Consider the following 57671-nt stretch of genomic DNA (forward strand, 5'->3'; position numbering starts at 1 on the left):
GAACTCACAATGAACATCCTCTCCTACGGACACAAGATCCGTACTAATAGGGTGTCCACTAAACGAGGGTAACCTCACACATGTAAATAATTAATTTCCACCGGTTTTCCTGCGGTTGAAGGTTATCTGGACTGCGGAGTATAAGTGTGGAAGTGACTTATTCCCCGCATCATAAATCGTCGACATCAGAAGCAAACCGTACCGATTACCCCGCCGGCCAAGACCCCGCCCGCTGGCGGGTTCTTATTATTGTGCTGGTCACGGTGTTCATGTCACTAATTAGCGTGTCCATCGTGAACGTGGCGCTGCCGTCGATCCAGTCTGGGCTTGGTGCCACGGATTCGGATGTGCAATGGGTGCTATCTGGTTATGCGCTTACCTTCGGCGTGGTCCTCGTCGCCGCCGGGCGCGCCGGCGATCTCGTGGGACGCGGGGGCATCTTCCTCCTCGGCATCGCCGTCTACACCATCAGCGCCGCCGTCGCGGGTTTCGCGCCGAATGCGCATTCTCTGAATATCGCGCGCTTTGTGCAGGGTGTTGGTGCCGGGTTGCTGAACCCCCAAGGCGTGGGAATGATTCAGCAATACTTCCGCGGGGAAGAACGCGGCCGCGCCTTTGGATACTTTGGCGCCACCGTGGGAATCGCCGTGGCCATCGGCCCGGTATTGGGCGGCTTCCTCATTAAGCTCGGTGGTCCTGACCACGGGTGGCGGCTGACCATGCTGGTCAACGCGCCTATCGGCCTGCTAGCCATCATCTTGGGCCTCATGTGGTTCCCACGCCCGCTGTTTTCCCGCGTCCGCGATGCCGCGGGCAATAAGCTGGGCATCTTCAAGGCACTGGCCACCCTGGATCCCATCGGCGCGCTCATCCTCGGCGCCGCGGTATGGTGCATCCTCTTCCCCTTCATGGACTCCACCGGCTCCCCGGCCGTGTGGTGGCTACTTCTCGCGGGTGCCCTGCTCATTGGCGTGTGGGTGCTGTGGGAGCGCCACCACAAAGCCACCGGCCACCCGCCGATGGTGGATCTCAATATCTTTGCCACCTCAAGCTTCCGCAATGGCACCATCATCGCCACGTTGTGGTTTATGGGCATTACCAGCATCTGGGTGCTCGTTGCGTTGTATTTCCAAAATGGCCTGGGCTACTCCGCGCTCGCGGCCGGCTCGGTGGGCATTCCGTCCGCTCTCCTCAACTCCATTACCGCTACCATCGCGGGCCGCAAGATCTCGCGCTACGGGCGCATGGTGGTCATCATCGGCATGCTGACCACAATCTTTGGCCTCATCGCCACGGTGGCATTCGTCTGGGGAACCACGCACTGGGGAATGAGCGAATGGTGGCTCATCCTCTCCTTGGCATTCATCGGGCTTGGCCAAGGTGCCGTGGTCTCCCCTAACCAAACCCTGACCTTGGCGCAGGTACCAGACAACTACGCCGGTTCCTCCGGCGCAGTCCTACAAACCGGCCAGCGCATCGGCACCGCCATTGGCTTGGCCGTCATTACCGCCATCGTCTTTGCCATGCTCCAAAGCACCTCCGGAGATTGGCCCGTATCCATCATGACCGGCTTTGGCGTCATCATCGCCGTCTGCCTAGTGTCCTTGAGCTTTGGTTTTGCGGATCAGCGCGCTTCCCGCAGCTAATACCTCGCCCCATAGTTAAAGCCCACCGTGGAATTATCCACGGTGGGCTCTAGCTTTTGCCTAGCCCCTGCACGCAGAAGGGCTAAGCCAACGGTTTAGATATCCAGGAAGCGGACATCCTTCGCGCGGCGGGTAATAAAGGAGCGGCGGGCGGCCACGTCATCACCCATGAGGATGGAAAACAGCTCATCGGCGCGCTGTGCGTCTTCCAGGTCCACGCGGCGCAACAGGCGCGTGGAGGGATCCAGGGTGGTCTCCCAGAGCTCGGAGGCGTTCATCTCGCCCAAGCCCTTGTAGCGCTGGATGCCGTCATCCTTGTTGATCTTGCGGTTTTGCTCCAGGCCTTCCGCCAGCAGCTTATCGCGCTCGTCATCAGAGAAGGCGTAGCCAGGCGTGCCCTTGGACCACTTCAGCTTGTAGAGCGGCGGGTTAGCCAAGTACACGTGGCCATCCTCAACCAGCTGCGGCATGAAGCGGAAGAGCAGGGTCAGCAGCAGCGTAGCGATGTGCTGGCCGTCCACGTCGGCATCGGCCATCAGCACGATCTTGTCGTACCGCAGCTTCTTGATATCGAATTCCTCGTGGATGCCGGTACCCAGCGCGGTGATGATGGCCTGGACCTCGGCGTTTTTTAAGACCTTATCCATGCGGGCCTTTTCCACGTTCAAGATCTTGCCGCGCAAGGGCAAGATGGCCTGGAACATGGAGTCACGGCCGGCCTTCGCGGAACCACCCGCGGAGTCACCCTCCACGATATAAAGCTCCGAACTCCTCGGATCCTTGGAACGGCAATCCGCGAGCTTGCCGGGCAGTCCGCCCAAATCGGTCGCGGACTTGCGGCGCACCATCTCGCGCGCCTTGCGCGCTGCCATGCGGGCATGCGCCGAGGAGACGGCCTTATTGATAATGGCCTTTGCCTCTGCCGGGTTGGCATCAAACCAGTCGTTGACGTACTCGTTAACCGAGCGCTGCACAAAGCCCTTAATCTCGGAGTTGCCCAGCTTGGTCTTGGTCTGGCCCTCGAACTGCGGATCGCCCACCTTGACCGAAATGACAGCGGCCAAACCTTCGCGGCAGTCATCACCGGAAAGGTTGCCGTCCTTGTCCTTGATGAGCTTGTGCTCCTTGGCATAGCGGTTCATCAAGGAGGTCAGAGCTGCGCGGAAGCCCTCTTCGTGCGTGCCGCCCTCGTGGGTATTGATGGTATTGGCAAAGGTGTGCACGGACTGCTTGTAGCCCTGGTTCCACTGCAAGGCCACCTCGACCTCGTGGTCCTCGCCTTTTGCCTCGAAGGACACGATGGTGGGGTGAATAGCGTTCTTGGACTTATTGAGGAATTTTACGTAGTCCGTCAGGCCCTCCGGGTAGTGGAAGGTGATTTTCTTGCGACGCTTCTTATCGGCCTTGGTGACGTTCTTGGAGTCGTCTTCCTCGTTAAAGGTATCGCCGGCATCAGGAACATCATCAAAGGACGTCTCATCCGCGCTCGCCTCACCGGATTCCGCATCCGCGATTTCCTCGAGCTCGATCTGCTCTTGGGTCACGCGTTCATCAATAAGCTCAATGGTCAGACCCTTGTTCAGGAAGGCCATCTCCTGCAGGCGACGCGCAATGGTGTCGTAGTCGAATTCGGTGGTTTCAAAGATCTCCGGGTCCGCCCAGAAGCGAATCTTGGTGCCGGTGCCGCGGGCATTGCCGCCCTCCACAAGGTCATCCGGGATGGCATTCTGGAAGTTTTGGTACCAGTGCTTGCCCTCGCGCTTGATCTCCGCCTCCACACGGGTGGACAGGGCGTTGACCACGGAAATGCCGACGCCGTGCAAGCCGCCGGAAACGGCATAGGAATCGGAGTCGAATTTACCGCCGGCGTGCAGCTGCGTCATGACCACCTGGACGGTCGGCGCCCCAGAAGCGTGCATCTCTACAGGGATGCCGCGGCCATTATCGATGACCTCAACGCCGCCGTCTTCCAAAAGCTTAACGGTAACCTTATCCGCGAAGCCCGCCATGGCCTCATCAACGGAGTTATCGACGATCTCCCAGATAAGGTGGTGCAAACCGCGCGATCCGGTGGAACCGATGTACATACCGGGGCGCTTGCGGACGGCCTCTAGACCTTCCAGGATCGTAATTGATCCAGCATCATATGCGTGTTCTTCAGCCACGGATTCGTGCTCTCCTTTTGGCTATAGCTAATTCTAAGACTTTCACTATTCTACACGCATACCCCCTACTGAATGACACCCCACACCGGCCACAGGTAGCTATGTGGCGCGCTCTGTAGTTATTTATCTTTTAAAGGGCAGAGCTAACCTGCTCCTATTAGCCACTTATCAGCCGTAGGTATCTTGCGAACCTTGCGGTTTCACCCACTGCCGCCCCTCGTAATTGCGCTGCTGCCGCGGGCCGTGGATGCGTAACTCAGCAATGACATCGGGCCCGAGCCGGTCTGCAATTTTCCGCAGGATTTCCCGCTGCAGGTAGCGCAATTCCGTGGCCCAGGTGGAGTTATCACAAGAAATGTAGACGATCTTGTCCTTGATTTTTTGCGGCTGCGTATGGGCGGCGATGCGCTCGCCCACCAGGTTTTCCCAATTTCCCATCACCCAGCCGTGCGCTAACTCATGCTCCCAGCCGCGGTGGGAAATCTCCTTTTTAATCTGTGCACCCAGGCTCGGCACATCAATCTTTCGCCGCGGCCTCCTGCCATCGGCGCCGGTAGGCCTGCCCACCTGGTAGCCGCGATAGTTCTGCGGCTGAGCATCCGCCAAGGATGGCACCGGCATCTTCGGCACTGGGCGCGTAAGCTTTGGCGGATTCTTCGAGGTAGAGCGCACCAACCGGAAGTATTGGGTGACGGGATCCGTGCGTTGCCTGCCGGTTTCCCCTTCTTCCTCACTCATTCTTCTTCCTCGCTATCCTCTCCTGCGGTTGCTTCCGTGTGCAGGGTGGAAATGCGCCCCTGGTCCGTATCTTCTACTCCTACCCGGTAACGCACGATGGGCTCCAGGTTATCCGGTAAATCCTCATCCACCGCGGCGGTGATAAGCACCTGCTCGGCCGTGGCGGCCAGGTGAACCAGCTGGGTGCGGCGCTTGGCATCGAGCTCGGCAAAAACATCATCCAAGATGAGGACCGGATCTGATCCCCCTTGTTCGCGCAGGAGCTCAAACTCCGCTAGGCGCAGGGCGATGGCATAGGACCAGGTTTCGCCGTGGCTGGCAAAACCCTTGGCCGGCTGATCCCCCAGGTGGAGCACGAGATCATCGCGGTGCGGGCCCACCAAAGAGATTCCGCGCTCGATCTCGCGCTGCCGGGCATTAGCCAGCTCGGTCAGCATCACGGCCTCCAGCACCTCGCGGTCAGAGGTATCAATGGTGGATTTATACTCCACGTGCGCAGGCCGCGACTCCGGTGCGAGGCCGGCATAGGCGGCGGGAATGTGGTCCAAGAGGGCATCGATAAGCGCCAAGCGCGCCGCAATGACCTGTGCGCCCAGGTGCGCGAGCTGGGCATCCCACGTATCCAGCGTCGATAGCGCCGAGGCGCCATCGCTATCGCCATAGCCGCGCCGCAAGCTTACCGATGCCGACTTCAACAACGCATTGCGCTGCTTTAATACCTTGTCATAATCCGCCTTAACCCCAGCTAGGCGCGGGGTGCGCGAGGCGATGATGCTATCGAGATACGCGCGGCGTCCCGCGGGCTCACCGCGCACCAAGGCCAAATCCTCAGGGGAAAACAGCACCGTTTTCACCACGCCGAGCAACTCGCGCGGGCTGCGCAGCCTCGTGCGGTTAATCTGCGCCTGGTTTGCGGCATGGGGTTTTATCAGCAGGTGGGTGGTTAATTCGCGCCCCTGGTTCACGGCAGTAAGGGACACCCGCGCGCTCTGCGCGCCCTGGCGCACCAGCGGCGAATCATGGGAGACGCGGTGGGAAGACAGGTGGGCGGTATAGCCCACGGCTTCCACGATATTGGTCTTGCCAAAGCCATTGCGGCCCACGAACAGAGTGATCCCCGGGCCCAGCTCAAGCTTTAGTTCGGGCCATGAGCGAAAATCCCGAACATCGAGATCCCGTATAAACATTAACCTGGCAGGCGAACCGGCATTAAGAGGTAGGTGAAGTTGGTCTGCGGCGTGGGGAAATTGCCATCCTCATCGGCTTCCGGCAGCTCTTCTGGCTCCGGGATCATGATGGCGGGGCGGGAAGGCTCCGTGAATCCGAAGACCACGCGGTCGGTGTTGATGACCGCTAGGCCGTCCTTCAGATAGCCCGGGTTGAAGGCGATCAAGAATTCATCGCGGCCGTGGAATGCGCACGGAAGGGTCTCGGTGGCATTACCGGCATCGGCGCCGGCGGACAGGGTGACCTGGCCATCGGCAAATTCCATGCGGATCTGCGCATTGCGATCCGTCAACAAGGAAACGCGGCGAATGGCTTCTTGCAGCGGCGCCACCTCAACCGAGGCAATATTCGTGTGCGACTTGGGAAGCAAAGGCTGGACGTTTGGGAAGTCCGCATCCAGCATGCGCGTGGTGGTTTCGCGGTTATCCGCGTGCAGGCCAAAGAGGCCATCGGCGCCGATATTATCGCCGGAGCCCACCGCGATCTCGATGGGAATATTCAAGTGTGGATCCAGGCTGCGGCCGGTATCTTGCAAGGTCTTTGCCGGGACCAAGAGCTTAGCCTCAACGTCCTCAGCAGCCGGTTCCCACTCTAGGGTGCGCATGGCCAAGCGGAAGCGGTCCGTAGCCGTCATCTCAATATCCTTGCCGTGGATATCCATGTGTACGCCAGTGAGCATGGGCAGGGTGTCATCCTTGCCGGCGGCGGATGCCACCTGCTGGATGGCCTCTGCGAAGAGCTGCGGTTGGATCGTGCCGGTGACCTCAGGCAGGACCGGCAATTGCGGGTAATCATCGAGCGGGATGAGTGGTAGCTCGAAGCGGGAGGAACCACAGGCAACCAAAGCCTTGGAATCTACCTGGGAGATCTCAACTTCCTTATTGGGCAAGGTAGCCACGATATCTGAGAGCAATTTACCGGCGACGGCGATCTGTCCGGGCTCATCCACCATGCCGGCGATGCGCACCTTGGTAGAAACCTCGTAATCAAAGCCGGTGAACTCTAAGCCGTTGTCATCAGCGGTGATGAGCATTGCGCGCAGCACTGGCTGGGTGACCTTGGAAGGCAGGCTGCGGGCAACCCACGCTACGGCGTTGGCAAGGTCATCTTTGGCAACGCGAAATGACACGGCTTCATCCATGGTGCGAAGAGCTCCTCTTAGGCGGGGTAGGAATGTGTAACTTTCAAAAGCTGGCTTCCAACTTACCGCATCCGGTGAACCTTGTAATTTTCCCTCCGCCGGTCCGAGCCAGCGCCGCGCGCTCGGGGCGGAGCACAATTCCACACATCCCCTTTCTACTTACAAGATCAGAGAAATAATTTAGTAGTAGTAATAAGCGCTGTGGGATCTGTGATCAACGGGGTAAATGACTAGTTCAGCGCGGCGATCCGGGGTGTGCCAATTCTTGTGATCTTGCTGTGATCAATTGGCCCGGAGTGTGGATAAATAAGCGGGTCATCGTTTTATCCACAGCCTGTAGTAGTTATCCACGGATCTGCACACAGTGCTGATCACAGGCGCGTCTGTGCTGGATAGGGCCTGTGGAATTTAAAACTGTGAGCAAAATCTACAAATTACATCCGTGAAATTACACAGGTGTGGATAACTCTGTGGATAGCTGTTTATGCGGTCTTCACCTGGACATAGGCGCTGGTAGGAGGTGGTGGAAGGTGGGGGCATCGGCAAGCGCAATGCTCCCTTACAAAAATGGCGCCTTCCTGTTATTTAAGGAAGACGCCACCGGGTGGTTTTGTTTGCGCTAGCCGCGACCGCGATTCTTGATGCGTTGGGTCAGGGACTGAATCTCGTCGTAGGTATTGCGCTTTTCCGTCATCTCTTTGCGGATCTTGCGATCGGCGTAGATCACTGTGGTGTGGTCCTTGCCGCCGAATTGCTCGCCAATCTTGGGCAGCGATAGCTCGGTCAATTCGCGGCAGAGGTACATGGCCAGCTGGCGGGCGTGGGCCACCGCGCGCTTCTTGCCGGCACCGCGCAAGGTTTCAACATCAATATCGAAGTATTCCGCGGTGACTTCCATGATGGAGGCTGCGGTAATTTGCCGGTCAGCAGAATCCGGCGCGAGATCGCGCAACGCAATTTCTGCCATTTCCACGTTGATCGGCTCATTGACCAGGGACGAGTAGGCGGATACGCGAATGAGCGCGCCCTCAAGCTCGCGAATGGAAGACTCGAAGCGCGAAGCGATGAGCTCCAGGACGGAGCGATCCACCTCAGTGCCATCGGCGGCGGCCTTCTTCATCAAAATGGCAATGCGGGTTTCCAGATCGGGCGGTTGAATATCCGTAATCAACCCGCCCTCAAAGCGGGTGCGCAGGCGATCCTCCAGCGTGGTGAGCTGTTTTGGCGGGCGGTCCGAGGACAAAATGATTTGTTTATTGGCCTGGTGTAGCGCATTGAAGGTGTGGAAGAACTCCTCCTGCGTGGATTCCTTGCCCTCTAAGAACTGGATGTCATCCACCATCAAAATATCGAGGTTGCGGTAGCGCCGCTTGAAGGATTCCTGGCGGTCATCGCGCAAGGAATTAATATAGTCATTCGTAAATTCTTCCGAGGACACGTATTTCACGCGCAGCCCTGGGTGCAGCACCTGTGCGTAGTTGCCCGCGGCATGCAAAAGGTGCGTTTTTCCTAGACCAGAACCACCCCAGATAAAGAGCGGGTTGTAGGCGCGGGCGGGATTTTCCGCCACCGCCACCGCCGCGCCATTGGCAAAACGATTCGAAGAGCCGATGACGAAGCTTTCAAAAGTGTGCTTCGGGTTTAGCGAGGTCTCCCGGTTGGGATCGTGCGCTGGGGCCTCTCGCGGAATGCGCGCGGCATTCGCAGATCCGCCGAACTCTGGTTGCTGGCGGTTATAGTCCTGCTGGCTGGTGTAGTGCTCCGCCAATTCATCCAGGCTTGCCGGGGCATGGCTGGAGCGCCAATTAGGCGGGGCCTGACCTGCGGTGGGGTTGTTGTTTCCGCGGGCTGCCGCCGCATCCGTTTGTTGGGGGCGGGAGACGTAATTTTGCGCGGAAGAAGTATCAGTCTGTGCCGGCGGCATGTGCTGTGCCTGCGGGTCGGGCTGGGAAGAAGGAGCCTGCCCGCTTGGCGATGCCCCTCCCGGTGCCGGTTGCGAATTCGACGGGTTAGCCGGGGGTTGCGGCTCCTGCGGGGTAGCCAAGGTGACGGCGAAGGAACACGGGCGGCCAAGGTGGCGGGTAAGGGCCTTGGAGATGTATCCGCCGAGCTCATTTTCTACAACTTCTTTGGCGTTGACATTTTCCGCTGCGACCAGCGTGTAGCCTTCCACCATCATGATCGGGCGAACCAACTGCAGGTAGAGGCGTTGCGTATGCGAAAAGCTCGGGACCTCAGAGTTGGGCTGCTCGGATTGCGCGAGCAGATCATCGACGATCGCGCGCCAGACAGCTTCTAGGTTCGCTTGTGGTTCAGTCACAACGGGCTACCTTCAATAATTCTCTCGGGGACGGGTGGACAGTAAATGACAAATTCCACGGTGGATTCCACCGCGGTTTTCACAGTGGTTTTTATCGAGTCACCTCGATCTCCACAGAGTTATCCACAGGTGTGGAAGAAATAGTTATTCACAGCTTAGTGCATGGCTGTGGATAACTTGTGATAGACCACTTTATAGCGTTGTACTGCGGAAATACTAAAACTCTCAAGTGGTTATTTAGAGTTATCCACAACGGTTTGCTAGCTGTGGAATTCGATTACTTAGTTCTACCGCCGCGAAGGCGGGTGTGTCTAACGGAAGATTTATACTTAAAATGCAAGCGGCTATGGACCATCGCGACGCGCTGGATTAGCCGCAGGATGAGCGCCAAAACTGGCCTTCTAGCTGCAGGAAAAAACACTTATGTAATTTCGGGTGTACCCGAGTGTCGATTTGTTTCCAGCGGTTTAAATCACGTAATCTGGCATGGTCTATTGCAACAGAGAGTTGCGCGTGAACAGGACAGCGTCACTTCGCATTGGCAGGGCTTACCAGAGCTCGCCGAGCGTTTGGATAACAGTGACGCGTCAGGTTCATGGAATCCATTCATCAGTGGATGTGCTGCCGTTTTGCGGCGGCAGTATGTCCACGTACAACTTCAAGGAGAATTGACGTGGCAAAGGGTAAGCGCACGTTCCAGCCGAACAACCGTCGCCGTGCACGTAAGCACGGTTTCCGTACTCGCATGAGCACCCGCTCCGGTCGTGCAATTGTGGCCGCTCGCCGCAAGAAGGGCCGCGCAAAGCTGTCCGCATAAGTCATGCTGCCAGCCCACCACAAGCTCACATCGCCGCCGCAATTTCGGCGGACGATGAAGGGCAGTCGCCGGCAGGGCACTCGCACCGTCGTCGTGCATGCGCGCGACACCATGAGTGCGAATTCCACTGGCACCATGGGCAATCCGGCCGAGATCGCGGCCACCGGGCCGCGATTCGGCCTCATTGTTTCTAAAGCCGTCGGGAATGCAGTGGTACGCCACCGCACCTCCCGGCGGCTTCGCCATGTGTGCATGACGCTCATCCCCAAGCTCCCAGCGGGCGTGGATGTTGTGATTCGTGCGCTACCTGCAAGCGCGACCGCCACCAGTGAGCAATTAGAAAAAGATATTACTAAGGCGCTGCGCAAGCAATGGGATATTTAAATACCCGTGGGGAAGAAATTCCTGCAGCCTCCGGACTGGCCGCACCGTTGGTTAAAGCGGTTCGTTTCTACCAAAAACATGTCTCGGGCCTTAAGATGGTATCAACCTGTCGGTTCGAACCGACATGCAGTGCTTATGCTTTAGAGGCGTTGTCCAGACATGGCGCGCTTAAAGGTACGGCGATGGCAATGGCTAGGGTGTGCAAATGTGGGCCCTGGCATCCGGGCGGATTCGATCCAGTCCCGGTACCGGTCACCAACAACAACTGAGGATTAAACACTCGTGCTTAATTTCATTTACTGGCCAATTTCGGCCGTTTTATGGTTCTGGCACTGGCTGCTATCCCTCGTAATGGATCCCGCATGGGGCATTACGTGGATTTTGGCCATCGTGCTGCTGACCTGGACGCTGAAGGCGCTCATGGTCAAGCCCACCGTGAGCCAGATTCGATCTTCACGCAAGATGCAGGAAATCCAGCCCAAGGTGCAGGAAATCCGCGCGAAGTACGGCAACGATCAGGCTCGAGCCGCGCAGGAAATGCAGAAGGTTTATAAGGAATCTGGCGTTCGCCCGATGGCCGGCTGCCTTCCGGTCTTGGTGCAGATTCCAATGTTCATTGGTCTTTTCCACGTGCTGCGCTCGTTCGACCGCACGGTTGCTGTAGCCGGCGGCATTGGACACCCCAGCGGCGAACCGATGTCCATTGAGGCCAACGCCAATACCGCGAACTACATCTTCAAGCCGGAGCTTGTCCAGCAATTCTTGGATGCCAAGATCTTTGGAGTCCCGCTGGTTACTAACCTCCGCCTGAACTCGCCCTTGGTGGAAGGCGTTACCACCACCACTCAGGCGGCGTTCATCATTGTGCCGATGATTGCCGTCATTGTGGTGCTGATGCACTTTAACGCGCGCATGAGCCTGAACCGCCAAGAAAAGCGCCGCGCCCAGGGCAAGACTTCCGCCCCGCAGGGTCAGAATGCGGAAATGATGCAGCAGCAGATGGCCATGATGTCCAAGATGATGCTGTGGGTCATGCCCGCAATGCTGATCTTCTCCGGCTTCATCTGGCCCATCGGTTTGCTGTTCTACATGCTGTCCAACACCGTGTGGACCTTCTTCCAGACCCGCATCATCTACGGCAAGATGGACCGCGAAGAAGAAGAGGAAGAGGCCGCTAAGATTGAGGCCAAGCGCACTACCGCTCCAAAGCCTGGCGCTCGCAAGAAAGACAACCGCACGAAGAAACAGCGGAAGAACGACAACTAAACAGCTACTGAGGAGATTCTCATAGTGTCCGAGATGGACCCGTCTGCAGTATTTGGCTCTCGCCTGCCGCTTGCGCAGGAATACCACGATTCGCTCGCTACAGACGGGTCCACTCGTGGTTTTATCGGCCCGCGCGAGGTACCGCGCCTATGGGAGCGCCACATCTTAAACTGCGCCGTTATTGAACAGGTAATCCCGGAAGGCGCCACGGCTATCGATGTCGGCTCTGGCGCCGGATTGCCCGGCATTCCGCTGGCCATTGCCCGCCCCGATCTGCACATCACGCTCATTGAGCCGCTGTTAAAGCGCTATAACTACCTCAACGAGGTGACCGAAAAGCTGGGATTAGATAACGTCACCGTGCTGCGCGGGCGCGCCGAAGAAGGCCCCATTAAAAAGGCAGTGGCCGGCGCGGACGTCGTGACCTCCCGTGCGGTAGCTCCCCTGGGAAAACTGGCAAAGTGGTCGCTTCCCCTGGTGCGCAAAGGCGGGGAAATGATCGCGCTGAAAGGTTCTTCAGTACACGAAGAGCTGGAGCGCGATGCCGCGGATATTAAGAAGGCCGGCGGCGGAAAGGCCGAGGTCACGACCGTTCACGGAACCACGATTATCCGTGTCCCGCGCGTGAACTAAAGTAGACGGCATGACTAATCCGCGCCTTATCACCATTGCTAACCAGAAGGGCGGCGTAGGTAAAACCACCTCCGCCGCCAACTTGGCCGCAGCCCTTGCTACTGAAGGCAAGAAGGTATTGGTCATTGACCTTGACCCCCAGGGAAACGCATCGACCGCCATGGGCGCGGAACATAGCTCAGGAACCGATTCCAGCTATGAATTGCTCTTGGGCGATTGCACTGCGGAAAAGGCCATGCAGGCTTCCCCGCATAATTCCAACCTTTTTTGCATCCCCGCGACTATCGATCTTGCCGGCGCGGAAATTGAGATGGTATCTCTCGTGCGCCGCGAGTTTCGGCTTTACGATGCCCTCCATAACGGGTTCCTAGAAGAACACGGCTTTGAATACGTCTTTATTGATTGCCCGCCTTCTTTGGGTTTGTTGACGATCAATGCCATGACGTGCGCGGAGGAAGTCATCATTCCTATCCAGTGTGAGTACTACGCACTGGAGGGCGTGGGCCAGTTATTGGGCAATATTACGATGATTCGTGAGCACCTCAATGAAGATCTGCATATCTCTGCGGTGCTCCTTACCATGTATGATGCACGTACACGTTTGGCCGAAGATGTGGCCGATAACGTCCGCGAGCAATTTGGCGCCGTTGTCATGGGCAACGTCATCCCGCGTTCAGTGCGCGTCTCAGAGGCGCCTGGTTACGGGACCACGGTGATTGATTACGCCCCTTCGTCCACCGGCGCACGGGCGTACCTCGCCGCGGCTCGCGAGCTCAATAGGCGCGGTGATTATCGCCCGCATCCCACCACGGGAGCGATTGGCGTGAGCCCCGAAATTTATGCGGAATTGGAAGGATAGGATTTCATGGCAGAACAAAAGCAAGGTGGCCTAGGCAAAGGCCTAGCCGCTCTCATCCCGTCCGGCCCCGACGCACCCACCCGCAAACCACGGCTGGGTGATTCCGCCGCAGATATTATCCTGGGAAATTCTACGGGAAATAGTGAGCGCAAGGCGCGCGGCGAGAAGCGCGTAAAGGGCGCTCCCACCATTCAACAGGGTTCCAGCTCCAAGGCCTCCAAGAAGCGGCAAGCTACACCGGCAGCAATCGGCGCGACCTACCGCGAGATTTCCGTGGGGGAAATCGTCCCCAACCCCAAGCAGCCGCGCACCGTTTTTGACGAAGATGAGCTCAGCGAGCTGGTTCACTCCATCCGCGAGTTCGGCCTCCTACAGCCGGTCGTGGTCCGCCCCTCCGAGGAGGGCGGATTCGAGCTCATCATGGGTGAGCGTCGTTGGCGAGCCTCCTCCAAGGCTGGCTTGGCCACCATCCCTGCCATCGTGCGCGACACCAAAGACGACAACCTGCTGCGCGATGCCCTGCTGGAAAACATCCACCGCGTCCAACTCAACCCTTTGGAAGAGGCACACGCTTATCAGCAGCTCTTGGAAGAGTTCGGGGTCACCCAGAACGAATTAGCGGACCGCATTGGCCGCTCGCGCCCACAGGTGACCAATATGCTCCGCCTGCTGCGGTTGCCGGTGGACGTGCAGAAGCGAGTCGCCGCAGGAACGCTTTCGGCCGGTCACGCCCGCGCTATCTTGGGCCTGGACGATAAGGAAGCGATGGACTACATCGCGGACCGGGTTATTTCAGAGGGCTTGTCCGTGCGCGCCACCGAGGAAGCCGTGACGCTTTATAAGCGCGACGGGAAACCCGCGGAGAATAAGAAGAAGTCCCAGGTACCACAGCCGCAATTTTTCACCGACTCGGCCGAGCGCCTCTCAGATCGTTTCGATACTAAGGTCACCGTGACCATGGGTAAGCGCAAGGGCAAGATGGTCGTAGAATTCGGCGACCAGGAGGATTTCGAGCGCATCATGGCGCTGATGGAGCGGGATAAATAACCTGCTCCTGTGGCAGGTTCCCCAGGTGCCTGCCGAATTCCCAAAGTTAGTGCCCTCCTCTTTAGAGCGAGGGCACTATTTTTTAGAAAAGATGAAGTGGCCCTTGGCTTGTTCTTCCTCGTGTTCGGCGCCAAGCGGAATGCCCTTGCGCTCGCGCAGGAGCAGGGCTGCAATAAATCCGACGATGCTTGCGGAGACAAGATAGATGGATACCGCAAAGGTCGTGCCCGTTGCTTCTACCAACGCGGCCGCGATCATCGGGGCGAAGGCACCGCCGAGAACGGAACCGATGGCATAGGTAATCGATACGCCCGAAGCGCGAATGGATGCTGGGAAAAGCTCGGTATACATGGCAGATTGCGCACCGTAGGTTAAGCCGAGCCCTATCGTCAGGAAGATGAGGGCGACATAAAGCAATCCCAGGGACGCCGTGTTAACAAGCGGGAATAGAGCCGCTGCGCCGATTGCTTGAATGACAAATCCGACGAGATACGTCGTGCGGCGTCCGATATAATCCGATAACCAGCCAGCGAAAAGCGTAAAGATGAGCCACGTGAAGGCGGACAGCGTGACGGCATTGAGGACATCGCCACGCGCGAGCGAGACCGGGCCCTCGGGGTTTGTGGCGTAATTTTGGATATAACCACCGGTGGTCATATAGCCCACGGTGCCGTTACCTGCAAAAACTAGGGCAGCGACGAGGACAAGCGGGAAATACCGCTTGAACAAGATGCCAATGGGGTTTGCCGCCTCGCGCTTCTTATTATCTGAGATCTCTTGAAAGACCGGTGACTCATCGACGCCGATACGGATGGCGTAGCCGATGATCACTAGGACGAAGGAAAGCAAGAATGGGACGCGCCAACCCCATTCAAGGAAGGCATCCCCTGGCGCGATGACATTCATGATGGATAGCACGCCAGAGGACATCAGCAGGCCGATGGGGACTCCGATTTGTGGCCCAGCGCCGAAGAGGCCGCGCTTATGGTTGGGCGCGTGTTCAACTGCAAGCAGCACCGCAGAACCCCACTCTCCCCCGGCGGAGATGCCCTGAACGATGCGGAGGAAAATCAACAGGATCGGAGCCCATACTCCCGCCGTATCGTAGGTAGGCAGGAGGCCAATCAGCGTGGTGGCCCCACCCATGGCAAAAAGGGTGACCATGAGGACGAGGCGGCGGCCAAGACGGTCACCAAAATGGCCCGCTAGGAAGGCGCCAAGTGGGCGAAAAAGGAAGGATAGGCCCACGGAGGCGAAGGAGACGATGCTGGCTACCCCACCTTCCAAGGGGCCGAACATTACCTGGTTAAAAACTAGGCCGGCGACGGCGGCATAGAGAAAGTAGTCGTACCATTCAATCGCGGTTCCGATTGTGGTGGCAGCTACTACGCGGCGCGTTTCTTTTCTGGAAATTGGGGCGGAGGTTGAGCTGCCCATTATAGGAATCCATTCAATTAGTAGATATCAATAGCTTGGACTGATACTAATCGAATGAATTCTATTGGTACAAGATAACGCAGTTAATCTTGCGCGGCGGCCAGTGATTAAGTCCGCTCTGTGCGCTCCAGCTTGTGCAGGCTAAGCCTGCTCTGCTTGAAGAAGCTCGGAGAATTTGTAGGTACCGGTAATGGCGGTGTCCTGCTCCATGAGGTACATACGCTTGACGGCGATGACGATTGCTTCTGCAATATCGTCACGGCGCTTCGGGTTGGTCAGAATTTTGACGTCCTCAGGATTGGTGAGGTAACCCAAAAAGATCTGAACAACCGGCATCTGCGTCAGGCGCAAAAGATCCCAGGTGCGGCCGTGGTTAGAACAGTCCTGCAGATCGGTGCGCGCCACGATTTCACGCTGGATGAAGCCGGAAAGGGTTTCACCAATGAGTGAGGAGTTTCCGGATTCGGAACCAAAGTAGAACGTGGCTACGCCGTGGGCCTTCTCGTTGGGATAAGAATCGCACGCCAAAGAGATGACCATATCGGCATCAAAGGCATTGGCCAGCTCGGCACGGGATTGCACGTCCGCATCATCGGTGCGGGGGCGCGAAATAATGGTTTCCATGCCGGCGGCGATCATTCGGCCTTCGATGCGTTGGGTGAGATCCCAGAGGATTTCTTGCTCAGAAATATCACCAAAACGGCCCTTGACCGTGAAGCCGGAGTCCCGGCCACTTAGTGCAGGGTCAATGACCACGCGCTTGCCCGCCAACTTTGGCCCGGCATTGCGCACACGCTCGCGCTCTAAAATATTGTGCGCCGAACCGCCGGTGATGCGGCGGCCGAGCAAGCTGAGCGCGCGAATGGTAGCCGGTCCACACACGCCGTCTTCCTGCAGCCCGCAATTGTGCTGGTATTCGGTTAAGGCAGCGTGGGTATTGCGGCCAAAATGACCATCGACGCGATCTTGATAGAAACCGAGCTCTTGCAGTTGTTGCTGCAATTGCGAAATGTCATCGCCCACCAATGGATTGGTGGGTTCATAGCTCAAAACGCGGCTGCCCAGGGTATAAGAGGCTTGGCGCAATTCGCGCAGGGTCAGATCGTCGATCTCTCCCGTTGGGAGGATGCCGCGCGATTGCTGGAATGCCTTGAGCACTTCAGCGAGATCGGCATCAAAGGTCTTATCAGTCTCGGAGTACTTCTGCTTTTTCCAGGCAGAGAGTTCGCCCGTGAAATCTGATAAGAGGCCAAGGCGAGCCAAGGTGGCGCGAGCTTCAGCTACGCGCACACTTGAATCACCAACCCGAAGAACGCGATTCACGCCTTTCACCCCTTCCACGGCCTAGGACTTTAGACCGCATGGCAGATTTCCTACTCGGTAACTTTAGTAACAAGAGTAACAGCTATAGCTGCTTTTTCACTTGCGCCACGATGTCATCTTTAGAACGCAGGCCCACAAACTCGTCGACCTTTTCGCCATTGTTGAAAATCAATACATTTGGAATGGACATGATTTGGAACATGGCGCCTAGGTTTCGTTCTTCATCGACGTTGACCTGGGCAATGGTGACTTCACCGTCGAGCTCATCTGCGACCTCTTCCAAGATCGGAGACAGCTTCTTGCATGGCCCGCACCATTCCGCCCAGAAGTCCACGACGACGGGTTTATCCGCCTCGATGACATCAGAACGGAATGTTTCAGTGGTTACCTTTTTGACGTTACTCATACTGAATCTAACGGTTTGCAGCCAAGAATTGTTCCGCATCCATGGCAGCGCGGCAGCCAGAACCTGCAGCGGTGATGGCCTGCTGATAATGGTCATCTACCAAGTCACCGCAAGCGAAAACGCCAGGCAGAGAGGTCTTAGTAGAGGGCTGGTCAACCTCAACGTAACCATTATCATTGAGCTTCACCTGGCCGTTTAGGAAGGACGAACGCGGATCGTGGCCAATGGCAACGAACATGGCGGTCACGTCCAAGGTGGAGGTTTCCCCAGTCTCAACGTCCTTGAGCTCTAGGCCGCCGACCTTGCCGTCATCCTCAAGCACGCGCTCGACAACCTTATTGGTCTCCCATTTAATCTGCTCGTTTTCCTGGGCGCGGTCCAGCATGATCTTGGAGGCGCGGAAGTTTTCGGAGCGGTTGACAATGGTGACAGACTCCGCGAACTTGGTCAGGAAGGTAGCTTCCTCCATAGCGGAATCGCCGCCGCCGATGACGGCGATATTGTGGCCCTTAAAGAAGAAGCCATCGCACGTAGCGCAGGTAGAAACACCGCGGCCGGAGAGCTCTTCCTCACCGGGAATGCCAAGGTGACGCGGTGCGGCGCCAGTGGCGAGGATTACCGTGCGGGCTTCAAAAACCTCATCGCCCACGTGGAGCTTTTTAATATCGCCCTCCAATTCAACGGAGTCGACGACTTCCATGCGCAGATCCGCACCAAAGCGGATTGACTGTGCGCGCATTTCTTCCATGAGCTCTGGGCCCATGATGCCCTTTTGGAAGCCCGGGTAGTTCTCTACCTCGGTGGTGTTCATTAATTCGCCACCGTATTCAAATCCCTCGAATACAATGGGGCTGAGTTCAGCACGAGCGGCATAAAGCGCGGCGGTATAACCGGCAGGTCCGGAACCTACGATGGCAACATCGTGGACGGTCATTGCTAACTCCCTAAAATCACAGTGTCATTTTGCGTAACGTCAAGAGTCTACCCGCCAGATTGCGAAACGTTCATATTGCAAAGGCTAGCGGCTGCGAAATTGATGCAAGAATGATGCGATATCGAGATGTAGTTAACCGATGGCTTCACGCAGTACCTCCCGCGCGCGTGCCCGGCGAGATTTAACGGTGCCAGGCTTTACGCCCTGGGCGGTGGCGACTTCGTTGACGCGGAACCCGGCGACATCGGTAAGCATGAGTGCTTCGCGCTGATCTTGCCTTAAAAGCTCCATGGCCTCGCGGACGACGAGTTGTTCCGCCAGATTTTCGGATGGGTTGTGTGCCAGCAGCGGATTGCGATCATCGGCAAAATCATCGCTATCGAGCGAGGCGTTTTCCCTATTAGCCCGGTGGTTTAAATAGTCGTAGCCGGTGTTTTTCACCAGGCGGTGCAGCCACGTGCTTAGGGCCGATTCCCGCCGGTAGCTATGGAGATTGCAGCTAGCGCGCAGGAAGGCTTCTTGCACGACATCCTGCGCATCGTATTCATTCCTTGTATAACGCCGCGCCACAGTGGTCAGCCGCTTGCGGTGGCGTTCCACGATGGCGGAAAAGGCCTTATTATCCCCCTCGATAAAAGCATCAACTAATTCTTCGTCGCTGTGGTCAGGACTTAATGGCATCTGTAGATTCCCCCCGGATCAACAAGTGTTAAAGCAATTGTGACCCGGGGAGAACTCCGGCGCGAGCCGGCAGCGGTACAGTCTATTGACCGCCTACTGTTGGGCGCGCACGCGCAGGGTGCGGCGCAGGTGGTCGCGGCACTCCAGAAGCACGCGGCGCAGCGCACCCGGCAGATCCTTATGCAGGAGTTCCGTGGTAGCGGACTCCGCCATGGAAGTTTCCGGGTAGAGGCCGCGGATTAGCCGGTTGGCGATCTCGATGGGGTGGTTATCCCAAATATCTTCGACGCGGCGGAAGAACTCTTCGGCGAATTCTTCTTGCAGCTTTGCCGAGCGCGGGGCGTTGAAGCCGGCCAGCAGGGCATCGACCTCCGCATTGGAATATTCCCCTGGCGTCAGCGCGCTATCGAAGGCGGCCCGCTTGGTCTCCGGCGTGGGGAAGGCATGGCTAGCGCCCAAGAATTCGGCGGCGCCGGTCAGAGTATTATCCCGCTGCTTTTCTGCCTCTAACTCATCCAGTGCGACGGCGTCGCGGGCGGCCAGGGCGCGCAGGATGGACCAGCGGATCTGCGGATCGAGTCGCAGGCCCTCTACCGTGCCGGCGAGCAGGTCACGCAGGCGCTCGGTACCGGAGGCCTCCGGCGTTGCGGCCAGCGCGGCAATGGCGGTGCGGGCTAGTATGAGCTGCGCATCGGAGCCTGGATCCGCGGCGCTGAGCTGTTCCCACAGCGCATCGGCGAATTCGGCGCGCACCTGTTCGCGGCGGTCTTCGGCCACATAGTGCTGGATGGCAAAGTGCGCATTGCCGTAGACGGTGGTCAGCAGCGTGGCATTGGTCTCTGCGGGTGCGTGCTTGGCGACGACGCCCACGTACTCCTCCGCATTCCACTCCCCATCCCTGGTGAGGTTCCACAGCGAGGTCCAGATGACCGCGCGGCTGAGTCCATCCTGGACCTCGGACAGGTGATCGCTGATGGTGGCAAGCGAAGCATCGTCGAAGCGGACCTTGGTGTAGGTGTGGTCGGCATCGTTAAGCAGCAGCAATGTCGGGGCCTTCTCCCCTGCCGCCTCATCCACGATGGTGCGGTGGCCGCCGGCGGGAAGGTCGATGTCGAACTCGCGGTACTTGTTCAGGTGGGCATCAAAAAGCGCCACGCTCAGGCGGTGCGGGCGGGTCGTATCCTCGGCTTCGGCGCTCACCGCGAGCTCGGTGATCTTCTCACCCTCCGTGTGCAGTTCCGGGGTGAGGGTATCCGGACCCCAGGTGCGCAGCCATGCCTTTGACCAGGAATCGAGGTCGCGGTCAGTGTGCTTTTTCAGGGCCGTGAGCAGGTCATCGAAGGTGGCCGCGGCAAACGCATGCTCCTGGAAATAATCCCGCGCCCCCGCATAAAAGTTATCGCGGCCCACGTAGTGCACGAGCTGCTTGAGCACCGCCGCGCCCTTGGCATAGGTAATGCCATCGAAGTTCTGGCGCGCGGCATCGACGTCTGGGATTTCGGCCTTGATGGGGTGTGTGGTGGGAAGCTGATCCTGCAGGTAAGCCCAGTTTTTGCGCTGGCCGGCGAAGTTGACCCAGGCCTCTTCGTAGGCGGTGGCGTGCACGGAGGCATCGGCGCCCATGAACTCGGCAAAGGACTCCTTGAGCCAGAGATCGTCCCACCACTGCGGGGTGACAAGATCGCCGAACCACATGTGGGACATCTCGTGCAGAATGGTATTTGCGCGAGCGGCCTTCTGGCTGCGGGTGGCTTTAGAGCGGAAGATATAGCTTTCCGTAAAGGTCACCAGGCCCGGGTTCTCCATGGCGCCGAGGTTATATTCCGGCACGAAGATGGAATCGTACTTGCCCCAAGGGTAGGCAAAGCCGAAGTTCTCGTGGAAATAGTCCATGCCCTGCGCGGTAAGTTCCAGAATCTCCTCGTCCAAGTATTCAAACATGGAGGCGCGGGCAAAGGCGCGCAGCTGCGCGGAGTGATCGCCATCCGGCGAGGTCCAGATGCGTTCCTGATACTTATATGGCCCAGCGGCAAAAGAGGTGAGGTATGTAGAAAGCGGCGGGGTGGGTGCGAAGCGAACCGTAGCATTGTCCCCGTGCTCCTCGCGCCCGATCTCGGGCTGATTGGAGAGGATCTGCCAGTCCTTCGGCGCGGTCATGGTGACATGGAACGGTGCCTTGAGATCCGGCTGCTCAAAGCAGGGGAAGATGCGGCGGGCATCGGAAGGCTCGAGGTGCGAGTACAGATAGGTCGCGTCATCGGCCTGGTCGTGCATGCGGTGCAAACCCTGGCCCGTACGCGAGTAGCGCGAGGCGCCAGTGACCTCAATGGTTAGCTCCTCCCCCACCGGTAGCTCGTGGAGGCTGATAAGGGTGCCATCAAAGTCGACGTCCCGCGCCTGACCGTTAACCGTAACCTGTTCTACCGATTCTCCCAAGTAGTCCAGGAAAAGCTCGGACTCGGTGGTGGTGAGCTCTATGCGGCTCGTCGCGCCGAACGTCGGGCTTTCCTTCACCTGAGATAAATCCAGGTGCAGGTGGTATGCCCGCAGGTCTACTGCTGCAGCGCGCTCCTGGAGCAGCTCGTGTTGGGTTTTATCGCGTTGTGTCGTCATAGTTAGAAACTATAGTTACCGCAGAAGCTGGGCTCAGGAAGATGTGCTCCTGAATCTGCGAGGAGCATTTCAACCGGCGACAATCCACCGAGTATTACTGCCTCTTTGTGGGCCCGATGGATCGATCGTGGCTTGTCCCATTTTTTTCAAATGGCGCAGGATATCAGTTATCATCTTTCTGTCGACACCTAGTTCCTCGGCCGTCTCCCGTGCGGAGAGTACTTCGCCTGCTTCAAGCTGTGCCAAAATCCAATCTTGCACTGAGGCCGATGAAATTGCTCCTTGTTTATTCAATCCCATGAGTTTCCTCGCGTCACCAGACAGGATCCATTCCCCGGCGTTCCGAAGCCTTTCCAGGTATCCAATAGACGAATACCACTGGAGAATATCTTGGGCTTCTTGCTCGGTGACCTGCATTAGAGCGGCTGTGGATCGGTTGAGCAAAATCTTGTGATCCATGAGTTGGCGTGCGATAAGTAACCCATTGATACTTTCGAACGCCTTGTCCGGGTAATGGTCGTTTAATTTAGCTAACGCATAGACAAAGTCCTTGTCTACCTCACCAGAAGATAGGCTTACTTCGACAAAATTCTCCGCTGTATGCAAAGCCGGGGTATGGCGTCCACTAGCTAACATCGCTGCCCACATGCGGTCGAAACCCCGTGAAGATTCCTCTGCAAGGTCCAGCATTCTTAAGGCAACCATGAGTCGCGGATTGCGGGGAATCGATTGAGTAGTTAAGATTCGCTTTTCTGTGACTCCCACTGGCAACGGTCCTGGTGACCACACAGTAAGCGCTGTCGGTGATTGGTCAATGACTACTGCACTACTAGCATCCCAATCCCTGTGTGCGAGAGCGTTAGAAATGACCTCGTCCACTGCGGTCTCAGGAAAGGCTGGGATAGAAATCTCTTGCCCATTTGGGAAGGTCACGCGTGCAACTTCTGTTCGTGCTGCGGTTGCTACGAGCTCTTTTAGCCTCAGGTAGGCGGTGATCAAAGGTGCAGATATTTCCGTGGCCTGGGGATCTCCTCCAGGTACCTCACGGGCCAAGTGTCTGATGGTAGTTCGACTGTTGGCTGGAGTAATGAACAGGATTTCTGCGGCGTAGGTTAACTGACCATCGCGGGTGAGAAGACCGAGCTCGGAAAGTAGTTCATTGGTCGTGTGGGGTACTCGATCTAAGGAACCTGAAGCCGATCGTGCTTTTTTGAGGAGCCGGCGCGCTTGATCGATGGCTGTAGCATCCAAATCTTCGAAAGAATATCGGGACTCAGCTGCAGAAAAGTCCGGATTTGCGCGCTGAAAGGCGATGGAGCGCCGCTCTTCTTCAGAAAGTGGCACGCACGAGGTGCCTCTGCGAATGCTGGCCTGCCCTTTCGGGCGTTGGTAAAGTGTCAACCCCTTGGGAATTCGCAGACAAATAAGCCGCTGACCGCAATAGTTAAGTTCAGTTCCTTCTACTCTGATTCCAGGTTGAGTACCATTAAATATTTTCTGCTCAATCCATTCGATGCTGCGTGAGGTTCCGGTAAAAGCTGCGGCACCTGCCCTTTTATCTGAAACGCCCAAGACGATATGGCAAACCCCGTCGTTCGCGTTGGAAAAGCATATGGTTTCATCAATGAGGAATTCAGTAAGTGAAGCATCTGGGTTTCGATTCTGTGGATGTGTTGCGGGATCTTCTTTGAAGTCCAAAACCTGACTCTCTTGGCTATCGGCGGTAGCACCTTCCTCGATAGCTTTGAGAGCTGCGTAAACGGCCTGCAATTCTGCCTCAGACATAAATGAATGCTAGCACAAGTTGTTTCAAACAACTTGTGCACAACTCCTCGAAGCTTAATTATTCGATTACAACAGATGTGCTGGTCAGAAGAGTAGCAAGTTGTTTGAAGTTGTTTACCTTAAAATCGCGCGGCGATTCCAGGGTCGTAAACGAGGGACCTAGGAATTTCTTTAAAAACCCAGCCTAACTTCGATATTTTGGGCAAACTGCTACTTCCGGCGGGGGTGCTAACTCGCGAATACTTGGGGGCTTCGCGGAACCCAGAAGTTGTTTGAAATAACTATACACAACTCTCAACTAATATAATTCGGTCGCTTCTTCATACCTGCAGCTCAAGGTATAAATTCAAGTTGTTTGAAGTTGTTGTGGAGTTGTTTTGTGCTGGCCGAGTAATTGCCCAGACAAGGCACCAAACCTGAAAGATTTGCCTGGGGAATACGACTAAAGCCCGCGGCCGAGTGGGTACGCGGCGCGGGCTTTAGTTGTTGGTAACCAGGGGCAGTGAGAGCCCAAGGTTTTCAAAGAAGTGCGATTACTGCTTGATGGCAGAAACCTCGAGCTCGATCTTGATGTCTTCAGAAACGAGGACGCCGCCGGTCTTGAGCGGAGCGTTGAAGTCGATGCCGAAGTCTTTGCGGTTGATCTTGGTCTGTGCCTCGAAGCCCAGGCGGAAGTTGCCGAATGGGTCCTCAGCGGTAGCGACCTCTTCAACCTTGAGGTCGACGGACTTGGTGGTGCCCTTGATGGTGAGGTCACCGGTGACGGTGCCGTTGCCGTCTTCGTCAACGTTGACGTTGGTGGTGGTGAAGGAAAGCTCTGGGTACTGCTCCACGTTGAAGAAGTCTTCGTTCTTTACGTGGCCATCGCGGTCCTCGTTACCGGTGGAGATGGAGTCAGCCTTGATGGTGGCCTCTGCGGTGGAGTCGGCGATGTTCTCGGCGACGTTGATGGTGCCTTCGAATTCACCGAAGTTGCCGCGCACCTTGGTGACCATGGCGTGCTTGGTAACGAAGCCGATGACGGTGTGCTCTTTGTCGATGGTGTAGGTACCTGCTGCGAGGGACATAATTGATTCTCCTAACGTTGTTGTTGATGTAACACCAACCACGATACCTGACTGGGCAATTTAGTCAAGCCTTGAAGTAAAATTTCTTTTTCCAACTCGTTGACCTCGGTCTTAAGGATGGCCTACAAGCTGGACCTCCCCCAGTGTAACCTCTTTTGACTTAGGCAGTTCTGTGATGACTATGAGCGCGGCATCGAATTGCTGAGGCGTTTCTTTCAGCTCCAAGTCTTCGTTTGCGTGCTTGAACTTGCCCTCCGCCAATTTGGGAAGAGAGCTCAGCTGTGGGTGCTCCGGATCGAAATCGTCTTTGTTGACGCCATAGATTTCATAGTGCGCGCCATTGGACCTGGTGTGGGTCACGGTCATGACGGAAAGATGGGCCGGGTTATCCAGGGTGAGTAAGGCGCCTGAACCGGTTTCCTTCGTGGACCAGGTGGTGATCGTCTTGCCATCGGTAAGCTGCTCATTATCCTCGCCGTCTGGCACCGTGATAGCGGACGGTTCCTTGAGGTGCACCGGCGGGGTATCCGGGATCACCGTGGAGCCCTGCACGGTTTCGGTAACGGAACCGGTCTTTTCCACATCGCTGAGCAGGGACATGATCCACGTCGTGAGCGCCGCCATGCCCACGACAAAGATGGTGGCGAAAATGCCGATGACCACGACGCCGGAGCCCGAGTAACCGCGGCCGCCAAAGCCGGGTTCTTGCTTCGGATCCTCTTCCTGCGAGGGTTCATCTTCAACGACCACGGGGAGGGCCTCCGTCTTTTCTTCCTGCTCTTCTGGGGCGAATTCGCGCAGGCGCTTGGCGATGCCCGCCGAGGTCAACCCCTCTGCTTCCTGCAGCTCTTCCAGCTTTTCTTCGCGGGTCTCTGCATCCGCGGCATCAAAGGCCAGTCGTGCTGCTTCGAGGCGTTCTGCGGCCTCATCGGCGGTGAGGTTGGCGTCATCGGAAATATCGCGCAGCTTCTTTGGCGATGGTTCGGTGGATTCAACCAGCATGCTCAGCGCGGAGCTGAGGGCCTCGCGGTCGCTTTCCGCAGACGTCCCATCCAGCACCGCGGGGAAGGCAACCTTGACGATGCCGGAGGTGGATACGCGGAAGCGGTCGCGGTGCTCCACGCCGAGGATGAGGCCGGCGTCGTGGGCCGTGGCGGCATCGGCAAACAGCGGCGCTGTAGCGCGGGCGACGGAATTGGGGTCGAGGTTATCCGCCTCTGCCACCTGCTTGAGGGAGGTGCCCTCAAACCAATCCGCCACCACCAGGCAGCCGGTGCGGTAGGACAAAATCTCGATATTATCCGCCATGGTCTCTAGGTTGAGCTCGGCCAAACGCCGCGTATTGCGGGAGATTTCGGCCGAACGGCGGGCAGAGACCGTAGGCGTCGATGGCGCGATGGGCGCCTGGGTATTGGTATCGACGAACGTCAGCGCCACGAGGCGGCCGGTGGATTGCTCGCGGGCCTGCCAGAACCGAGCGCCGGATACAGCGCCGTGATCCTGCAAGAGGCGGAAGCGACCGTCCGAGACAGGGGCGCCGGGGACCAAGCGCGGCCCGCGGACGATACCCGCGGACATCGGTGGCGGCACCAAGGTGGCATTGAAGGAATCCTGCGTATAGACCGGCTGGATTTCCTGCAGGTCTGGTTCCTCGACCTCGATGGCCTTGGAACTGTCCACCGTGATGAACCGGGACATTCCCGGGATGCGCTGGAGGGCGCGGGCCAGGTTCTGCACCTCGGGCAGGGAGGACTTGGACAGGACGAGCCCGGTGATAATCACAAAGACGATGCCCAGCACGACGACCTTGACCAGCGAGACGATCGAAGGCAGTTGCTCCGGCAAGACCAATTGCGCGATCCAGTACAGCGCCCACGAGGCAACCAGACCCACCGCGCCGGCGCCGGCGGACCAGACAACCGTCTGGGTTACGGCCTTGCCGCCTAGGCTGCCTAGCTTGCGCTTGAGCAGGAAGCCGCCGATGACCGCACCGGAGACAAAACCGAAGCCGTTGGCGGTACCGAGGAGGATGACCACTCGGTCCGGGTTGCTGGTCATCAGCGGCGCCAGCAAGGTCAGCACAACCTTGGTCAGCGTGATGCCGGCAATGATGAAGGTGGGCGTCCACGCCTCTTCCCTGGCGTAGAAAACGCGCAGGTGCAGCAGCACCAGCGCATAGGGGATCAAAGTAAAGGCGGAAAAACTGATGGTGAGGCCGAGCTGCTCCGCGCTATCTGCACCATAGGCGCCGTATTGGAACAGCGCGCGGGCGATGGGCACACCGAAGCCCGTCATGAAAATGACGATGGGGATTAGCGCGATGAAGGTCAGCTTGGTACCCAAGGTAAGGTCGCGCACGACGGCATCGACATCGCCATCGGCGGCATTGCGCGAAAGCCGCGGCATGATGGCGGTCAGCAAGGTCACGCCGATAACGCCATAGGGCACCTGCAGCATCAGCCATGCGTTCTGGTACACCAGCGGCGCACCGGCATCGGCATACGCGGCCACGCGGGAGGTGACCACGTAACCCAACTGGGAGATGGCCACGTAGGTAATAATGGCCAGCGCCATGCCGCCGAATTGCTTGATGCGGGCATCGAGGCCCCACTTAGGGCGCAGGTTGATGCCGGCCTTCTTCAGATACGGCACAAGGATCAAGCACTGCACGATCACTGCAGTGGTGGTGCCCAGACCCAGCAGCATGATGTGTGGATCCGCCACCGGCGTAGGCTCGTGCGGGTCGAGGCGGCCTGGCAAAAAGCGATACGCCAAGAGGACGCTGATGGAAATGATGTTATTGACCACCGGCGCCCAGGCACCAGGGCCGAAGATATTCTTGGTATTTAAGACCGCCTGGAAGAGGGCGAAAAGGCCGTAGAACAGGATCTGCGGCAAAAGCAAGAAGGCCAATGATGTTGCCTGCACGGCATTGGCCTTGGAATCTTCAGGCAGCATCATCCTCGTTAATAATGGCGCGAAGATGACGGAGAGGATGGTAACGATGCCCAGGATGGAAAACGCCAGGGTAAAAAGTCTTCGGACGAAGGTTTCGCCGCGGTCCGAGTCTTCCTTCTCCGCGCGCACCAAGACCGGAACCACCAGTGAGGTCAGCACCGCGCCCAGCACGATTTCGGTGACCAGGTTGGGGATCTGGTTGGCGCTACTGAAGGCCGTTCCCACCGTGGCACCAAGGGTGGCGCCAATCAGCATCTGCCGCAGGAAGCCGGTGATGCGCGAGAGCAGCGTGGCAATGGCCATCGTTCCCGTCGCGCGGATCACGTCCTGATTGGAGGCCTCGATCTCCGCATTGCGGCCAGTCAGTGCGGACTTATCTTCCTCAGGGGGAACAGTCGTGTTCTGCACTGAGGGCTTGGGCCGCTTTTCTGGTACCGGTGCGGGTGGAGAGGCGCGCACGATGCGGCCGCGCGCGCCGGCGGTAACCGGGACCCGGTTCTCTTCCGCATTGGGGGCGGTATCCGTAGGGTCTACCGCGCCCGCAGGTGCCTTCTCCGCGTGGTGGGCCTGGCGGCCATCTTTTTCGGTCATAGAGGATACAACTTCAACTTTTACTTTTCAGCCTTGTGATTTTTGCGTCGGTGACGGCCAAGCCGAAAGAGCGTAGCCAAAACCAGCACGAGAGCGCCGGCTATGCCGGCAGCGTATAAGGTTACGATACCGGCACGTGTCTGCACGGAGATAGTGATGGGCTGCGAAATGGTCTGATCTTTAGGAGTGGCCAGCCACAGCCCAATGTCCGTGCGATCCGCGTCCTTCGGCATATCAGCGGTCATGGATACAGTAATAGAGCCCTTAGCGGGAATACGGACGCTTTTGGGCGTGTTGAGCCGCGCGCCATCGGGGGCATCGTATTGCAGCTTTGCCTCCACCGGCAACGGCAGGCCATTTTCGGCCACGATGAGCAGCGGCGATGACTCAGATACGCGGGTATAAACATTTCCCGGGGGGATGAGGGAGACAGAATCGCGCAGATCCCGCAGCGTATTGGAGTGAATCTCCATGGTGCGGGAAAAGGACTCGCGCGCCGCGGCGTGGGTGCCCAAGCTTTCGCGATTATTAAGCGATAACGAGTTGAGGAGATCGCGGCGCAGCGGCAGCACGAATTCAGAGCGCGTCATGGTGATATCAGGGTCATCGACCACGATATTCATCAGCTCATCGGTATAGCGCGCCTGTTGCTCAACGCGGGCCAATTCCGGCTCCGAAAAGACCGCCGGATCGATAAAGGGACTACCGGTAGGAGCGTTGGGATCGCCTTGTTGCAATTCCACCGCGCTGATCCCGCGGGGGCGGGAGTGGCCGGACTTGAGCAGGTCTTCTGCGGCGGCGAGTGCGTGCTCGGCAGCGCTTGGGTCAAGGTAGTTCGGAAGCTTGGCCACGGTATCTTCCCCGCCCGCGAGACTGAGGGCCGCCCCGCCCGTGATGGCGCGAGATAAAGCAGAATCTTTGGAGTAGTCATAGCGCAGCTCCGGGTTGGAATAGCCAACCGTCTGTGGCTTGGAGCCGGTTTGGGATAGCAGGGCGCCAAGGGAGGCATCGAAAGTCGCGGCCTCGCCGGACCAGTTCGAATTATCCGCAACCAGGGACGGAACCGGCAATTTTTGGTCAATATAACCGGAACCTACCGCCAGGATATTGCTGGCCGGCGCCTTACCCAGGACGCGCTCGATGGTCTGGTTGCCGCGTTGCAAGCCTTCAAAGAGGAGGTCGGGATTATTGGCCCTTGCCACCGCAGAGGCATTCGCATTGGCCCAGGGCATGGCGATGAAACAATCCAACTCGCGCAGGCGCTCCAGCCACCGTTCGGCGTCATTTTTTGCCTGGCCCGGTTCTCCCTTGTCATCGTCACTGCCGTGCGACCAGGAATCGCGCAGGCGCTTGGGGCGATCGCCTTGCGCGGGGCGAGTGGAATTGACCGTATAGCCTTGCGACATGCGGTTGACGGTATCGAGCAGCGCGGGGTCGATGGCCACACAGCCTGCCCCTTGCAGGTCATGATCCTCGTAGGTAGAAACCAACTTATCGAGGCGGCCGCCTTCGTGCAGCTCGTGCCCTAACTCATCGGAGGACAAGATGAGCTCTTCTCCCCCGAGCCCGCCGGGGACGATGTTTAAGTTCGCGCTGATGGGATAGACCACCGTGAGATCGTGCGATTGGGGTTCTTCGGCTTCGTCGTGTTCTTCTTCTGGTGCCGCTTCTTCCGCTGCCGCGGTATGTCCGGCATCTGTCGGCCCGTCTCCAGAGAACTGGGCCACAAAGCGTTCCTCTGCCAAGCTGACCGCATCGCCCTCGAGAGTGCCGGTCAGGGTAAATAACAGCGGATAGGCGCCGGGTTCATTGATTGCCAAGGTACGCTCGGCATCTAAGCCACTGGGCACGGTGAAGCTTATCTCCCGGGTTTCCCCTGGCTGCAGCGGTGCTGTCGTCATACCCGAGCCATAATAAGGAAAATCGCCGGTGGCCATTTCCGTACGCGCTTCTGCCGCATCGGCCACGCTATCGCCGCGGCGGCTAGTTACCTGCAGATCTTCCAAGGGCTGATCGGTGGGGTTATGCACGCGGAAGCGAAGCTGCAGGTCAGTGCCTACGGTAAAGGGCTGGGCATCGATAAGATCCAGATCGGCGCGCTCCGGCCCGCGCGCGCCCAACCAGGCTTGGATATCCTTCTGCTCGTCCGGGACAGAGTCCATTTGGGCCGCCGCGCTTGGTAAGAACAATCCCCAACCGGCAAGTACCGCGCAACCGCCAGCCGCGGCGAGTGATCTGAGGCGCTTGTGCATTAGCGTGGGGTCGCTTTCCCTGCGTCGGCTTCCTTTCGTGCGAGATCCGGGAGGAGATCGTGCGCGATGCGCGCGAGCTTACGTTCGTCCGCGTACGCCAAGTGCTCGATGAGTTCAGAAACGGGAACCCAGGACACCTCGGTAACCTCTGGATCCTCATCGTTCATGATGCCGTCCACAAAGCGCAGCAGATGGTGGTGCACCGTCTTGTGAATGCGGACGCCATCAGAAACGAACCAATAATCGATCACGCCGAGGTCAGCGAAAACCTCGCCAGAAATACCGGTTTCTTCCCATACCTCGCGCTCTGCGGTGACCTCCTTGGCCTCGTCATTTTCCACGTGCCCCTTGGGCATGGACCACAATAAACGCCCGCGGCGGTCTAAGCGCCCAATCAGCGCTACGTAGACGCGGGACAGGTCCGCCTTACCGTTGCCGTCGACGCACTCGGCCAGCCCGGAGATTACGAGCCCGCCCGCAGATGTCTCATCGCGGGTCTCCATGACGGTGGAGGTGCCGTGATTATTGCCGCCGCGTTGCTGCCTGCGCTGCTGGGTGTTGCGGCGCGTGCGGTTATCCGGCCGCCGCCGGCGCCGGCGCCGGTTACGGCTACGGCCGCCTCCTTTGGAGGGGCCTTGCGCGGAGCCTTGTTCTTGGTTAGTCATCCCTGCCAATCGTAGTAGACTCTCACCCGTGAATTTTCAGGACACTCAGTTAATCGGCGTTCTTGCGCGCGCGGAGTCTACCGTGAACTCGCTCAGTGGCTTATTGAGCGGGCTGGTGGAGAAATTCAGCGCGCGCGGACATGCCCTCTACCTCGTGGGCGGCTCGGTGCGCGATGCCCTCCTCGGCCGCTTGGGCAATGATCTGGACTTCACCACCCCAGCGCGCCCAGAGGTGGTCAAGGAAATCCTGGATGAGTGGGCCGAAACGGTATGGGATACCGGCATTGCCTATGGCACCGTATCCGCCGTGTACAAGGGCCAACAGATAGAAATCACCACCTTCCGCTCTGATTCCTATGATGGGCAGTCCCGCAACCCCGAGGTCATCTACGGCGATAGCCTGGAAGGCGATTTGGTGCGGCGCGACTTCAAGGTCAATGCCATGGCTATTGAGCTGCTTGCCGATGCCACCTTTGAGTTCCACGATCCCCTCGGCGGCCTCCACGATGTGGCCAACAAGGTGCTCGACACCCCCGATAAACCGGAAATCTCCTTCCACGATGATCCACTGCGGATGCTGCGCGCCGCGCGCTTTGCGTCCCAATTAGAGTTTCACGTGGCAGACCGCGTGGTTGCTGCCATGCGCGATATGGCGGCAGAGATCCAGCGGATTACGGTAGAGCGCGTTCAAGTGGAGCTGGATAAGCTCATCTGCGGCAAGGCGCCGTGGGATGGCATCGACCTACTGGTCAATACCGGGATTGCGGACTATATCTTCCCGGAGATCCCTGCCCTGCGCATGACCACGGACGAGCACGCGCAGCATAAGGACGTCTACGCGCATTCGTTGAAGGTGCTGCGCCAGGCGATGGATCAAGAAGAGGACGGTCCCGACTTGGTATTGCGGTGGGCCGCATTGCTGCATGACATCGGCAAGCCCGATACCTTCGATAACACCGACGGTAAGGTTTCTTTCCACCACCACGAGGTGGTGGGCGCCAAGCTCACGCGGAAGCGGCTGCGGAAGCTGAAATACCCCAAGGCCACGACGGAAGATATTGGCCAGTTGGTGTACCTGCACATGCGTTTCCATGGCTTTGGGGAAAATCAATGGACCGATTCTGCCGTGCGGCGCTATGTGAACGACGCGGGTGACCTCCTTCCCCGCCTGCACAAGCTGGTGCGCGCCGATTGCACTACCCGCAATGCCAAGAAGGCGCGCCGCTTGCAGCGCACCTATGACCAATTGGAGGAGCGAATCGCGGAGATTGGCCGCAAGGAAGACCTCGCGCGGGTGCGCCCGGACCTCGATGGTAACGAGATCATGGAAATCCTGGGCCTCTCCCCTGGGCCCGAAGTGGGTCAGGCTTGGTCCTATTTGAAGGAAATGCGCTTGGAGTACGGCCCCCTCGAGCGGGAAGAGGCTATTGCGAAGTTGCGTCAGTGGTGGGAGTCTAAACAGTGATGTTTGCCGATAGATTATTTAATGCCCTCGAGCGCAACGAACCCGCCCCTGGGCAATTACTCGTGTCCGCACCGGGGATGCTGTCCCCAGAATTCGCCCGTTCTGTCATCCTGCTGGTTGAGCACAATGACATGATGACCTTTGGCGTGGACCTCACTAAGCGCTCAGAAGTGGCCATTTTTAACGTGCTTCCAGAATGGATGCCCGTCGTTGCTAAACCGCAGGCGCTGTATATCGGCGGTCCGCTCAACCAGCAATCCGTCGTGGGCTTGGCGCAGACCAAGCAAGGTGTGGATCCAGATAAAGAAGAACAACTCAGCCGCCTCGCACCGCGCCTAGCGCACGTGGATCTGCGCTCCAACCCGGAAGATATCGAGCCGCTGGTCACCGGGATGCGCATGTTTGCCGGTTACGCCGAGTGGGGTCCCGGGCAACTGGAGGAAGAAATCGAAGCCGGCGAATGGTTCGTAGCACCCGCCCTAGCGCAGGACGTGGTGGCCCCAGGCCCGGCCGATCTATGGGCCGATGTCATGAAACGCCAGCCTATGCCCTTGCCGTTGTATTCCACCTATCCCGTGAATGTGGATGATAATTAATTCCTAGGCGGCGGAAAGTGATCGGTTACACTAACCCGTATGCGCGAGGAAATCCACAAGGGCATTAAAGACACGTGGGCGGCGGCTCTCGGGCTAATTCCATTGGGCTTGGCTTTTGGCCTCCTGATGGTCCAATCCGGCTTTAGCTGGTGGTGGACGCCCATATTTTCCATCGTCATCTACGCCGGTTCTATGGAGTTTCTCGCCATTTCCATGGTTACCGGCGGAGTTTCCGCGCTTTCCTCGCTGCTTACCGGTTTTATGGTGAATTTCCGCCATATCTTTTATGGGCTAACGTTTCCCCGCAAGCGGATTAAGTCCCCCGTGGGCAAGGCCTATTCCACCTATGCCCTCACGGATGAAACGTATGCCATCGTCTCGGCACTGCCGCGCGAGGAGCGGCTGAGCGGCACCCGCATCCTGAGCATCCAAATCTTTTGCCAAATGCTGTGGGTGGGCGGCGGACTCGTTGGTGCACTCGCCGGCCAGGTAATCCCCTCCTCCGTCGAGGGAATGGAATTCGCGCTTGTTGCCCTCTTCGTCGTCTTGGCGATGGACTCCTTCCGCAATAATCAGGATCTGTTCCTCCCGCTATCCGCTGCAGCCTTGGGTATTCTCGCCGCTTTCATTACCCCGGGGCAGCTGCTGATGCTCTCCCTGAGCGCCTATTTCCTGTTGCTCATCATTCGCTATCTATCGCCTCGCGTAGATAACGCGCTCACCTGGCGGCTGCAGCCGCTTGCCTCCACGACCGTGAAGGAGGATGACTAAATGCCGGCGGGAGTCAGCTTAGGCGCGATTGCCGCGGTCCTTATCCCCGTTGGCATCGTGACCGTTTTATTGCGGGAGCTTCCCTTCTCCGCAAAGAAGTGGATGAAAGATAGCGAGTTCTTTTCGCTGCTGGGCTTGATGATGCCCGTGGGCGTAATGACGATCCTGGTGGTCTATGCCGTTGCCGGACAGGCGGATGGCACCGGCGGCCTATGGCCAGTCTTGCTGGGTGTGTTGGTCACCGCTGGGCTGCACAGGTGGAAGCGGGATTCCGGATTATCCATCTTCTGCGGGACCGCGTTCTATATGATCCTAGTGAACTTGGTGCTCTAGCCCGCGCTTAGCTAAAGCCCAAACTTGGTGGTAGCCTCCGTCCACAGCGCCTCAAACTGTTCTTGGTTCATATAGCGGGCGCTAATATCCGGGAACTCATCGTAGGTATCGGGGTGCGGAACTACTTCTTGCGGCTTGTCCACGTTTCCCGTGGAACTATTTGGGGTCGCTACACCGACGATGGAGTCCGCGGGATCCAAAGCGATCATGCGATGCATGCGGCAGCGCTGGGCATCGTGTTCTTCTAATTCTGCGAGGTGGACCGCTGAGCCCACTCCCGGGACGGATAGTTCGGTGCGCACATAAAGGTAATTAGCCATGGGAACCTAGTGTAGTTGCTCCTCCTTCTCCTGCGAGTACTGGGATGCCAACAGTGAGCAGATCATCAGCTGCACCTGGTGGTAAATCATCAGCGGGAGTATCAATAGACCTAGCGATGTCGGACCTGAGGCAAACATGACTGAGGCCATGGGGAGGCCGGTGGCCAAGGATTTCTTAGAGCCACAGAATTGGATCGCAATAGTATCGGCGCGAGAAAATCCAAGTTTTCCGGAGACAAATCGCGTCAGCCACAACATGAAGATAACGAATCCCGCGGCGAAAGCGACGAGGAAGACAATCTCCCAGACAGAAATGGCGGACCAGATTCCATCCACCACGCCCTTGGAGAAGGCCGAATAGACCACCATAGCAATGGACCCGCGGTCCACCACCTTTGTAGCCTTGCTCTGGGCGAAGTTCGCTATCCAGCGTCTAGTTAGTTGGCCCAACACAAAGGGCGCGAGAAGCAAAAGGGAGATTTCCCCAAAGACGGAGGTATCGATATGCAGTCCGGAACCGCTACCCATGAGCAGCATAACTAGGACTGGCGTGATGAAGACGCCGGCCAAGTTGGAGGTCGAGGCGGAGACAATGGCCCCAGATACGTTCCCCTTCGCAATGGAGGTAAACGCCACTGAGGACTGCACGGTGGACGGGACCAGCGTGAGGAATAGTATTCCCATGTAGATATCGTCCGAAATGAACCCAGTGAGGGGCCGTAGGGCCAAGCCAATGAGGGGATAAATAACGAAGGTGAACGCGAGAATGGTGAGGTGGAGCCGCCAGTGCTTGAGCCCATTTAAGGCTTCTTGGGTGGATAACCGCGCGCCGTAAAGGAAGAATAACAGCGCGACCGCTACATTCGTCAGACTGCCAAAGACGTCAGCGAAGGTGCCGCGGGCCGGTGCAATGATCGCGATTGCCACGGCCGTAAGGATGAGGACGATGAGCGGATCCGGCTTTTTAAGTCTGTGCAGCATGACCCAAAGTGTAAACCGTCGCGCTTGGTTCCACGAAAGGTAGTGCGGATAATTTTCTTCCGTGTGCTCCTCTTAAGCCGCGTGGTTTCACGTGAAACCATGAGCGTAGAGGGTGCGGCGTCCGCGGGAGTTACGCGGTAGTGACCTTTGCGCCCTCTTGGCTTATCTCAAATTCTTTGAGCGGGTCCCGACCCGGGCCTTCGATGACCGAACCATCTTGCAGGTTATAGGACGTATGATGCGCCGTGCAGGTGGCAGTCATACCGTCGATCTCCGTGATGGGGTTTTGTTGGTGCGGACAGGTTTGGGAGTAGGCCTTAAACTCTCCCTCTTGCGGCTGTGTGAAGATTACTCCGTCGACGATGATGCCGGAGCCTACGGGAATGACCGTTGCCGCGATTTCCGCGGATGGTTCTGAGCCGCAGGCCGCGAGGTACGCACCTGCGAAAGTCGTAGCGGATCCGAGCAGGAACATGCGGCGTGAACAGATACTCATAGCCCCTACTTTATCCTGAATGGTTTAAGGCCGGAACATGATTTCGGCAACGGTTAGTGAAGTGTTTGCAGGCATCAGAAGTAAAACGGTTCGGTACAGGTTTCACGTGAAACACGCCATTAGGAAAGGCTGCCGTTCCAGGTGTCGACGGAACCAGACTTGGTGGGCGTGAGTTCATATGTGCCGGAATCTAGACCCAAGTCATTAACGATGGGGTGTGGCCCCTCCCCTCCTGCGGCTTGTGATTCTGGATCAATCCGGTGTGAATCGGCGACATAAGAGCCGATGCTGAAAGTGGAAACGGCGATTGCGGCGAGGGCTGTGGTTTTCTTCATGCCTACCATTGTCTACCCTTGCCTGCGCCAGGTGTAGTGGCTGAACCGAGCTGTGCGGAACCTCTATGCGAGTTCCAGGAATTTCCACAGGAAGCGCAGTAAGTGGAATAATTCCAATATAGGCGGGGCCCAATATGGAATGCACCATGGTGAATGGCTAGTTTAATTTAGTTGTGACGAAAAGGGTGCAGATCCGTGTTCCAGAACAATAACGTCACAGTGTCATAAAAAATCTCCCTTGCTTGTCTCTGTATGCGGCGATTGCCGAACAGGGACGGGAGGGAGAAAAAGCGAAAGCTAATTATTTAGTTATCAGAGTGGCGGGCGGCCTGGCGGAGTGCGCCCAGATCAACCTCGGGCTGGGCGGCGGAGTCAGTGGAGGCCTCTTCCCCACCGCAGCCGCCGGAGCCACAGTTGCAGCTATCGCCACAACCCTCGTCATCGGCATGCGCTTGCTCATAAAGAAATGCCGCGCGGGATCCAAGGTTCGAACCGACGGAAAGCGCGAGGACCGCGATGACGAAAGTGGTGACCGGAATGAGCCACATCCAACCCTCCGCGCGGAAGGCTACGACGCCACCGAAAAGTAGCGATACTCCACCTAGGGCCCAGAAGGGACCGGCGACGGCGTGGGCATTATCCCATGCTTCTCGTGACTTTCGGATTTCTTGTAAACGCAAGCCGATGTATTTATTGCCGGGCAACCGCTTGGTGGCGGCGAGCGCGCCCACCGCGATAAGGAAAACGGCAAGGACTAAAAATATGATTCCCACTGCGACCATATCCTTAGTGTAATCCTGTAACGCCATATTGGAAATTAACCTACGGGGCTTGTGTCTTAAATATAAGGCGGCTCGGGTAATATTCAATTTGGATCGATCGATAGATATTCGCTCGGTTTTGCACCTGCACCACGTTGTCTCTCCTTCCGCTGGAACGCACCCACGTGCGTTCTCGGACTGGGAACACCTAACCTGATTGTGATTGCATGAATCTCAAGAAAATAGCGGACTCTCTCCTTTTCCGAATCGTTCTCGCCATCGTGCTTGGCATTGTCGTTAGCCTTTTTGCGCCCGAATGGTTCGGTCGAGCCTTTGCCACGTTTAACGGTCTATTCGGTAACTTCCTCAATTTCTTCATTCCTGTCTTGATTTTCGCGCTCGTTGCACCGGCGATTGCTGGCCTTGGCAAGGGCGCAGGAAAGTGGTTGGGAGTGACAGCAGGCATCGCCTATGGCTCCACCATTCTGGCAGGCTTGATTGCTTATGGCCTGGCAAAGTGGCTCTATCCCTCGATGTTGGCGGGCCAAACACTAGTGACCAATGTGTCGGATGTCGACGAAGGTTCCCTCGAGCCTTATTTCGAGGTGGAGATGGCACCACCGTTTGAAGTGATGACGGCGTTATTGCTGTCCTTCTGTATTGGTGTCGCGATGACGACGGTCAAGTCCGATACTCTCTACACCGTCACCAAGGAACTGGAAAATGTAGTGGTTAAGGTGATTTGGGGATTCGTTATTCCCATTTTGCCGTTCTACATCTTCGGCATGTTCCTTGGGCTGGGTATGAACGGCAATATCGGCGAGGTGCTCTCCGCCTTTGCAAAGGTATTGATCCTAGCTGTTGTCATGACGCTGGTTTATCTCGTGCTCCAGTACGTGGTGGCCGGGGCAATCGCAGGGAAGAACCCTTTTAAGGCACTGCGAAATATGCTTCCGGCATACTTCACGGCACTGGGCACATCCTCTTCTGCGGCAACGATTCCGGTGTCCTTGGAGTCCAGCTTGCGCAACGGTATTTCGAAGCCGGTTGCGAGCTTCGTAATTCCGCTGTGTGCGACGATTCATCTGTCTGGGTCCATGATGAAGCTGACGCTCTACGCCTTTGCCATTGTCTTTATGGCGAATATGGATATCAGCGCCGGCACCGGTCTGGGCTTTATCTTCCTGCTTGGCATCATGATGATCGCCGCACCAGGCGTGCCGGGCGGCGCCGTTATGGTGGCCGTTGGTCTATTGGCGGACATGATGGGCTTTGATGACGGAATGGTGGCGCTGATGATCGCCGCTTATATCGCGATCGACTCCGTCGGTACCGCAGCAAACGTTACTGGCGATGGCGCCATTGCGATGGTCGTCGATAAGTTCGCCCGCGACAAGGTCGATACCCTCAATGAAGAAGAGGCAGAGACTGCGGCCTAATTTCACGTGAAACAATTGAGCCCCCTGGCTTCCCCACCCAATGAATGTGAAAGGAGGCCAGGGGGCTTTTTGTGTCGCTACCGCTCGGAGGACGCTTTATTTCTTGGTTGCTTCCTTCATCGCGGAGATGAAGTCGGTCAGCTCCGCATGCAAGGCATCCGCATCATCGATCTTTCCCGGGGCGCCGGTTTCACGTGAAACATGGCGGTCGATGATCTTAGTGATTGCGGATCCGGTAATGGCGCCAGCGGCGTTTGCGGCGATGGCATCGGCGACGTGCTGTGGCGAAGAGATACCGAAACCAAGTAACACCGGAGGCCCATTGAAGCGCTGAATGCTGGAGACCACCTCGTCGAGGCCGGTGGTTTCTGATTCCTTTTCGGTGCCCGTTACACCATCGCGGGAGATCGCGTAAATATATCCCTGCGAATGCTCGGCGACGCCGGCAAGCGTGTGCTCTGCGGCCCGCGAGGGGGCGATGAAGATGGGGTCGATTCCAGCTTCCTTTGCCGCGGCAATGAAAGGGGCGCCTTCGCGCACGGGGACATCGGGAAGCAAAATGCTATCGGCGCCCGCTTGCGCGAACTCCGCATAAAATTGCTCCACCCCGCGGGCGAAGGCAACGTTGCCATAGATCAACATGCCGATGGGCAAATCGGGGAATTCGGTCCGAATCGTCTGCACCTGATCCAAGGCGCTATCAAGGGTCGCTCCCCCATCGAGGGCGCGGATATGCGAAGCCTGGATGGTGGGACCATCCGCGACTGGATCCGAGAAGGGGACGCCGAGCTCCAGGGCGTCCGCCCCGGCGGCGACTGCGTTGCGGATGATATCCAGGCTAGCTTCAGGAGTTGGATCGCCCAGCATGATGAAAGGGACAAACGCACCCTCATTCTTCTCACGCAACGCGGCAAAAAGTTCATCGTAACGGCTGCCCATGATTAGTTCTCCTTGAGTTGCAGTTCGGGGTGGGATTCCAAGGTGTGGCGGACATAATCGATGTCCTTATCGCCGCGGCCGGAAAGTGATACGAGGATGGTGATGTCTTCTTCCTTGCGCTTCAGTGCATAGGCCAGGGCGTGGGAGGATTCGAGGGCGGGGATGATGCCTTCCTTCTTGGATAAAAGTTGGAATGCCTCTAGGGCTTCGGCGTCCGTGATTCCCACATACTTTGCGCGGCCGGTTGCGTGGAGGTGCGCATGCTGTGGGCCCACCCCGGGGTAATCCAAGCCGGCGGAAATGGAATAGGATTCTTCCACCTGGCCGTCAGAATTGCGCATGAGGTAACTGCGCGCGCCGTGGAGGATGCCCACGGTGCCGTTGTTAATGGTGGCGCCGTGCTCCCCGGAATCGAGGCCAGCACCGCCTGGTTCGGCGCCGACCAATTCCACCGCGTCTTCGTCAATGAAGTCTGCGAACATGCCGATGGCGTTGGAACCGCCGCCCACGCAGGCGACAACGAGATCGGGTAGGCCGCCCGTCTTCTCGATTAGCTGCGCCTTGGCTTCGGTAGAAATGACGCGGTGGAATTCGCGCACGATGGTGGGAAATGGGTGCGGGCCGGCCGCGGTGCCGAGCAGGTAATGCGACTCATGGAAAGTAGCGGTCCAATCGCGCAGCGCCTCGTTGACGGCATCCTTCAGGGTTCCGGACCCGGTATCAACGGGGATGACCTTTGCGCCCATGAGCTCCATGCGGAAGACGTTGGGTTGTTGGCGCTGGACGTCCTTAGCACCCATGTAGACCACGCACTCGAGGTCGAGCAGCGCACATGCCAATGCCGTTGCCGTACCGTGCTGTCCCGCGCCGGTCTCGGCGATGATTCGCTTCTTGCCCATGCGCTTAGCCAGGAGGGCTTGTCCGAGCACTTGGTTGGTCTTATGCGCCCCGCCGTGGACGAGGTCCTCGCGCTTTAGGAAGATCCGCGCCTTCCCGCCGAGCTTCTTTACTTCGGTGACGGGGGTCGGGCGGCCTAGGTAATCGCGCAGCAATCCGGCGAGCTCTTCGCGGAAGCTGGGATCATTCTGGGCATCGACAAAAGCCTGCTCCAATTGATCCAATGCGGGGATGAGGGATTCCGGGACGTATTGGCCGCCGAATTCCCCAAAGTATGCGGGAAGGAGTGTTTCACGTGAATCGGGCATAATTAATCTCTCTTTTCAGGTTGGTTGAATAATCGGATGGTGCGGAAGGCTTGAGAAATCAGGGCGGCGTCTTTGTTCCCGGGGCGCGTTTCTAATCCTGAGTTCAGGTCGAGCCCCGCAGTTCCCACCTTGAGTGCCTCTTCCAAGTTTGTGAGATTGAGGCCGCCGGCCAACAGGCTATGGGCTTTGATTTCGTCCGGGATATCCGTCCAATCAAAGCTGCGTCCGGTCCCTCCCCTACCCGAGTCGAGCACAAGGCGGTCAACCTGTCCGGCAAGTTGTCGCGCCATCTCTACCCACTGAGGGTTGGTCATGTCGATGGCCCGCCAGACAAACCCCGCGTCGGCGTTCGCGAGTTCCGCGCGGGCGCTTTCGATCAGTGATAGCTCCCCTTCCACGCTGCCTTGGAAAGGGGCGTGCAACTGGATTCCGGATAGCCCGCGGTTCGCCGCCACGGCCCGCAACTCTGCGGGGTCGTCGCTGCGGCTGACTGCTACGAAATCCAAGCCGTGCTCGGCGGCGATGATTTTCTCGGCGGTTTCACGTGAAACATTGCGCGGGGAATCCGGAGCGAAGATGAGCCCTCCGTAGCGGGCACCGGCGGCGCGGGCGGCTTGGGCGGTGGAGGCGGCGGTGATTCCGCAGACCTTATTCGCGCCGAAGAGCAGATCCCGGGCGGCGCGGTCGATGTCCTCGTGGGAGCTGAGTTGGGAGCCGACGAGGAAGGCGTTCGCGTGGGCGCCCAAGCGCCGGATGGTGTGGTTATCGCGGATGCCGGATTCGGAGACGACGACCTTATCGTCAGGCACGTACCCGGCGAGCTGCTCGGTGCGGGAGAGATCGATGCTCAAGTCATGGAGGTTGCGGTTATTAATACCGATGATCTCCACCCCGAAGGACAGCGCGCGGTCCACCTCCTCCTTGGTGATGGCTTCAGTGAGGACGTCGAGGCCTAGCTTGTCCGCCAAAGTCTTCAGCTGTGCAAAGGTCTCATCATCCACGATGGACATCATGAGCAAAATTGCATCCGCGCCGTAGTAGCGCGCGGCATAGACCTGAATCGGATCGACGATGAAGTCCTTGCACAATACCGGCAGGTGCGTGGACTGGGCGACGGTCTGGAGGTGATCGTAATCCCCGGCGAACCGCTCGGGCTCACACAGCACGGAAATGGCATCCGCGTAGCGGGAATAGACGCGCGCGATTTCGCCGGGGCGGTAATCCTCGCGAATCATTCCGAGGGATGGCGACGCAGACTTGCACTCCATGATGAAGCGGTTGGTGCCATTGAGCGCAGCAAAAAGCGAACGGCGAGACGGCTCAAGTTTTTCTACGTCTACGTGCGCGATGCGCTCGCGAATGCCGGCAAGGTGGGTGCGGCGCTGAGCCACAATCCCCTCGAGGACTGTCGGCAGTTTCTCTTCTGTCATTTCTTATCCCTAGTGTGGTTTCTTTAGTACTCGGCTTCCTCGTGGGTGCGCAGCCAGCGGTCCACGTCCCCGTTATCGATGAGCCCCTTGGCGTGCGCGACGCCCTCTGCAATCGAAGCCGTGGTGCCACCCAGATAAAACATCGCTCCAGCCGATGCCGCGACCGCATCATAGTGCGCCGGCTTGCCCGAGCCATTAAAGATGGCGCGCACATGCGCGGCGTTATCTTGACCGTCGCCGCCGGCGAGCTCACTGAGCTCATGCTTGGCGATGCCCAACCCCTCCGGCGTGAGCTCATAGTGCGAAATCTCGCCGTCCTTCAGCTCCCAGACCTGTGTGGTGCCGTGGGTGGCGATTTCATCGGTACCGGCGCCGTGGACGACGAGCGCTCGCGTGCGCCCCAGTTCCCGGAAAACTTCGGCGATCATGGGGCCTTGTGCTGGGTTGGCGATGCCGATGATCTGTAGCTCGGGCCGGCCTGGGGAGAGCAAGGGTCCCAAGGTATTGAAAATGGTGGAGACCCCGAGCGCCTTGCGCACCGGTTGCACGTGGGCCACGGCCGGGTTGTAGGCCGGAGCAAAGAGGAAGGTGAAGTTGGAGGCTTCGAACTGCCGGACGGCGCGGTCCACGTCAAGGTCCAGCGGAATATTCAGTGCCTCGAGCACATCGGCGGACCCGGACTTGGAGGAGACGGACCGGTTGCCGTGCTTGACCATCCTCACTCCCCCAGCGGCGGCGACCAAGGAGGCAGCCGTCGTGATATTAATGGTATTCGCGCCGTCGCCGCCCGTTCCCGCGGAGTCCATGAGGCCTTCACCGGTAATGGGAAATGGGTGGCCAACGTTCAGGAATGCCTTGGCGGCACCCGTAATATCCGCGAGGGTTTCGCCGCGGGTGCGGATATGTGTAAGCAACGCGGAGATCTGAATATCGTCATAATCACCGACGGCAACCGGAGTGAAGACCTCGGTTGCTTCCTCCACGGTGGGCGCGGGATTATCTAAGAAAGCTTGCAGCGTTTTTAGCGGGCTTTGGTTCGTCATTAGTGCTTTAGCTCCATAGTGGGAGTAGTGGATAGTTGATAGATGCAACGGTCTAGAATGTCTGGGCCACGGGGCGAGAGGATCGACTCGGGGTGGAATTGCACCCCCAGCGCCATGCCATCGTCCGTTTCGGCTGCCATGGCGATGGTGCCGATATCCGCCTCCGTCTCCGCGAGCACCCGCATGCCGGCCGGCACCTGCGTGCACCCCAAGGAGTGATACCGCGCCACCGGGACCTGGGTACCGGGGACGCCGGGCTGGGCGGGATCGGCATCGGTGGCTAGCCCGGCGAAGACTGGGTGGGCAGTGCCGGCATCGGTAAGCGTCATAGGCATGGACTTGCCGTGTACGGGTCCGCAGGGCCCTACCCCGCCACCGTGGTATTCCAGTAGCGCCTGGAAACCCAGGCAGACACCGAGGATGGGGATGGTGCCCAAGGTGGCACCGATAAGCTCCATCATGCATCCAGCATCGCGTGGGTGACCGGGGCCTGGGGAAAGGACAATAATATCGGGCTCGGATGCGAGCACCTCCGCGACGGACACGCTGTTGCGGTAGACGGTGGTGCGGTAGCCGGCGAGGGCGTCGACGAGGTTATAGACAAAGGAATCGTGGTTATCGAGCAGAACCACGTGCGGCGAATTCATCGCTGTACCTCCAGGGTGGCGTTGTGCGCGAGGGCAATGGCGTGGAGAACGGCATAGGCCTTGTGCAGGGTTTCATCGGCTTCGGATTGCGGGACGGAATCGTGCACCACCCCGGCACCGGCCTGGACAGCGGCCGTACCGCGGTGGACGAAGGCGGAGCGAATGACAATGCAGGTATCCATGGCGCCGTCGCCGCGCAGGTACCCCACTGCGCCGCCGTAGGAGCCACGGCGCTTGTGTTCGGCCTGGCGGATGAGCTCGCTGGCGCGCAACTTGGGTGCGCCGGTCAATGTTCCCATGTTCATGCAGGCGCGGTAGGCATCGAGGGCATCGAAGTCCTCGTGCAACCTGGCGGTCACGCGGGAGACCAAGTGCATGACTCGTGAATAGCGGTCTACTTGGAGCAGGTCTGCCACCCGCCGGGTGCCGGGTTCTGCTACGCGGGCGAGATCATTGCGCGCGAGATCTACCAGCATGGTGTGCTCGGCTAGCTCCTTGGTATCCGTGCGCATTTCTAGCTCATTGCGGATATCCAATTCATCGTTGATCGTGCCGTCCGGGTTGAGCCCGCGGGGCCTAGTTCCGGCAATGGGATAGAGCTCCACCTGCCGCGTCGCGGGGTCAAACTTCAGATTGGATTCCGGTGATGCGCCGAAAAGCTCATAATCTTCTCCCCGGAGATAGAACATATACGGCGAAGGATTGGTCTCTCGGAGCTGGCGGTAGGCCGCGAAAGCATCGGGACAATCTACCGTGAATGTACGGGCGGGGACGACCTGGTAAATATCGCCGGAATCAATATTGCCCTTGAGCCGCGTTACCTGATTGCAAAACGCGGCATCATCAATATCCGCGGTCGCCGTCAACGTTCCCACAGGTTGGCTGGGCGCTGGGTCCCCTATCGCGTCGATGGGTGCGGCGGAGAGCGCATCGAGCGTTTCTTCCAAGCGGGCTCGGTCGATATCCCAGCCCTCTACCCGTGCCGTCTGCGTAAGGTGATCCACCGCGAGGACAGTTTGAGCGACAAGGAATTCATAATCGGGAAACTTATTGGGCCCCTCGCCTACCTCAGGCAGGTTTTCAAAAGTGGCCAAATAGTCATAGGCAAACCCACCGGCGACGAAGGGCAATAGGGGCGAGGAATAGGAATCATCGCGCTGCAGCGCGCGGAGGATATCCGCCGTCGATTCATCTAGGAGCCGTTGCCGTTCATCGGACTCGTTGGAGGGTGAGAACTCAAAAACAATTTCCGTGGTTTCACGTGAAACAATCCGGTTAGCGAAGCGGGCTTGCAGCATGGTGATGAGCTGCTCCCCCGCTGGGCTGAGCGCGAGGACGCGAACCCGCTGGCCGGTGCAGGTCACCTTTGCCGCGGCATCAAGCACGGCCAGGCACGTGAGGTTTTTCTTGGTTTCAATATCAGCGCTTTCCAATAATAAGGAATCGCTCGATCGCGCCAATCTATGAAATAGCGCTGAGGCATCCCGGCAATAAGCAATATCGCGGGTGGCGGTGTATGTCATTGCAGTGCCCTTTCAGGAGTAACTGAGGAACAGAGTGCGAGGGGCCCGAGGTATCCGCGAGCAAAGGCACTGAAAACGCCGAAAGGCCCGCAGAATGCGAGCCTAAAAATGGGTTGCGAAGAAAGGCCCGCGAGTTACGCGCGCCACCACCAACGAGTAGTCATTTTCTTCATGGGCACTAGCCTAGCTTAAATTTCTATAGCGTGGAAGAAACAAGTCAAAAATATTCAATCGGTATCTAATGAGTGGTCTTCGCGCTCATTCAGGGTAATGTGGTGCAGGTCTATATCTTCAAGAAAGGTGACGATAAGTGAGTATTAATATCGAAGAGGTAATTGCAAAGGTTCCCACCCAATTGCTCATTGGTGGTGAGTGGCGCGATTCCACCTCCGGCGAGACTTTTGACGTAGAAAACCCAGCGACGGGCGAGACGCTGGCGACGCTATCTTCCGCAAACTCGGATGATGCGATTGCTGCCCTCGACGCTGCCTGTGCCGTGCAGGATGAATGGGCGCGCACCACGCCGCGCGAGCGCGCGGAGATTCTGCGCCGAGCATTCGATCTAGTGCAGGAGCGGGCGGATGAATTCGCAGCCCTGATGACGCTAGAGATGGGTAAGCCCTTCGCGGAAGCTAAGGGTGAGGTCACTTATGGCGGCGAGTTCCTGCGTTGGTTCAGTGAGGAAACGGTGCGCGATTACGGCCGCGCCGCAACCGTTCCGGAAGGCACGCTGCGGATGATCACTCGCCGCAAGCCGGTGGGTCCCTGCCTTCTGATCACCCCGTGGAACTTCCCGTTGGCCATGGCTACTCGCAAGGTGGCTCCGGCGGTGGCAGCGGGTTGCACGATGGTGCTCAAGCCGGCCAAGCTGACTCCCCTGACTGCGCAGTACTTTGCGCAGACCATGATCGATGCTGGGCTTCCAAAGGGTGTGCTCAACGTCGTAGCCGGTAAGTCTGCATCTGCAATTTCGGAGCCATTGCTTGCCGATGACCGCTTGCGCAAGCTTTCCTTCACTGGTTCTACCCCAGTGGGCCGGACTCTTTTGAAGGGCGCGGCCGATAACGTGCTGCGTACCTCCATGGAACTGGGCGGCAATGCCCCATTCATTGTCTTTGAGGACGCAGATATTGACCAAGCGGTCCAGGGTGCGATGGGCGCCAAGATGCGCAATATCGGCGAGGCCTGCACCGCAGCTAACCGCTTCTTGGTCCATGAGTCTGTTGCTGAGGAGTTTTCCGAGAAACTCGTTGCGGAGTTTGAGAAGCTCAATTTGGGCAATGGTATGGACGAAGGTATTACCTGCGGACCTCTCGTCGAGTCCAAGGCTTTGGAGAGCATTGCGGCATTGGTGGACGATGCCGCAGAAAAGGGCGCTACCATCGCCACCGGCGGTAAGCGCGGGGACGGTGCCGGCTACTTCTACGAGCCTACGGTGATCACCAATGTTTCACGTGAAACACGCGTCGCCCAGGAAGAGATCTTCGGTCCAGTCGCCCCGATTATCACCTTCAGTACCGAGGAAGAGGCGCTCGAGATCGCAAACGATACCGAATACGGTTTGGCATCTTATGTCTTTACTGAGAATTCCGACCGCCTGTGGCGCATCGCCGATGGCCTAGAGTTCGGCCTGATGGGCTTCAACGCCGGCGTTATCTCTAACGCCGCTGCCCCATTCGGTGGCGTCAAGCAATCCGGAATGGGCCGCGAGGGTGGCGCGGAAGGTATCGAGGAATACACCTCCGTGCAGTACCTGGGCATCCGCGACCCTTATGCCAACGCTTAGGCCTTAAGCCGGCAACGCAATCACTGTTTAGAGCGCGCTTATAACCGTGTTTGATTAAACATTTAAGTGCCAGCGGCGTATACTCACTCCCCGCATAATTGTGATTGCTTTCCTTCTCCCCGCACGCGGCCCTTTTGGGCCGTGCGCGGTTGGGAAGATTTTTTATTTTTTAATTGGAGTGAGTCTTGTCAACAACGAATTCAGCGGCTCAGCCGCCATTGATTACACCCACGTTTCTGTTGGCGTGGGTGGCTAATTTTGGTCAGTTTCTAGTCTTCTACTTAACGGTGACGACCATGGCCCTGTATGCCGTCGAGAGCTTTGGGGCCTCCGATACCGTCAGTGGTTTTGCCTCCAGCGCCTTTGTTTTGGGTGCGACATTCATGCGCATCTTCTCCGGCTGGTTGGTGGACCGCGTGGGGCAAAAGCGCGCCGCCCTGACCTCGCTGGCCTTCGTCAGCATCGTGACGGTGGGCTATTTCGTGGCCCATAACGTGGCTGTCCTCATCCTCGTGCGGCTGTTTCACGGCGCGGGCTATGCGTTGACCTCTACGGCGCTCATGGCCGTCGCGCAATCCGTCATCCCCCAACAGCGCCGCGCGGAGGGCACCGGCTACTTTGCCCTCGGCACCACACTTGCCACCGCCTTCGGCCCCGCAGTGGGCTTGTTCTTGGCCAATAACATTGGCTACAACACCCTCTTCGCGGTCGCCCTGGGTTCCAATATCGTCTCCCTCGTGCTGGCGCTCGTGCTGCGCTACCCGGCGGAGCTCGATGAGGAAAAGCCCGCTTTCAAGCTGAGCAATGCCGTGCACCCCAACGTGGTGCCCATTGGCCTTTTCATGCTCTTGGTGGGCATCGCCTACTCCGGCGTGGTCACCTATCTCAACGCCTATGCGCGCGAAGAGGACCTGGCCACAGGCGCCGGCCTCTTTTTCATCGGCTACGCCGTAGTCATGCTCATCATGCGCTTTTTCTTGGGCCGCATCCAGGACCACAAGGGCGATAACTCGGTCATGTACCTGGGCCTAGTTTCCTTCGTCATCGCCCTTATCATCATGGGCTTTCCCAGCAATGACGTCATGCTCGTGGTGGCGGGTGCGTTTACGGGCATGGGATACGGCACGCTAAGCCCCGCCTGCCAGGCCATCTCGGTGCGCTCTGTATCGGCCGCTCAGATAGGCGCGGGCATCTCCACGATGTTCCTCTTGATGGACTTCGGCATCGGCCTCGCCCCCTTCGGGCTTGGCCCCATCGTGAGCGCCACGGGCTTTGATACGATGTACCTCATCCTCGCCGGCCTCATCGTCGTCGCGGCGGTGTACTACTACATGGTGCACGGCCGCTACCCCAAGGCGAAGGCGCCCGTTATCAGCGCCACAGAGGGCACGCAGCCGGCCTAAAGCGGCACAGATTTTTGGCTCCGGGTTTATACCCGGAGCTTTTTTGCGTGCTGGGGCGGCAAGCACTTGGCATCGACCACGCGCCGGGCCATCGCCCGGTCCCCCATCTTGGCCGCAAACGCCATGCGCATGGTGATATCGTGCGCGGGGGCGGGGCCGCAGATTATGGCATCCCCGGCAGAAATGCGCCCGGGCGAGATGACGCGGAAGTACACGCCGCAATCACCGCGCGCAGTCCACCGCTTGAGCCAGCCCTTTTCCTGCACCCAGCCGGAAAAGGTTGCGCATGGCTGGCGGGGAATGGAGACCTCGAGCGTAGCCGTGCCGATGTGGAGGCGTTGATTGATAAGCAGCGCGGAGAGATCAATGCCGCGCGTGGTGAGGTTCTCCCCAAAGGCCCCTGAACCCAGCGTGCGGCCCAGCGAATCCTCCCAATAATCCAGCTCCTCGCGGGCATAGGCATAGACCGCCTTGTCACTTCCACCGTGGTGCTCGCTATCGCCGATAGAATCGCCGCGCACGCCGGAACCATCGCCGTAATTGGGTCCGGGAGCGGAAATATCGATGAAGTCTTGCGGGCGCTTGTCGATGCCCGAAAACTCATGCCTCCCGCTCGGATCCGGCCTGCGTACGGCGACGTTGGTGGAAATAACCTGCATATCAGTCACTGTAGTCGCGGGTAAGGGCCTCTGCAGTGAGAATATCCCGGTAAAACAGCTCCGGAGCCAGCGAGACCGCCTCTGCGAGCTGCGGGAGGGCGTTATCTAGCGCGGAGGCCACGGCCGCATCCGTCAGCTTCCCATTGGCCACCCCGCGCGCGGTAATGGCAAAAACATAGGAAATAAACGGCATCCAGGCAGAGCCGCCAAGATCCGTGTTTCCATCCCCAAAGGCATCGAGGGCGAGCAGGGTGTGCAATACCGACTTATCTACGCCCAATTGCTGCAGCGTCACCCGCAATTGCAGCGCGGTAGAGCGCAGGTTGGACATGGTTCCCAGGCGGGTCAGCGCCAAGTCGTTATCGAAGCACTCGCGCAGCGCGGCGATGCGGTGGGCATCATCGCACAGCTGCGCGCTATCCGTGGCGGGCGTAGGGGCCTCGCCGGTGGCGCTCATGAGCAGCATGGGGCGGGTGACATCGTCGACTCCCGTGGTGGCCGTCCGCCACAGCGAGGGGGAGCCGGACTGTTCGACGTGGGCCTGGTTGGCATCGGCAAGCGCAGCGAGCACGGAAGACGGATCCGCAGCCTCTTGCCCTTCGCGGCTAAAGGAACGGGTAATCAGGCCCGTGCGCACCAAGGCGCGCATGCGCTGGCCGCGCTCGAAGTCCACCTGCATGAGCGCATCGAGGCTGGCGCGCGGATCGGCCTCGATGCCCTTGATAACGCCCTCGAAGGCCTCCTTGGCCTTGGGGGCCAAGCGGCGCAGGGCGGCATAGGTCTCCCACGTGCCGGCGGTATTCTCGCTCTCGCCATCGTGGAAGATGATAAGCGAGCTTGCCGGTGGGTACTGCGGTGCGGCGAGATCGCTGGCCGGTTCATCCTCGCGGAAGTCCACGATGAGATCGCCAGCCTCGTGCAGTTCTTCTGGTAGCTCGAAGCCCTCCTCCACCGGCTCCAAGGGCAGCGGCTCGCTGGAGGGGTTGCCGAGCGGCCACGCCCATGCCAAAAGCTCCACTTCCTTTTCGTGGGTTTGCTCGGGCATCAAGATGCCATCTTCGATGGTGGCGCGGGCCACCAGCGGAGCCTTGCGCACCGTGGCGATGGCGGCATAAATCAGGTCGCTTGCCGCGGTTGCCTCGTATTCCATCACGCGGCGGTCGATGCTGCGCTTGAGGTGAGCCGCGCGCTCCTTATCCGGCAGGCCCTCCAGGTACTCCTCATAGGACAGCGTGGACCACAGGAGGTAGAGCTCCAGCGAGGACTTCTTTGTCAGCGCTGCCTTGAGGGCGCGATTCGGCACGGAGAGGGCCGTCGTCGCCTCCGTCGAGCCATTGGCGGTGACGAGATCCCGGATCTTCTGGTTCTTATCAATGACCACGAATTTTGCCAGCGGCAGCGGCTCCGGCGAGTGCACCGTAAAGAGCGCATCCGCATCCAGCTGATCCGCCAGGATGACCTGCTTATCCATATAATCCACGGGCTCTGCCGCGGTGCGCTTCACGCGCGTGCGGATGGTCGCCGGAATGACCTCAAAGGTCAGCTCGTAGCCGGCCTCGCTGCTGATGGTCTCCTCGCGCACCGATTCGTCTTCCCCAAATACGCGTTGGCCCTTTTCCATCTGAATGGGCTTATCGGGGGACGAGGCCAAGGCATAGCTAAACGGCGAGAGGTTCCCCAGCGCATCGATGAAGCGGAAGTTGGTGCCGCGCGGGCCCTCGTTCTTGGAGCGCATGTGGAGCGTCTCGGCAAAGTTGAGGTAGAGGACATCGACAAGCTCCTCGCCCTTGTACAGGCTAAAGCGGTACCGGCCCACCCAGGGGTCTTCGAAGACGTCACCGGGTAGAACCTCATGGATTCCCTCCGGCAGCTCATCTTCTAAGATTTCTTCCTCTTCCCCACCGATGGGGACATAGGTCAGTTGAAGGTGCAGAGGGGTATTGACCAAGAGGCGCGGGGATTTCGTGTACACCAGCTCGCCGTCCAGCCCGCGCGCGTTGGGCAGGGACTTGACCGCCATATCCCAGGAAAAATCCGCGCCTTCCGCGACGGTGATGGTGGCCTTGTCCTGGCGCGGTACCGCAATGGAGAAGGAATCTTCTGCCGCTACCTCAAAGATGGACCAGCCTTCCCACGCGCCATGCGGACGCGGCTGGCTATCCGGGGCAGGGGTTAGCTGCGTGCCGGTCGGTGCGATGAAGGTATACGCGCCCTGCGGGATGGGCTGCGTGCTATCGACGGGCCGGTGCGCGGAATCAAGTAGCAGGCCGCCATTGGCAATACCCGCAAACTCCAGCGTCTGCTCCGCAAACGTAACGGCAAGGTGGGTAAAGGGCTGCGGCATGGACACCCACAGGCCAGGTTCCTCACCGGCGACATAATAAAACTTGCGGGTGACCTCCGTGCCGTCCAGCAACTGCGTGGTCACGGTCCATTGGGGGTCTTCTGGTTCATAAGCCGCGCTCACGGCTGGCAGGTAAAGCTCTAAAGTATCGGTATCCGGCGAGAGGCGAAGATGCGGAACCCCCTGAAATACCGCCGCGTCTAGAAAAGATGATAGCTGGCTACGAAACTTCTCCTGGCTCATTTACACCAGCCTAGATCATTTTTGAAAAGATGTGGATTCTGCAGGCAGAAGGCAATAAGAAGGCTTTCACCACCGTGGAAGTGAAAGCCTTTGCGCGAGATTAATCGCCTGGATTAGTGGAAGAAGTTCCGCCAAGCATTCGGGTTGATGGTGATGATGCCCAGCTGCTGGGCCAAGAAGGCAATGGCCCCGATAGCCAGCGACGCGATACCGGCGCCCGCGATACCGGCGAGGAGCCCGCTCTTGGAGGAGCCGTCACCGTCACCGTCACCGGCGTCGGCGTTGTCGTTGCTGCCCTGGTCATCGTGCTTGACCCACCATTCATTCAGGGTGAGCTTGGCCAAGGTGGTGTTATCGATGTAGTCACCGCGCACGGGGTCGGTGTGGGTGGCCTTCGCGCGAAGGGCCTCAGAGCCAGCGCCCTTGAAGAAGAATGGGACGAGCTGGTTGGTGTGCTGCGTGGAGTACCACTGGTGGCCAGAGGGCAGGGTGTTGCCACCGCCACCATTCATGGAGTTGAACTTACCCTCAGAGCGCTCATTGGCACCGGAGAGGTATCCCGTTTCGTGGTCAGCGGTAACGACTAGCAGGGTCTCATCCCAGGAGGAGTTTTCTTCTACCCAGTCGATGGCGGCATCGACGGACTTATTGAAGTCCTGTACCTCTTCGATATCGCGGGCGGATTCGTTCCCGTGGCCGCTCCAGTCGATGGCACCGCCTTCAATCATGACGTGGAAGCCCTCGTCATTTTGGCCCAGTGCGTTGAGGGCGCCGGTGGTCATGGTAGGAAGATCCACGACTTCGTTGAACGGAGTGTCATAAGGCACTGTGGACTCGCCGGAGCGTGCCTGCTGCAAGGTAGAGGCCACAGGCGCCAGGCCGAAGTACTTCTCCCCCGCCGCGACATCACCTTGGGCCAAGGCCTCAAATTGCTCCTTGGTTTCGGCGTAGTTCCAGTCGGACTCCCCGGACGATAGCTTGTTGAAGACCTCTTCAGACAGGTACTTGTACTTGGCCTCATCTTGCTTCTTGTTGTCATCGTCATAGAACGGGTGGCCGGAGCCCATGATGACATCGAGGTCAGAGTTGAACATCTCCTCTGCAATCTCCAGGTAATTATTGCGGGAGATATTGTGCGCGGCCCAGGCAGCTGGGGTGGCGTGGCTAAACGGCACGGAGGAGACCACGCCGGCGGACTTTCCGGCCTTCTTGGCGCGCTCGGAGGTGTTTTCCTGCTCGTGGCCGTAATCGTTAACGCCTAGCTTGCCGTTATCGGTCTTCACACCGGTGGACATGGCGGTGCCGGCGGCAGAGGAATCGGTGTATCCCTTATCCACGTACTCGTGGGTTGCCCACGCCTTTTGTGGGTCGTAGGAAGAGTCATTGGGGTAGGTGGTCATGGACAGGCGGTTGAAGTCCTCGAAGCGCTGTACGGAATCGCCATCGAGTTCCTCTGGGCCTTCGGCGCTAAATGCGCCATCGACCAGGTACTTGGACTGGCCAGTTTCGTAGAGGTTATTAAACGCCACGTGGCCGTAGCCCATTCCATCACCAATCATGTAGATGATGTTCTTTGGGCCCTGGGATTCGGCGGCGGTGGCTGGGGCAATTGCGCCAGCGGTAGCTACGGTCGCGGCTACGGCAGCGGCGCCAATGCGGAGAGAAGTGCGCATGAATTGTCCTTTGTGGAGGTGAGAGACGAAGAGATGGTGGCCCTGCAAACAAGAGAGAAGTAACCCAGACATAGCTGGGCGCAAAGCCTTGAGTTGAAGATAAAGGCGCGATTCAACTACGAAAGGAACTGCGCGTTAATAGCTCCTAAACACTGCCAGAACATCCCGAGGCACTCTTTGTTCTTTGCCTTAGCCCCCCTCACTCACCGCAGGAGTCATGGCGAGGAATTGCGGCCGACTACCGGTACGGCGCCGAATTAGTGAAGCAAAACCCACCTCTGCCTACCCCGCGCCGGGCTGGGGCTATTACACTGTGTGTTTATGACTAAACCGAGCGATTCCACGTCGTACCGCTACACCCCTGAGCTGGCGAACCAGATCGAAAAGACTTGGCAGCAGTATTGGAAGGACCACGAGACCTTTAACGCGCCGAACCCGGTCGGTTCGCTAGCCACGGGTGCGGGCGAGCTGCCCAAGGAAAAGCTCAACGTGCAGGACATGTTCCCCTACCCTTCCGGTGCGGGCCTGCACGTGGGGCACCCGTTTGGTTATATCGCCACCGATACCTATGCCCGCTATAACCGCATGCTGGGAAAGAATGTGCTGCACACCATGGGCTACGATGCCTTTGGCTTGCCGGCCGAGCAGTACGCCATCCAGACCGGTACGCACCCGCGCACCACCACGATGGCCAATATCGACAACATGCGCCGCCAGCTGGGCATGCTGGGCTTGGGCCACGATCCGCGCCGCTCGGTGGAATCCACGGATCCTGAGTTCTTTAAGTGGACGCAGTGGATCTTCCTGCAGATTTATAACTCCTGGTTCGATGAAGAGCAGCAAAAGGCCCGCCCCATTGCTGAGCTCATCAAGGAATTGGAGGCCAATAAGCGCACCACCAAGGACGGGCGCTACTACGAGGACTTATCCCCGCAGGAAAAGGCCGAGGCCGTCGATGAGTTCCGCTTGGTATACCTGTCCAACTCCACGGTGAATTGGTGTCCGGGCTTGGGTACCGTCTTGGCCAATGAGGAGGTCACCGCGGAGGGCAAGTCCGAGCGCGGCAATTTCCCGGTCTTCCGCAAGAACCTGTCCCAGTGGATGATGCGCATTACCGCGTATTCGGATCGCTTGCTCGATGATCTGGAGCTGCTGGATTGGCCGGAAAAGGTCAAGTCCATGCAGCGCAACTGGATTGGTCGCTCCCGCGGCGCGGAGGTAACTTTCCCCGCGGAAGGCTACGGCATCGACGTGTTTACCACGCGCCCAGATACGCTCTTTGGCGCGGAATACGTGGTCTTGGCACCGGAGCATGAGCTTGTCGATGCCCTCTTGTCCCCCATTCCTTACGACGATGACGTGGATGAGCGCTGGACCTACGGCAACGATGACCCGAAGGAAGCCGTCGAGTCTTACCGCGCGGATATCGCAGCGAAGTCGGACCTGGAGCGCCAGGAAAACAAGGAAAAGACCGGCGTATTCTTGGGCACCTATGCCACCAACCCGGTCTCCGGCAAGCGCATCCCGATCTTCATCGCGGACTACGTACTGACCGGTTACGGTACCGGCGCCATCATGGCCGTTCCCGCGCACGATACGCGTGACTATGAGTTTGCCCAAGCCTTTGGCCTGCCGATTACGGAGGTCGTCTCCGGCGGCAATATCGAGGAAGAAGCCTGGACCGAGGACGGCGCGTTGGTAAACTCCGCCAACGATAAGGGCTTGGACCTCAATGGCCTGAATAAGGCGGAGGCCATCGCCGAGGCCATCGAATGGCTGGAAAAGGACGGCTCCGGCCGCGGCAAGATTCAGTACAAGCTGCGCGACTGGCTCTTCGCCCGCCAGCGCTACTGGGGCGAGCCCTTCCCCATCGTTTACGACAAGGACGGTATGGCTCATCCGCTGCCAGAGTCGATGCTGCCGGTTGAGCTGCCCGAGGTGGAAGACTACAAGCCGGCCTCCTTCGACCCAGAAGACAAGGACTCGGAGCCGCAGCCACCGCTGGCCAAGGTCCGCGACTGGGTAGAGGTAGAGCTGGACTTGGGCGATGGCCCGCAGACCTACTACCGCGATACCAACGTTATGCCCCAATGGGCGGGTTCTTCCTGGTACCAGCTGCGCTATATCGATCCCCGCAATAGTGAGGCATTCTGCGATATCGAAAACGAGCGCTACTGGACCGGCCCGCGCCCAGATGAGCACGGCGAGAACGATCCGGGTGGTGTGGATCTGTACGTCGGCGGCGTCGAGCACGCCGTGCTGCACCTGCTCTACGCCCGCTTCTGGCACAAGGTGCTCTTTGACCTGGGCTTTGTCAGCTCGCAGGAGCCGTATCGCCGCCTGTACAACCAGGGCTACATTCAGGCCTACGCCTATACCGATTCCCGCGGCGTGTATGTCCCTGCTGCGGAGGTAGAGGAAAAGGACGGCAAGTTTTACTACAACGGCGAAGAGGTTAACCAGGAGTACGGCAAGATGGGCAAGTCCCTGAAAAACGCCGTGGCCCCGGACGATATTTGCCGCGACTTTGGCGCCGATACCCTGCGCGTGTACGAGATGTCCATGGGCCCGCTGGATACCTCCCGCCCGTGGGCGACCAAGGACGTCGTCGGTTCGCAGCGCTTCCTGCAGCGCTTGTGGCGCCTAGCCATCAATGAGGACACCGGTGAGTTGGCAACTACCGATGCCGAGCTCACCCAGGATGATCTGAAGCAGCTGCACCGCACCATCGCGGGCGTGCGCGATGATTATGAGAACCTGCGCCTCAACACGGTCGTGGCCAAGCTCATCGAGTACGTCAACTACCTGACCAAGACCTACCGCACCGAAGCGCCGCGCGCGGCTGTAGAGCCCATTGCCCAGCTGGTCTCCCCCATCGCCCCGCACATTGCAGAGGAACTGTGGCAGCGCTTTGGCCACGATGAGACCATCACCTACGAGCCACTCCCCTCCTTTGAGGAGAAATACCTGGTAGATGATGAGATCCAGGTGCCAGTGCAGATCAACGGCAAGGTTAAGTCCCGCATCAACGTCGCGGCCGATGCTGACCAAGACGCCGTATTCGAGGCTGCTTTTGCCGATGCCAAGGTGGCTGACCTTACCTCCGGCAAGAACGTGGTGAAGAAGATCTACGTTCCCGGCCGGATGGTGAACCTGGTGGTTAAGTAACCAATGAGCGTGGACGTCTCGGGCCTCTCGCCGTCCAATCAGGACTACCTCAAGGCCCTGTTTAAGCTGGGCGAATGGCACGACGAGCCCGTGACGGTGAAGATGCTCGCCCAGCACATAGGCGTTAGGCTCTCCAGCGCGTCGGATGCGGTGCGGCGGCTAGAGAAAAAGGACCTCGTCACCCATACGCCTTATGGTGCCATCGGGCTGAGCACCGAGGGGCGTGCCTTTGCCCTTGCCATGGTGCGGCGGCACCGCCTCATCGAGACCTTCCTGGTGGAATCCCTGCACTACCGCTGGGACCAGGTCCACGCGGAGGCTGAGCAATTAGAGCACTGCGTCTCTGACTTCTTTTTGGAGCGCATAGACGCTGAACTGGGGTTTCCGCGCCGCGATCCGCATGGAGACCCCATTCCCAGCGCCGCGGGTGACTACCCCGCAGACTACGCCGCGACCCCCGCGTCCGAGCCAGGAGATCTGCGCAAACTCAGCGATTTAGAGCCCGGTGAGGCCGGCGTAGTCGATCGGATCAGTGATGCAGATGCCGATCTGCTGCGCTTTTTTAGCGAGAATAACCTGACCATCGGCGCTGTCGTGAGCGTACGGGATAGCCAACCTTATTCCGGCGGGATGGCAGTGCGCGTAGAGGGCAGCCAGAACGAGAATGCCCAGAACGAATATTCCGCGGCGTTTTCTTTGAGCTCGCACGCAGCCCGCGCCGTGTGGGTGCGCATGTAACTTTCCTGCCCCCTCTCTTTTTGAAAGGTGGGGTATTTACGCATGTCAATGGTGGTTAGTTGCGACGTAATTAAAAGTACGTTAGATCTGTAGTTGAAGCAGAAAGTTCGCCTCGGCGCAGCCACTAAGGAGCGAGATGACTACAGCCTCGACGCCAGCGTGCGGTACTAAGACCGCCGCTAATCTTGTATATTTTTCCTCGGTCAGTGAAAATACCCGCCGATTCGTCCACAAGCTGGGCTTTCCAGCGGCGCGGATTCCATTGCGGCCGAAGCGCGAAGGAATGCTCTATGTCACCGAGCCCTTTGTGCTCATCGTCCCGACCTACGGTGGCGGCAATATCAAGGCGGCGATTCCGGTGCAGGTGCGCCAATTCCTCAACGTTCCGGAAAATCGCGCGCTCCTGCGCGGCGTCATC

Annotated in this window: 47 protein-coding genes and 1 pseudogene (1 of these 48 running past the window's edge); 18 read left to right on the forward strand and 30 right to left on the reverse strand. The window is 58.5% G+C overall.

Going from position 1 to position 57671, the window contains the following annotated elements; genetic code table 11:
- Window positions 1-146 precede the first annotated feature (146 nt).
- Window positions 147-1646 carry an MFS transporter gene (locus tag ABRP93_RS03135; RefSeq protein ID WP_349886867.1) on the forward strand — a complete coding sequence of 500 codons (1500 nt, stop codon included), beginning with the start codon at window positions 147-149 and terminating at the stop codon, window positions 1644-1646.
- Window positions 1647-1741: 95 nt separating this feature from the next.
- On the opposite strand, the gene gyrB is transcribed toward ABRP93_RS03135, so the two are convergent.
- The 5 genes from gyrB to dnaA form a co-directional block, all read right to left on the reverse strand.
- Complete coding sequence (gene gyrB / locus ABRP93_RS03140; RefSeq protein WP_349836850.1) at window positions 1742-3811, reverse strand: DNA topoisomerase (ATP-hydrolyzing) subunit B; 2070 nt, start codon at window positions 3809-3811, stop codon at window positions 1742-1744.
- A gap of 168 nt (window positions 3812-3979) precedes the next feature.
- The gene (locus ABRP93_RS03145) at window positions 3980-4549 is read right to left on the reverse strand and encodes a DciA family protein (protein WP_349836849.1); all 570 of its coding nucleotides are present in this window, start codon (window positions 4547-4549) and stop codon (window positions 3980-3982) included.
- Window positions 4546-5736 carry a DNA replication/repair protein RecF gene (recF, locus tag ABRP93_RS03150; protein ID WP_349886868.1) on the reverse strand — a complete coding sequence of 397 codons (1191 nt, stop codon included), beginning with the start codon at window positions 5734-5736 and terminating at the stop codon, window positions 4546-4548. Before recF ends, ABRP93_RS03145 begins: the two co-directional genes overlap by 4 nt.
- Window positions 5736-6917, reverse strand: coding sequence for a DNA polymerase III subunit beta (gene dnaN, locus ABRP93_RS03155; protein ID WP_239275422.1), 1182 nt, complete (start codon window positions 6915-6917; stop codon window positions 5736-5738). The genes recF and dnaN overlap by 1 nt, the downstream gene beginning before the upstream one ends.
- Window positions 6918-7536: 619 nt before the next feature.
- Complete coding sequence (gene dnaA / locus ABRP93_RS03160) at window positions 7537-9237, reverse strand: chromosomal replication initiator protein DnaA (RefSeq protein WP_349886869.1); 1701 nt, start codon at window positions 9235-9237, stop codon at window positions 7537-7539.
- Window positions 9238-9910: 673 nt separating this feature from the next.
- On the opposite strand from dnaA, the gene rpmH reads away from it, so the two are divergent.
- From rpmH to ABRP93_RS03195, 7 genes are read left to right on the forward strand one after another with little or no spacing between them, the layout of a single operon-like run.
- Window positions 9911-10054: a 50S ribosomal protein L34 gene (rpmH, locus tag ABRP93_RS03165; protein WP_005275994.1), complete on the forward strand. Its 144-nt coding sequence runs from the start codon at window positions 9911-9913 to the stop codon at window positions 10052-10054.
- A gap of 3 nt (window positions 10055-10057) precedes the next feature.
- Complete coding sequence (gene rnpA, locus ABRP93_RS03170) at window positions 10058-10438, forward strand: ribonuclease P protein component (RefSeq protein ID WP_349852949.1); 381 nt, start codon at window positions 10058-10060, stop codon at window positions 10436-10438.
- On the forward strand, window positions 10426-10707 hold the full coding sequence (yidD, locus tag ABRP93_RS03175) for a membrane protein insertion efficiency factor YidD (protein WP_172596733.1): 282 nt from the start codon (window positions 10426-10428) through the stop codon (window positions 10705-10707). The genes rnpA and yidD overlap by 13 nt, the downstream gene beginning before the upstream one ends.
- Before the next feature lie 13 nt (window positions 10708-10720).
- Window positions 10721-11704 carry a membrane protein insertase YidC gene (gene yidC / locus ABRP93_RS03180; protein ID WP_023024601.1) on the forward strand — a complete coding sequence of 328 codons (984 nt, stop codon included), beginning with the start codon at window positions 10721-10723 and terminating at the stop codon, window positions 11702-11704.
- Between the two features lie 33 nt (window positions 11705-11737).
- A complete protein-coding gene (rsmG, locus tag ABRP93_RS03185; RefSeq protein WP_349886934.1) occupies window positions 11738-12337 on the forward strand; it encodes a 16S rRNA (guanine(527)-N(7))-methyltransferase RsmG in 600 nt (199 codons plus the stop codon).
- A gap of 10 nt (window positions 12338-12347) precedes the next feature.
- Entirely contained in the window at window positions 12348-13196 is an 849-nt protein-coding gene (locus tag ABRP93_RS03190) for a ParA family protein (protein ID WP_349852948.1), read from the forward strand.
- Between the two features lie 6 nt (window positions 13197-13202).
- The gene (locus ABRP93_RS03195; RefSeq protein ID WP_023024595.1) at window positions 13203-14243 is read left to right on the forward strand and encodes a ParB/RepB/Spo0J family partition protein; all 1041 of its coding nucleotides are present in this window, start codon (window positions 13203-13205) and stop codon (window positions 14241-14243) included.
- 75 nt (window positions 14244-14318) lie between these two features.
- On the opposite strand, the gene ABRP93_RS03200 is transcribed toward ABRP93_RS03195, so the two are convergent.
- The 11 genes and pseudogenes from ABRP93_RS03200 to ABRP93_RS03250 all read right to left on the reverse strand — a co-directional run.
- Window positions 14319-15680, reverse strand: a complete 1362-nt coding sequence (locus tag ABRP93_RS03200; RefSeq protein WP_349886871.1) for an MFS transporter — start codon at window positions 15678-15680, stop codon at window positions 14319-14321.
- Between the two features lie 141 nt (window positions 15681-15821).
- Window positions 15822-17003, reverse strand: coding sequence for an N-acetylmuramoyl-L-alanine amidase (locus ABRP93_RS03205; RefSeq protein ID WP_034659476.1), 1182 nt, complete (start codon window positions 17001-17003; stop codon window positions 15822-15824).
- 82 nt (window positions 17004-17085) lie between these two features.
- On the reverse strand, window positions 17086-17409 hold the full coding sequence (gene trxA, locus ABRP93_RS03210) for a thioredoxin (RefSeq protein ID WP_005280453.1): 324 nt from the start codon (window positions 17407-17409) through the stop codon (window positions 17086-17088).
- 7 nt (window positions 17410-17416) lie between these two features.
- Entirely contained in the window at window positions 17417-18343 is a 927-nt protein-coding gene (trxB, locus tag ABRP93_RS03215; RefSeq protein WP_005275966.1) for a thioredoxin-disulfide reductase, read from the reverse strand.
- Between the two features lie 132 nt (window positions 18344-18475).
- Entirely contained in the window at window positions 18476-19024 is a 549-nt protein-coding gene (locus tag ABRP93_RS03220; protein WP_023024591.1) for an RNA polymerase sigma factor, read from the reverse strand.
- Window positions 19025-19117: 93 nt separating this feature from the next.
- The gene (gene pepN / locus ABRP93_RS03225; protein ID WP_349886873.1) at window positions 19118-21637 is read right to left on the reverse strand and encodes an aminopeptidase N; all 2520 of its coding nucleotides are present in this window, start codon (window positions 21635-21637) and stop codon (window positions 19118-19120) included.
- 69 nt (window positions 21638-21706) lie between these two features.
- Entirely contained in the window at window positions 21707-23422 is a 1716-nt protein-coding gene (locus ABRP93_RS03230) for an ATP-binding protein (RefSeq protein ID WP_349886875.1), read from the reverse strand.
- 533 nt (window positions 23423-23955) lie between these two features.
- Window positions 23956-24489: a YceI family protein gene (locus tag ABRP93_RS03235; protein ID WP_349886877.1), complete on the reverse strand. Its 534-nt coding sequence runs from the start codon at window positions 24487-24489 to the stop codon at window positions 23956-23958.
- Window positions 24490-24600: 111 nt separating this feature from the next.
- On the reverse strand, window positions 24601-28038 hold the full coding sequence (gene murJ / locus ABRP93_RS03240) for a murein biosynthesis integral membrane protein MurJ (protein ID WP_349886879.1): 3438 nt from the start codon (window positions 28036-28038) through the stop codon (window positions 24601-24603).
- A gap of 20 nt (window positions 28039-28058) precedes the next feature.
- Window positions 28059-30290, reverse strand: coding sequence for a DUF6049 family protein (locus tag ABRP93_RS03245; RefSeq protein WP_349886881.1), 2232 nt, complete (start codon window positions 30288-30290; stop codon window positions 28059-28061).
- A pseudogene (locus tag ABRP93_RS03250) lies at window positions 30290-30952 on the reverse strand (NUDIX hydrolase); the annotation flags it as partial. The gene ABRP93_RS03245 and the pseudogene ABRP93_RS03250, both read right to left, overlap by 1 nt.
- Before the next feature lie 31 nt (window positions 30953-30983).
- On the opposite strand from ABRP93_RS03250, the gene ABRP93_RS03255 reads away from it, so the two are divergent.
- From ABRP93_RS03255 to ABRP93_RS03270, 4 genes are read left to right on the forward strand one after another with little or no spacing between them, the layout of a single operon-like run.
- Entirely contained in the window at window positions 30984-32420 is a 1437-nt protein-coding gene (locus ABRP93_RS03255; RefSeq protein WP_023024578.1) for a CCA tRNA nucleotidyltransferase, read from the forward strand.
- Window positions 32420-33016: a YqgE/AlgH family protein gene (locus tag ABRP93_RS03260; protein WP_284770829.1), complete on the forward strand. Its 597-nt coding sequence runs from the start codon at window positions 32420-32422 to the stop codon at window positions 33014-33016. The genes ABRP93_RS03255 and ABRP93_RS03260 overlap by 1 nt, the downstream gene beginning before the upstream one ends.
- 39 nt (window positions 33017-33055) lie before the next feature.
- A complete protein-coding gene (locus tag ABRP93_RS03265; RefSeq protein ID WP_023024574.1) occupies window positions 33056-33787 on the forward strand; it encodes an AzlC family ABC transporter permease in 732 nt (243 codons plus the stop codon).
- Complete coding sequence (locus ABRP93_RS03270; RefSeq protein WP_023024572.1) at window positions 33788-34120, forward strand: branched-chain amino acid transporter permease; 333 nt, start codon at window positions 33788-33790, stop codon at window positions 34118-34120. It abuts the gene before it with no gap.
- A gap of 11 nt (window positions 34121-34131) precedes the next feature.
- Here ABRP93_RS03270 and ABRP93_RS03275 read toward each other — a convergent pair whose 3' ends face one another.
- The 5 genes from ABRP93_RS03275 to ABRP93_RS03295 all read right to left on the reverse strand — a co-directional run bounded on the left by ABRP93_RS03275 (window position 34132) and on the right by ABRP93_RS03295 (window position 37034).
- The gene (locus tag ABRP93_RS03275) at window positions 34132-34440 is read right to left on the reverse strand and encodes a hypothetical protein (protein ID WP_023024569.1); all 309 of its coding nucleotides are present in this window, start codon (window positions 34438-34440) and stop codon (window positions 34132-34134) included.
- Between the two features lie 6 nt (window positions 34441-34446).
- The gene (locus ABRP93_RS03280) at window positions 34447-35421 is read right to left on the reverse strand and encodes a bile acid:sodium symporter family protein (protein ID WP_349886883.1); all 975 of its coding nucleotides are present in this window, start codon (window positions 35419-35421) and stop codon (window positions 34447-34449) included.
- Window positions 35422-35551: 130 nt separating this feature from the next.
- Window positions 35552-35917, reverse strand: a complete 366-nt coding sequence (locus ABRP93_RS03285; protein WP_349886884.1) for a Rieske (2Fe-2S) protein — start codon at window positions 35915-35917, stop codon at window positions 35552-35554.
- 119 nt (window positions 35918-36036) lie between these two features.
- Window positions 36037-36252, reverse strand: a complete 216-nt coding sequence (locus ABRP93_RS03290; RefSeq protein ID WP_349886886.1) for a catechol 1,2-dioxygenase — start codon at window positions 36250-36252, stop codon at window positions 36037-36039.
- A gap of 305 nt (window positions 36253-36557) precedes the next feature.
- Window positions 36558-37034, reverse strand: a complete 477-nt coding sequence (locus ABRP93_RS03295) for an SdpI family protein (protein ID WP_034661150.1) — start codon at window positions 37032-37034, stop codon at window positions 36558-36560.
- A 206-nt stretch (window positions 37035-37240) separates the two neighbouring features.
- On the opposite strand from ABRP93_RS03295, the gene ABRP93_RS03300 reads away from it, so the two are divergent.
- Window positions 37241-38452, forward strand: coding sequence for a dicarboxylate/amino acid:cation symporter (locus tag ABRP93_RS03300; protein WP_349886888.1), 1212 nt, complete (start codon window positions 37241-37243; stop codon window positions 38450-38452).
- A gap of 96 nt (window positions 38453-38548) precedes the next feature.
- On the opposite strand, the gene trpA is transcribed toward ABRP93_RS03300, so the two are convergent.
- From trpA to ABRP93_RS03330, 6 genes are read right to left on the reverse strand one after another with little or no spacing between them, the layout of a single operon-like run.
- Window positions 38549-39391, reverse strand: a complete 843-nt coding sequence (trpA, locus tag ABRP93_RS03305) for a tryptophan synthase subunit alpha (protein ID WP_349886890.1) — start codon at window positions 39389-39391, stop codon at window positions 38549-38551.
- A gap of 2 nt (window positions 39392-39393) precedes the next feature.
- Complete coding sequence (trpB, locus tag ABRP93_RS03310; RefSeq protein ID WP_349886892.1) at window positions 39394-40596, reverse strand: tryptophan synthase subunit beta; 1203 nt, start codon at window positions 40594-40596, stop codon at window positions 39394-39396.
- A gap of 2 nt (window positions 40597-40598) precedes the next feature.
- Entirely contained in the window at window positions 40599-42026 is a 1428-nt protein-coding gene (trpCF, locus tag ABRP93_RS03315) for a bifunctional indole-3-glycerol-phosphate synthase TrpC/phosphoribosylanthranilate isomerase TrpF (RefSeq protein WP_349886894.1), read from the reverse strand.
- A gap of 23 nt (window positions 42027-42049) precedes the next feature.
- Window positions 42050-43069: an anthranilate phosphoribosyltransferase gene (gene trpD / locus ABRP93_RS03320; RefSeq protein WP_349886895.1), complete on the reverse strand. Its 1020-nt coding sequence runs from the start codon at window positions 43067-43069 to the stop codon at window positions 42050-42052.
- Window positions 43069-43716: an anthranilate synthase component II gene (locus ABRP93_RS03325; protein ID WP_349886897.1), complete on the reverse strand. Its 648-nt coding sequence runs from the start codon at window positions 43714-43716 to the stop codon at window positions 43069-43071. Before ABRP93_RS03325 ends, trpD begins: the two co-directional genes overlap by 1 nt.
- Window positions 43713-45239, reverse strand: a complete 1527-nt coding sequence (locus tag ABRP93_RS03330; protein ID WP_349886899.1) for an anthranilate synthase component 1 — start codon at window positions 45237-45239, stop codon at window positions 43713-43715. The genes ABRP93_RS03325 and ABRP93_RS03330 overlap by 4 nt, the downstream gene beginning before the upstream one ends.
- A gap of 310 nt (window positions 45240-45549) precedes the next feature.
- Here ABRP93_RS03330 and ABRP93_RS03335 point away from each other — a divergent pair, with 310 nt between their 5' ends.
- Both ABRP93_RS03335 and ABRP93_RS03340 read left to right on the forward strand, forming a co-directional pair.
- On the forward strand, window positions 45550-47025 hold the full coding sequence (locus ABRP93_RS03335; protein ID WP_349886901.1) for an NAD-dependent succinate-semialdehyde dehydrogenase: 1476 nt from the start codon (window positions 45550-45552) through the stop codon (window positions 47023-47025).
- 218 nt (window positions 47026-47243) lie between these two features.
- Window positions 47244-48428 (forward strand): MFS transporter, encoded by a 1185-nt coding sequence (locus ABRP93_RS03340; protein ID WP_198010510.1) that lies wholly within the window; start codon window positions 47244-47246, stop codon window positions 48426-48428.
- A gap of 26 nt (window positions 48429-48454) precedes the next feature.
- On the opposite strand, the gene ABRP93_RS03345 is transcribed toward ABRP93_RS03340, so the two are convergent.
- The 3 genes from ABRP93_RS03345 to ABRP93_RS03355 form a co-directional block, all read right to left on the reverse strand.
- Window positions 48455-49087, reverse strand: a complete 633-nt coding sequence (locus ABRP93_RS03345) for an MOSC domain-containing protein (protein ID WP_349886935.1) — start codon at window positions 49085-49087, stop codon at window positions 48455-48457.
- Between the two features lies 1 nt (window position 49088).
- The gene (locus tag ABRP93_RS03350; protein ID WP_349886902.1) at window positions 49089-51674 is read right to left on the reverse strand and encodes a hypothetical protein; all 2586 of its coding nucleotides are present in this window, start codon (window positions 51672-51674) and stop codon (window positions 49089-49091) included.
- Window positions 51675-51787: 113 nt separating this feature from the next.
- Window positions 51788-53347, reverse strand: coding sequence for an alkaline phosphatase (locus ABRP93_RS03355; RefSeq protein WP_349886903.1), 1560 nt, complete (start codon window positions 53345-53347; stop codon window positions 51788-51790).
- Between the two features lie 321 nt (window positions 53348-53668).
- Here ABRP93_RS03355 and leuS point away from each other — a divergent pair, with 321 nt between their 5' ends.
- The 3 genes from leuS to nrdI all read left to right on the forward strand — a co-directional run.
- Window positions 53669-56515 (forward strand): leucine--tRNA ligase, encoded by a 2847-nt coding sequence (leuS, locus tag ABRP93_RS03360; protein WP_349886904.1) that lies wholly within the window; start codon window positions 53669-53671, stop codon window positions 56513-56515.
- A 3-nt stretch (window positions 56516-56518) separates the two neighbouring features.
- Window positions 56519-57253 (forward strand): metal-dependent transcriptional regulator, encoded by a 735-nt coding sequence (locus ABRP93_RS03365; RefSeq protein ID WP_349886905.1) that lies wholly within the window; start codon window positions 56519-56521, stop codon window positions 57251-57253.
- Between the two features lie 136 nt (window positions 57254-57389).
- Window positions 57390-57671 carry the 5' portion of a class Ib ribonucleoside-diphosphate reductase assembly flavoprotein NrdI gene (gene nrdI / locus ABRP93_RS03370; RefSeq protein WP_349837874.1) on the forward strand. The gene runs 192 nt beyond the window's last position, so 282 of the gene's 474 nt are visible here — the first part of the coding sequence; the start codon lies at window positions 57390-57392; the stop codon falls past the right edge of the window.

The organism is Corynebacterium sp. KPL2850 (assembly GCF_040225855.1).
Taxonomy (GTDB): domain Bacteria; phylum Actinomycetota; class Actinomycetes; order Mycobacteriales; family Mycobacteriaceae; genus Corynebacterium.

Bases quoted from the DNA above. Each gene is read 5' to 3' on its own strand.
- trxA (WP_005280453.1), bottom strand. From the start codon at position 17,409: ATGAGTAACGTCAAAAAGGTAACCACTGAAACATTCCGTTCTGATGTC.
- ABRP93_RS03275 (WP_023024569.1), bottom strand. From the start codon at position 34,440: ATGGCTAATTACCTTTATGTGCGCACCGAACTATCCGTCCCGGGAGTG.
- ABRP93_RS03195 (WP_023024595.1), top strand. From the start codon at position 13,203: ATGGCAGAACAAAAGCAAGGTGGCCTAGGCAAAGGCCTAGCCGCTCTC.
- ABRP93_RS03200 (WP_349886871.1), bottom strand. From the start codon at position 15,680: ATGGGCAGCTCAACCTCCGCCCCAATTTCCAGAAAAGAAACGCGCCGC.
- dnaN (WP_239275422.1), bottom strand. From the start codon at position 6,917: ATGGATGAAGCCGTGTCATTTCGCGTTGCCAAAGATGACCTTGCCAAC.
- recF (WP_349886868.1), bottom strand. From the start codon at position 5,736: ATGTTTATACGGGATCTCGATGTTCGGGATTTTCGCTCATGGCCCGAA.
- murJ (WP_349886879.1), bottom strand. From the start codon at position 28,038: ATGACCGAAAAAGATGGCCGCCAGGCCCACCACGCGGAGAAGGCACCT.
- pepN (WP_349886873.1), bottom strand. From the start codon at position 21,637: ATGACGACACAACGCGATAAAACCCAACACGAGCTGCTCCAGGAGCGC.
- ABRP93_RS03350 (WP_349886902.1), bottom strand. From the start codon at position 51,674: ATGAGCCAGGAGAAGTTTCGTAGCCAGCTATCATCTTTTCTAGACGCG.
- trxB (WP_005275966.1), bottom strand. From the start codon at position 18,343: ATGACCGTCCACGATGTTGCCATCGTAGGTTCCGGACCTGCCGGTTAT.
- ABRP93_RS03190 (WP_349852948.1), top strand. From the start codon at position 12,348: ATGACTAATCCGCGCCTTATCACCATTGCTAACCAGAAGGGCGGCGTA.
- ABRP93_RS03220 (WP_023024591.1), bottom strand. From the start codon at position 19,024: ATGCCATTAAGTCCTGACCACAGCGACGAAGAATTAGTTGATGCTTTT.
- ABRP93_RS03280 (WP_349886883.1), bottom strand. From the start codon at position 35,421: ATGCTGCACAGACTTAAAAAGCCGGATCCGCTCATCGTCCTCATCCTT.
- ABRP93_RS03270 (WP_023024572.1), top strand. From the start codon at position 33,788: ATGCCGGCGGGAGTCAGCTTAGGCGCGATTGCCGCGGTCCTTATCCCC.
- ABRP93_RS03245 (WP_349886881.1), bottom strand. From the start codon at position 30,290: ATGCACAAGCGCCTCAGATCACTCGCCGCGGCTGGCGGTTGCGCGGTA.
- rnpA (WP_349852949.1), top strand. From the start codon at position 10,058: ATGCTGCCAGCCCACCACAAGCTCACATCGCCGCCGCAATTTCGGCGG.
- ABRP93_RS03355 (WP_349886903.1), bottom strand. From the start codon at position 53,347: ATGCGCACTTCTCTCCGCATTGGCGCCGCTGCCGTAGCCGCGACCGTA.
- ABRP93_RS03345 (WP_349886935.1), bottom strand. From the start codon at position 49,087: ATGCAGGTTATTTCCACCAACGTCGCCGTACGCAGGCCGGATCCGAGC.
- trpA (WP_349886890.1), bottom strand. From the start codon at position 39,391: ATGGGCAGCCGTTACGATGAACTTTTTGCCGCGTTGCGTGAGAAGAAT.
- ABRP93_RS03265 (WP_023024574.1), top strand. From the start codon at position 33,056: ATGCGCGAGGAAATCCACAAGGGCATTAAAGACACGTGGGCGGCGGCT.
- yidD (WP_172596733.1), top strand. From the start codon at position 10,426: ATGGGATATTTAAATACCCGTGGGGAAGAAATTCCTGCAGCCTCCGGA.
- ABRP93_RS03295 (WP_034661150.1), bottom strand. From the start codon at position 37,034: ATGGTCGCAGTGGGAATCATATTTTTAGTCCTTGCCGTTTTCCTTATC.
- trpCF (WP_349886894.1), bottom strand. From the start codon at position 42,026: ATGACAGAAGAGAAACTGCCGACAGTCCTCGAGGGGATTGTGGCTCAG.
- trpB (WP_349886892.1), bottom strand. From the start codon at position 40,596: ATGCCCGATTCACGTGAAACACTCCTTCCCGCATACTTTGGGGAATTC.
- leuS (WP_349886904.1), top strand. From the start codon at position 53,669: ATGACTAAACCGAGCGATTCCACGTCGTACCGCTACACCCCTGAGCTG.
- trpD (WP_349886895.1), bottom strand. From the start codon at position 43,069: ATGACGAACCAAAGCCCGCTAAAAACGCTGCAAGCTTTCTTAGATAAT.
- rsmG (WP_349886934.1), top strand. From the start codon at position 11,738: ATGGACCCGTCTGCAGTATTTGGCTCTCGCCTGCCGCTTGCGCAGGAA.
- ABRP93_RS03260 (WP_284770829.1), top strand. From the start codon at position 32,420: ATGTTTGCCGATAGATTATTTAATGCCCTCGAGCGCAACGAACCCGCC.
- ABRP93_RS03290 (WP_349886886.1), bottom strand. From the start codon at position 36,252: ATGAAGAAAACCACAGCCCTCGCCGCAATCGCCGTTTCCACTTTCAGC.
- ABRP93_RS03365 (WP_349886905.1), top strand. From the start codon at position 56,519: ATGAGCGTGGACGTCTCGGGCCTCTCGCCGTCCAATCAGGACTACCTC.
- ABRP93_RS03285 (WP_349886884.1), bottom strand. From the start codon at position 35,917: ATGAGTATCTGTTCACGCCGCATGTTCCTGCTCGGATCCGCTACGACT.
- ABRP93_RS03230 (WP_349886875.1), bottom strand. From the start codon at position 23,422: ATGTCTGAGGCAGAATTGCAGGCCGTTTACGCAGCTCTCAAAGCTATC.
- ABRP93_RS03145 (WP_349836849.1), bottom strand. From the start codon at position 4,549: ATGAGTGAGGAAGAAGGGGAAACCGGCAGGCAACGCACGGATCCCGTC.
- ABRP93_RS03235 (WP_349886877.1), bottom strand. From the start codon at position 24,489: ATGTCCCTCGCAGCAGGTACCTACACCATCGACAAAGAGCACACCGTC.
- ABRP93_RS03300 (WP_349886888.1), top strand. From the start codon at position 37,241: ATGAATCTCAAGAAAATAGCGGACTCTCTCCTTTTCCGAATCGTTCTC.
- ABRP93_RS03325 (WP_349886897.1), bottom strand. From the start codon at position 43,716: ATGAATTCGCCGCACGTGGTTCTGCTCGATAACCACGATTCCTTTGTC.
- ABRP93_RS03330 (WP_349886899.1), bottom strand. From the start codon at position 45,239: ATGACATACACCGCCACCCGCGATATTGCTTATTGCCGGGATGCCTCA.